This window comes from Caballeronia sp. dw_19 (assembly GCF_018449515.1).
Taxonomy (GTDB): Bacteria; Pseudomonadota; Gammaproteobacteria; order Burkholderiales; family Burkholderiaceae; genus Caballeronia.
In genome coordinates, this window is the sequence record NZ_JAAVUQ010000007.1 from 288,102 (window position 1) to 339,164 (window position 51,063).

Annotated in this window: 50 protein-coding genes; 15 read left to right on the forward strand and 35 right to left on the reverse strand. The window is 59.2% G+C overall.

From position 1 onward, the window contains the following. Window positions 1-223: 223 nt before the first annotated feature. The 14 genes from HB376_RS13155 to HB376_RS13220 form a co-directional block, all read right to left on the reverse strand. A complete protein-coding gene (locus HB376_RS13155; protein WP_213764083.1) occupies window positions 224-982 on the reverse strand; it encodes a GntR family transcriptional regulator in 759 nt (252 codons plus the stop codon). 280 nt (window positions 983-1,262) lie between these two features. Further along, complete coding sequence (gene ldcA / locus HB376_RS13160; RefSeq protein WP_213764084.1) at window positions 1,263-2,189, reverse strand: muramoyltetrapeptide carboxypeptidase; 927 nt, start codon at window positions 2,187-2,189, stop codon at window positions 1,263-1,265. Next, entirely contained in the window at window positions 2,186-2,752 is a 567-nt protein-coding gene (tadA, locus tag HB376_RS13165) for a tRNA adenosine(34) deaminase TadA (RefSeq protein WP_346730484.1), read from the reverse strand. Before tadA ends, ldcA begins: the two co-directional genes overlap by 4 nt. Then, window positions 2,749-3,159 carry a DnaJ family domain-containing protein gene (locus tag HB376_RS13170; protein ID WP_213764085.1) on the reverse strand — a complete coding sequence of 137 codons (411 nt, stop codon included), beginning with the start codon at window positions 3,157-3,159 and terminating at the stop codon, window positions 2,749-2,751. The genes tadA and HB376_RS13170 overlap by 4 nt, the downstream gene beginning before the upstream one ends. A gap of 270 nt (window positions 3,160-3,429) precedes the next feature. Continuing rightward, window positions 3,430-4,194, reverse strand: a complete 765-nt coding sequence (locus HB376_RS13175; RefSeq protein WP_213764086.1) for an ABC transporter ATP-binding protein — start codon at window positions 4,192-4,194, stop codon at window positions 3,430-3,432. Next, window positions 4,191-5,051: an ABC transporter ATP-binding protein gene (locus HB376_RS13180; RefSeq protein ID WP_213764087.1), complete on the reverse strand. Its 861-nt coding sequence runs from the start codon at window positions 5,049-5,051 to the stop codon at window positions 4,191-4,193. The genes HB376_RS13175 and HB376_RS13180 overlap by 4 nt, the downstream gene beginning before the upstream one ends. Before the next feature lies 1 nt (window position 5,052). After that, window positions 5,053-5,967, reverse strand: coding sequence for an ABC transporter permease (locus HB376_RS13185; RefSeq protein ID WP_213764088.1), 915 nt, complete (start codon window positions 5,965-5,967; stop codon window positions 5,053-5,055). Between the two features lie 51 nt (window positions 5,968-6,018). Next, window positions 6,019-7,059, reverse strand: coding sequence for an ABC transporter permease (locus HB376_RS13190; protein ID WP_255631326.1), 1,041 nt, complete (start codon window positions 7,057-7,059; stop codon window positions 6,019-6,021). 32 nt (window positions 7,060-7,091) lie between these two features. Beyond that, window positions 7,092-8,693, reverse strand: a complete 1,602-nt coding sequence (locus tag HB376_RS13195) for an ABC transporter substrate-binding protein (protein WP_213764089.1) — start codon at window positions 8,691-8,693, stop codon at window positions 7,092-7,094. Between the two features lie 49 nt (window positions 8,694-8,742). After that, window positions 8,743-9,306 carry a D-alanyl-D-alanine dipeptidase gene (gene ddpX, locus HB376_RS13200; protein ID WP_213764148.1) on the reverse strand — a complete coding sequence of 188 codons (564 nt, stop codon included), beginning with the start codon at window positions 9,304-9,306 and terminating at the stop codon, window positions 8,743-8,745. Window positions 9,307-9,802: 496 nt separating this feature from the next. Continuing rightward, complete coding sequence (locus HB376_RS13205) at window positions 9,803-10,036, reverse strand: pentapeptide MXKDX repeat protein (protein WP_213764090.1); 234 nt, start codon at window positions 10,034-10,036, stop codon at window positions 9,803-9,805. A gap of 99 nt (window positions 10,037-10,135) precedes the next feature. Then, window positions 10,136-10,912 (reverse strand): molybdopterin-dependent oxidoreductase, encoded by a 777-nt coding sequence (locus tag HB376_RS13210; RefSeq protein WP_213764091.1) that lies wholly within the window; start codon window positions 10,910-10,912, stop codon window positions 10,136-10,138. An 83-nt stretch (window positions 10,913-10,995) separates the two neighbouring features. Beyond that, window positions 10,996-11,622 carry a cytochrome b/b6 domain-containing protein gene (locus HB376_RS13215; RefSeq protein ID WP_255631309.1) on the reverse strand — a complete coding sequence of 209 codons (627 nt, stop codon included), beginning with the start codon at window positions 11,620-11,622 and terminating at the stop codon, window positions 10,996-10,998. A gap of 348 nt (window positions 11,623-11,970) precedes the next feature. After that, window positions 11,971-12,570 (reverse strand): TetR/AcrR family transcriptional regulator, encoded by a 600-nt coding sequence (locus tag HB376_RS13220; protein ID WP_213764093.1) that lies wholly within the window; start codon window positions 12,568-12,570, stop codon window positions 11,971-11,973. 279 nt (window positions 12,571-12,849) lie between these two features. Between HB376_RS13220 and HB376_RS13225 the strand changes: the two genes are divergently transcribed. The 4 genes from HB376_RS13225 to HB376_RS13240 all read left to right on the forward strand — a co-directional run bounded on the left by HB376_RS13225 (window position 12,850) and on the right by HB376_RS13240 (window position 15,369). Next, the gene (locus HB376_RS13225; protein ID WP_213764149.1) at window positions 12,850-13,554 is read left to right on the forward strand and encodes a glutathione binding-like protein; all 705 of its coding nucleotides are present in this window, start codon (window positions 12,850-12,852) and stop codon (window positions 13,552-13,554) included. A 383-nt stretch (window positions 13,555-13,937) separates the two neighbouring features. Beyond that, a complete protein-coding gene (locus HB376_RS13230) occupies window positions 13,938-14,510 on the forward strand; it encodes a sigma-70 family RNA polymerase sigma factor (protein ID WP_213764094.1) in 573 nt (190 codons plus the stop codon). Continuing rightward, on the forward strand, window positions 14,507-15,148 hold the full coding sequence (locus HB376_RS13235) for a DUF1109 domain-containing protein (protein WP_213764095.1): 642 nt from the start codon (window positions 14,507-14,509) through the stop codon (window positions 15,146-15,148). The genes HB376_RS13230 and HB376_RS13235 overlap by 4 nt, the downstream gene beginning before the upstream one ends. 68 nt (window positions 15,149-15,216) lie before the next feature. Beyond that, the gene (locus tag HB376_RS13240) at window positions 15,217-15,369 is read left to right on the forward strand and encodes a DUF1109 domain-containing protein (RefSeq protein ID WP_255631327.1); all 153 of its coding nucleotides are present in this window, start codon (window positions 15,217-15,219) and stop codon (window positions 15,367-15,369) included. 24 nt (window positions 15,370-15,393) lie between these two features. Here HB376_RS13240 and HB376_RS13245 read toward each other — a convergent pair whose 3' ends face one another. Beyond that, window positions 15,394-16,986: an MFS transporter gene (locus HB376_RS13245; protein ID WP_213764096.1), complete on the reverse strand. Its 1,593-nt coding sequence runs from the start codon at window positions 16,984-16,986 to the stop codon at window positions 15,394-15,396. A 507-nt stretch (window positions 16,987-17,493) separates the two neighbouring features. Here HB376_RS13245 and HB376_RS13250 point away from each other — a divergent pair. Further along, window positions 17,494-18,273 (forward strand): DUF1223 domain-containing protein, encoded by a 780-nt coding sequence (locus HB376_RS13250; protein ID WP_213764097.1) that lies wholly within the window; start codon window positions 17,494-17,496, stop codon window positions 18,271-18,273. A 33-nt stretch (window positions 18,274-18,306) separates the two neighbouring features. Here the strand turns inward: HB376_RS13250 and zigA are convergent, their stop codons facing one another. After that, the gene (zigA, locus tag HB376_RS13255) at window positions 18,307-19,515 is read right to left on the reverse strand and encodes a zinc metallochaperone GTPase ZigA (RefSeq protein ID WP_213764098.1); all 1,209 of its coding nucleotides are present in this window, start codon (window positions 19,513-19,515) and stop codon (window positions 18,307-18,309) included. A 252-nt stretch (window positions 19,516-19,767) separates the two neighbouring features. Between zigA and HB376_RS13260 the strand changes: the two genes are divergently transcribed. The 4 genes from HB376_RS13260 to HB376_RS40955 all read left to right on the forward strand — a co-directional run bounded on the left by HB376_RS13260 (window position 19,768) and on the right by HB376_RS40955 (window position 23,873). Further along, window positions 19,768-22,122, forward strand: coding sequence for a TonB-dependent receptor (locus HB376_RS13260; protein ID WP_213764099.1), 2,355 nt, complete (start codon window positions 19,768-19,770; stop codon window positions 22,120-22,122). 32 nt (window positions 22,123-22,154) lie between these two features. Beyond that, complete coding sequence (locus HB376_RS13265; RefSeq protein WP_213764100.1) at window positions 22,155-22,760, forward strand: MotA/TolQ/ExbB proton channel family protein; 606 nt, start codon at window positions 22,155-22,157, stop codon at window positions 22,758-22,760. Next, window positions 22,757-23,155 carry a biopolymer transporter ExbD gene (locus HB376_RS13270; protein ID WP_213764101.1) on the forward strand — a complete coding sequence of 133 codons (399 nt, stop codon included), beginning with the start codon at window positions 22,757-22,759 and terminating at the stop codon, window positions 23,153-23,155. The genes HB376_RS13265 and HB376_RS13270 overlap by 4 nt, the downstream gene beginning before the upstream one ends. A gap of 481 nt (window positions 23,156-23,636) precedes the next feature. After that, on the forward strand, window positions 23,637-23,873 hold the full coding sequence (locus HB376_RS40955) for an energy transducer TonB (protein ID WP_255631310.1): 237 nt from the start codon (window positions 23,637-23,639) through the stop codon (window positions 23,871-23,873). Window positions 23,874-23,947: 74 nt separating this feature from the next. On the opposite strand, the gene thpR is transcribed toward HB376_RS40955, so the two are convergent. Together thpR and HB376_RS13285 are read right to left on the reverse strand one after the other, a co-directional pair. After that, window positions 23,948-24,541, reverse strand: coding sequence for an RNA 2',3'-cyclic phosphodiesterase (gene thpR, locus HB376_RS13280; protein ID WP_213764103.1), 594 nt, complete (start codon window positions 24,539-24,541; stop codon window positions 23,948-23,950). Window positions 24,542-24,649: 108 nt separating this feature from the next. Further along, complete coding sequence (locus tag HB376_RS13285; RefSeq protein WP_213764104.1) at window positions 24,650-25,372, reverse strand: carbonic anhydrase; 723 nt, start codon at window positions 25,370-25,372, stop codon at window positions 24,650-24,652. Between the two features lie 661 nt (window positions 25,373-26,033). Here HB376_RS13285 and HB376_RS13290 point away from each other — a divergent pair. Further along, a complete protein-coding gene (locus HB376_RS13290) occupies window positions 26,034-26,792 on the forward strand; it encodes an alpha/beta fold hydrolase (protein ID WP_218627239.1) in 759 nt (252 codons plus the stop codon). Here HB376_RS13290 and HB376_RS13295 read toward each other — a convergent pair whose 3' ends face one another. Beyond that, on the reverse strand, window positions 26,793-27,491 hold the full coding sequence (locus tag HB376_RS13295) for a glutathione S-transferase C-terminal domain-containing protein (protein ID WP_213764105.1): 699 nt from the start codon (window positions 27,489-27,491) through the stop codon (window positions 26,793-26,795). Window positions 27,492-27,693: 202 nt separating this feature from the next. Further along, window positions 27,694-28,776, reverse strand: coding sequence for an NAD(P)/FAD-dependent oxidoreductase (locus HB376_RS13300; protein ID WP_213764106.1), 1,083 nt, complete (start codon window positions 28,774-28,776; stop codon window positions 27,694-27,696). A 519-nt stretch (window positions 28,777-29,295) separates the two neighbouring features. Between HB376_RS13300 and HB376_RS13305 the strand changes: the two genes are divergently transcribed. The 3 genes from HB376_RS13305 (at window position 29,296) to HB376_RS13315 (ending at window position 32,313) form a co-directional block, all read left to right on the forward strand. Further along, on the forward strand, window positions 29,296-30,036 hold the full coding sequence (locus HB376_RS13305; protein WP_213764107.1) for an ATP-binding cassette domain-containing protein: 741 nt from the start codon (window positions 29,296-29,298) through the stop codon (window positions 30,034-30,036). Window positions 30,037-30,102: 66 nt separating this feature from the next. Continuing rightward, window positions 30,103-31,098: an ABC transporter permease gene (locus HB376_RS13310; RefSeq protein ID WP_213764108.1), complete on the forward strand. Its 996-nt coding sequence runs from the start codon at window positions 30,103-30,105 to the stop codon at window positions 31,096-31,098. Window positions 31,099-31,317: 219 nt separating this feature from the next. Then, window positions 31,318-32,313 (forward strand): sugar-binding protein, encoded by a 996-nt coding sequence (locus HB376_RS13315; RefSeq protein WP_213764109.1) that lies wholly within the window; start codon window positions 31,318-31,320, stop codon window positions 32,311-32,313. Window positions 32,314-32,561: 248 nt separating this feature from the next. On the opposite strand, the gene HB376_RS13320 is transcribed toward HB376_RS13315, so the two are convergent. The 12 genes from HB376_RS13320 to HB376_RS13375 form a co-directional block, all read right to left on the reverse strand. Beyond that, window positions 32,562-32,960 carry an SDR family oxidoreductase gene (locus tag HB376_RS13320; RefSeq protein ID WP_213764110.1) on the reverse strand — a complete coding sequence of 133 codons (399 nt, stop codon included), beginning with the start codon at window positions 32,958-32,960 and terminating at the stop codon, window positions 32,562-32,564. Between the two features lie 11 nt (window positions 32,961-32,971). After that, entirely contained in the window at window positions 32,972-35,176 is a 2,205-nt protein-coding gene (locus tag HB376_RS13325; protein WP_213764111.1) for an OsmC domain/YcaO domain-containing protein, read from the reverse strand. A gap of 241 nt (window positions 35,177-35,417) precedes the next feature. Continuing rightward, entirely contained in the window at window positions 35,418-36,149 is a 732-nt protein-coding gene (locus HB376_RS13330; RefSeq protein WP_213764112.1) for a Fic family protein, read from the reverse strand. Continuing rightward, window positions 36,103-36,807, reverse strand: a complete 705-nt coding sequence (locus HB376_RS13335; protein ID WP_213764113.1) for a hypothetical protein — start codon at window positions 36,805-36,807, stop codon at window positions 36,103-36,105. The genes HB376_RS13330 and HB376_RS13335 overlap by 47 nt, the downstream gene beginning before the upstream one ends. Window positions 36,808-37,204: 397 nt before the next feature. Then, on the reverse strand, window positions 37,205-37,891 hold the full coding sequence (locus tag HB376_RS13340) for a hypothetical protein (protein ID WP_255631311.1): 687 nt from the start codon (window positions 37,889-37,891) through the stop codon (window positions 37,205-37,207). After that, on the reverse strand, window positions 37,888-39,177 hold the full coding sequence (locus tag HB376_RS13345; RefSeq protein WP_213764114.1) for a HipA domain-containing protein: 1,290 nt from the start codon (window positions 39,175-39,177) through the stop codon (window positions 37,888-37,890). Before HB376_RS13345 ends, HB376_RS13340 begins: the two co-directional genes overlap by 4 nt. Continuing rightward, a complete protein-coding gene (locus HB376_RS13350; protein WP_213764115.1) occupies window positions 39,174-39,668 on the reverse strand; it encodes a helix-turn-helix transcriptional regulator in 495 nt (164 codons plus the stop codon). Before HB376_RS13350 ends, HB376_RS13345 begins: the two co-directional genes overlap by 4 nt. A gap of 52 nt (window positions 39,669-39,720) precedes the next feature. After that, window positions 39,721-41,301 (reverse strand): glutamine-hydrolyzing GMP synthase, encoded by a 1,581-nt coding sequence (gene guaA / locus HB376_RS13355; protein ID WP_213764116.1) that lies wholly within the window; start codon window positions 41,299-41,301, stop codon window positions 39,721-39,723. Window positions 41,302-41,539: 238 nt separating this feature from the next. Beyond that, a complete protein-coding gene (locus HB376_RS13360) occupies window positions 41,540-42,370 on the reverse strand; it encodes a hypothetical protein (protein WP_213764117.1) in 831 nt (276 codons plus the stop codon). A gap of 2 nt (window positions 42,371-42,372) precedes the next feature. After that, a complete protein-coding gene (gene guaB, locus HB376_RS13365) occupies window positions 42,373-43,833 on the reverse strand; it encodes an IMP dehydrogenase (RefSeq protein WP_213764118.1) in 1,461 nt (486 codons plus the stop codon). A gap of 223 nt (window positions 43,834-44,056) precedes the next feature. Then, the gene (locus HB376_RS13370) at window positions 44,057-44,386 is read right to left on the reverse strand and encodes an RnfH family protein (protein ID WP_213764119.1); all 330 of its coding nucleotides are present in this window, start codon (window positions 44,384-44,386) and stop codon (window positions 44,057-44,059) included. Next, a complete protein-coding gene (locus tag HB376_RS13375) occupies window positions 44,386-44,820 on the reverse strand; it encodes a type II toxin-antitoxin system RatA family toxin (RefSeq protein WP_031364028.1) in 435 nt (144 codons plus the stop codon). The genes HB376_RS13370 and HB376_RS13375 overlap by 1 nt, the downstream gene beginning before the upstream one ends. Before the next feature lie 99 nt (window positions 44,821-44,919). Between HB376_RS13375 and smpB the strand changes: the two genes are divergently transcribed. Next, window positions 44,920-45,369 carry an SsrA-binding protein SmpB gene (gene smpB, locus HB376_RS13380; RefSeq protein ID WP_031364027.1) on the forward strand — a complete coding sequence of 150 codons (450 nt, stop codon included), beginning with the start codon at window positions 44,920-44,922 and terminating at the stop codon, window positions 45,367-45,369. 87 nt (window positions 45,370-45,456) lie between these two features. Here the strand turns inward: smpB and HB376_RS13385 are convergent, their stop codons facing one another. The 3 genes from HB376_RS13385 to ppsA form a co-directional block, all read right to left on the reverse strand. Continuing rightward, entirely contained in the window at window positions 45,457-46,398 is a 942-nt protein-coding gene (locus HB376_RS13385) for a stomatin-like protein (protein WP_213764120.1), read from the reverse strand. Window positions 46,399-46,479: 81 nt separating this feature from the next. Next, the gene (locus HB376_RS13390; protein ID WP_213764121.1) at window positions 46,480-46,908 is read right to left on the reverse strand and encodes an NfeD family protein; all 429 of its coding nucleotides are present in this window, start codon (window positions 46,906-46,908) and stop codon (window positions 46,480-46,482) included. A 96-nt stretch (window positions 46,909-47,004) separates the two neighbouring features. Further along, a complete protein-coding gene (gene ppsA / locus HB376_RS13395; RefSeq protein ID WP_213764122.1) occupies window positions 47,005-49,410 on the reverse strand; it encodes a phosphoenolpyruvate synthase in 2,406 nt (801 codons plus the stop codon). A gap of 605 nt (window positions 49,411-50,015) precedes the next feature. Between ppsA and HB376_RS13400 the strand changes: the two genes are divergently transcribed. After that, window positions 50,016-50,834, forward strand: a complete 819-nt coding sequence (locus HB376_RS13400) for a pyruvate, water dikinase regulatory protein (RefSeq protein ID WP_213764123.1) — start codon at window positions 50,016-50,018, stop codon at window positions 50,832-50,834. The last annotated feature ends 229 nt before the right edge of the window (window positions 50,835-51,063 follow it).

Consider the following 51,063-nt stretch of genomic DNA (forward strand, 5'->3'; position numbering starts at 1 on the left):
GCAGCCGCGGGCGAACCCGCGACCAGACACAATTCATCCACTCGGCACGCGCAATAACGCGCATGCGTCCACGGAAAAGGCATGGTGAAAACCACACGTTCATTGAATGAACACGGGCTTTTTAAATTCGTTCGGCTTTCAGATATTGGTAGTGTTGGTGGTACTGGTATTGCGTCGCGCCCGGAGAATGGTCGCGCGGTGTTGCTGAAAATCAGGCCTGCAGTCAGGCGCTTTTATCGCGCTCACTTACCTTTGGCTTCGAAAAGACTTCACGTAAATCGACCGCGCCGCGTGCGGGCCGGTCCAGCATCTTCAGTTCGACTTCCTGCAAGTGGCGCGCCATCAGTTCGGCGGCCTTGGGACCGTCGCCCGCATCGAGCGCGGCCAGGATATGTTCGTGATCTTCAAAGCTGCACGAGCTTTTTCCAAGCGACTCATACAGCGCCGATATCAGCGTGGAGCGCGCCACCAGCCCCGACAAGCATTCGCACAACACGGTGTTGCCGGTGAGTTGCGCAAGCTCTGTGTGGAACTCGCCGGACAGCCGTATCCATGACGAAAAATCGTGGCTCTCATAGGCCTTGCGTTCACGTCCGATCGTTGCGCTGATCGACTTGAGCCGGCGCGTGCCATGCCCGGTACAGATCCGCTCGACGACCGCCATTTCGATGATTCGCCGCATCTCGAACACTTCGTGCACTTCCTGCACCGAAGGGCTAGCGACGAACGCGCCACGGTTCGGTTCGAGGTCGACCAGCCGTTCGCTCGCGAGTTGCGCCAGCGCCAGGCGCACAGTCCCGCGCTTTACGTCAAATACTTCGCATAACTGTGCTTCTGTCAGCTTCGCGCCTGGAGCTAGGCGGTGTTCGAGAATGGCGTCGCGAATATTCGCCGCAATCGACTCCGCCGTCGCGGCCGCGACCGAAGCCGCAGTGCCAATGACGCTTACCTTCGACAAATCTTTCAATTTCGATTCGGACATAGTCGTGTTCGCTCTATGTGATACATCTTATGACAGACATAAAAACTGTCAACAATTTCAGATAAATTTTTTCACTATGGACCGCAATTTTCCCAAGCCTGTTGCTCTGAACCTTGCCATACAAGGGTTTTGGCTAATTATCTAAGCGAATAAAACCAAATTTGGCGGTGTTTTTGTTGACAATCCAATGCACGTTATTCGTGCGAACACGCTCAAAAGCGGTGCGCCGAACGAAAAAAAAGCGCCCTTGCGGGCGCTCGTTCGAATTGCGTGAAACCTGCTATGCCAAGTAGGGATAGTCAGAAAGCTTCATTTCAAATCCATGCGACCGCGCCACCAGATGCGCAGTCGCACCGAACGGCAGCGTCAGCAATTCGGGCACGTGCCCGAATTGCAATCCTGTCACAACGGGAATTCGGATCACCGACCTGACTTGTTCGAGCATCGTCTCGAACGTATAGCCGTTGTCGTACTCCGACAGCCTTCCGCCCGTGAATTCGCCCAGCACCAGTGCCTGCTGCCGCGCGAGAATCCCCGACTGGTGCAACTGGTAAATCATGCGTTCAACACGATAAGGATGCTCGTTCACATCTTCGATGAACAGGATCCCCCCCTCCACCGGCGGCATGTACCGCGTGCCGATCAACGACGCAATAATCGCCAGATTGCCACCCCACAACATGCCGGTGACATCGACGGACTGGACCTGCGGCACATGGCTCGTCACCTTGAACGACGAGTGCGTGATCGCATTCCAGAAATGCTCCATCGTGAACGCGCTCGGCTCTTCCGCGCCGAAATCAGCAGCCAGCATCGGGCCGCCAAAGCTTTTCACGCCGGCCAGCGCGTACAGCGCCAACTGGATCGCGGTGAAGTCGCTATGGCCCACAATCGCTATCGGCTGGTCCTGCAAGCGGCGCTGCAGGCCCTCGTAGTCCAGGCCATGAAGAATGCGTGTAGCACCGTAACCGCCGCGCACCGCCAATACGATGTCAGGCAGAGGACGCGCCGGATCGGCAAGCCGGTTCAGGTCCGCGGCACGTTCGCCGTCGGTGCCGCCGAAGCGTTGGTAACGACGGTGCGCCGCCGACCCGTTTTCCAGCCGATGCCCTTGCGCGCGCAGGCGTTCCATCGCGCGCCCAACCACTTCAGAGTCGGGGTAACCCGAAGGTGCGACGAGATCGATGGTACGTGCCGGATGGGTCATGAGCGAATGGAAAGTGGATCGATGGAATCGGGTAGTACGGCGTTGCGGGCATCGCGCGCCTCACGCGCCGCGCGCCGGCGTTCAGCGAAAAAGCTGCGCAGCGCGTCGGCACATTCGTCGCCGAGCACCCCGCCCGTAACGCTTGTGTGGTGGTTCAGATTACCGATGGCAAATGCGTCGACAACGCTCCCGCACGCGCCCGTCTTCGGATCGTGCGCGCCGAACACCACGCGCGCAATCCGCGCGTGCATGATCGCGCCGGCGCACATGATGCAGGGTTCAAGCGTGACGTAGAGTTCGCAGCCCGGCAACCGGTAGTTTTCAAGCGCCAGGGACCCCGCGCGCAACGCAGCCATTTCGGCGTGCGCCGACGGATCATGAGCACCGATCGGATGATTGAAGCCGGTTGCAATGACTTCATCGCCGCGAACCAGAACCGCGCCGACCGGCACTTCGCCCAACGCACGCGCTTGCTCCGCGGCAGCTTGCGCGAGCGCCATGAAACGGCGGTCGCGTTCTGCGGCGGCCGTCGAGGCGAGATCGGTTGCGGGCGTGAGGGTCACTTTTCAGTGGCCTCGGCTTGTGCATTCCTGTCGCTCTCCGAGAGACGCTCGGACAAACGTTCGGCAATGCGCCGCCGGTATTCAAGCGGCACGACAGTGCTGCTGCCGCGCAAGGATTCCAGCGCCATATCGAGCGCCAGCATCTTCGCTTGCAGCTTGCGGCGGGTAGCTGGATCTTCGGTGCTGCCCGCTTCGTGTTGCAAATCGCGAAGCGCGCGCAAATGTTCGACAGCAGGCGGCACGAAACCGGCATTTTTCATAATGCGGTTGGCAACGCGGACTTCCTCGGGGACCAAGGCGTCGTCGTCGAGCTCGAGCGGCTCGCCCGCGCCGGGCAGATTGTCGAATTCGCCGCGCGCGGCAGCGGCCGAAATTCGCTGTTCGACCAGGGCATCTAGCAGTTTCATCGGCGTTTTAGGTGCCGGCGACCGGTCTGTCGAACGTTTGACGAGGAACGTTATCGAGCAGCAGGATCAAGCCGGACTGTCACGTTTTGAGGGTTGCGCTTCGCGGCGTCATTCACGTTCAACGGTTCAACGCGCCGCCGGCTGCGTGGGAAGCCGGGTGAGCGATCCCGGCGCAACGCGCTTCGGGGATGCCTACTAGCAAGTTGGCATTCTATCAGGCGGCCCACGCACGGGCGGTTCACGCCCGGCAGAGCACCTTACAAAGCTGGACTAGGCCAGATCGATGGCCTTGCGTCGATAACCTTCCGTAGCAAGCAACAGGCTTCGTGTGTATTCATGCGCCACGTTTTGCTCGCGGACGGCTTCAATGGAAAGCTGCTCCACGATCTCGCCATCGCGCATCACCGCGACCCGCTGGCATAAAAAACCAACCACCGCCATGTTGTGACTGACGAGGATCATCGTGAGATGGCGTTCGCGATGCAGCCGCCGCAGCAGGTTCAGGATTTCGGCCTGCACGGACACGTCGAGCGCGGAAGTCGGCTCGTCGAGCAGCAGCACGCGTGGCTCCACGATCAACGCCCGCGCAATCGCCACACGCTGGCGCTGCCCGCCCGACAACTGATGCGCATACCGGAACCGGAACGCGGGCCCGAGGCCGACCTCCCGCAAGGCGTCGAGAATGCGGGCATCGTGGCGATCCATGCGATTGATGGTGAGCGGCTCCCGCAGCGTCTGGTCCACGGTGAAGCGCGGATACAGCGATCCGTACGGGTCCTGGAACACCATCTGCACTTCGCGCCTGAACGCGCGGTCGATGTGTCTGCCGAGCGTGTGACGACCAATCCGCATTGATCCGCTGGCGATGGGTACGAGCCCGGTCAGCGCGCGAAGCACGGTGGATTTGCCGGAACCCGATTCCCCGACAAGCCCGAACACCTCCCCTTCGCCGACATGAAACGTCGCCGAGCGAACTGCATCGGCGAAACCGGTTTTCGTTTTGAAGCGTACCTGTACCTCGTTTGCTTCGATCATGGCGCGACCTCGGCGAACCATGCGGGATCGCGTTGCAGCACCGGCAGTTCGTCCGGCGGATTGCGCAGCGGTGGACTCGCGGCCAGCAAACCGCGCGTGTACGGATGCTGCGCGTGCGCAAGATCGCGTGCCGCGCACGTCTCGACCACCCGTCCGCCGACCATCACCAGCACGCGGTCGCAAAACGACATCACCAGCGGCAGGTCGTGACTGATGAAAATCAGCCCGGTGTTGTGCTTCGCGATCATCTCGTCGAGTACCGACAACACCTGCATGGAGACGAGTACATCGAGCGCGCTGGTCGGCTCGTCGGCGATCAGCAACCGGGGGCCCGACGACACCATCATGGCAATCATCACGCGCTGGCCCATGCCGCCCGACAACTCGTGCGGGTAAGCGTCGGCGACTCGCTGCGGATCACGGATATGCACGGCCTCCAGCGCGGCGACAATCCGTTCGCGCATGGCTTTCGCATTCAGCTTCGGCGACTGCCGCCCGAACGCCTCGCGCATCTGCTGCGCGACCGTCATCACCGGGTTCAGCGAATACTTCGGGTCTTGCAGGATCATGCTCATCTGCGTGCCGCACAGGCGTCGCCGCTCCTTTGGGCGCATGGCGAGCAGGTCGTGGTTATCGAGGCGCATGGCGTCGGCAGACCAGTGCGCCGATGAAGGCAGTAACCCGAGCAATGCGCGTCCGGTCAGCGATTTCCCTGACCCCGACTCGCCGACGATACCCAGCCGCTCTCCCCTCGCAAGCGTCAGGGAAATGCCGCGCACCGCTTCGGTCAGCGTGCCGTCGTGGGCCTCGAACGCGATGCGCAGGTTATCGATCTCACAGAGGGTATCGGCTGGCATGTCAGCTTCCTTGACGAGGGTCGAAGACATCGCGAAGACCATCGCCGAGCAGGTTGAACGCAAGACTCACGAGCAGGATGGCGATGCCAGGGATGGTTGCGACCCACCACGCGTCGAGCAGCACGCCGCGCCCCGACGCCACCATGAAACCCCACTCCGGACTCGGTGGCTGCGCACCGAGTCCGAGAAAACCAAGCCCGGCGACCGTCAGGATAATGCCGGCCATGTCGAGCGTCGCGCGTACGATCACCGACGACGAACACAGCGGCACGATATAACGCAGCAAAATCCGCATGGACGACGCCCCTTGCAAGCGCGCCACGTGGATGAAATCGGCCTGCACTAGGCGCAGTGTTTCGGCGCGCGCGAGCCGCGCATACGGCGGCCACGCGGTGATCGAGATCGCGATCACCGCATTGATCACGCCCGGCCCAAGCGCCGCCGCGAATGCAAGCGCAAGCACGATCTTCGGGAACGCGAGTGCGATATCGGTCAGGCGCATCAGGACGGTATCGACGAAACCGCCGCAGAAACCCGCCGTTGTTCCAATCAGCAAACCCACCGGTACGACCAGCACCACAACCAGGATGGCGATGCTCAACGTCAGACGCGAGCCGATCACGAGCCTCGCGAGAATGTCACGGCCAAGTTGATCCGTGCCGAACCAGTGCGACGGAGAACCGGGCGGCAAAAGGCGGTCGCTGAGCACTTGCTGCAACGGATCATGCAGCGGCAATAACGGCCCGATTGCGGCGAACACAATCATCAGTGTCAGGATCAGCAGCCCGAACATGCTTAGAGGGTTGCTCGCGAAACGCCGCCAGCGGCGGTACGCCAAACCCAACGCGGCCTGCCTGCGCGACGCCGGCGTATCCGTGAGAAGCCACGCACGCCACCCTTGGCGTACTGGCTTCATCGTGTGAGTGGAATTGTCGGTGGATGGAAGCACGTCATGAACCTTTGGCTGTCATCGGGCGCGCGGATCGAACACGCGATACAGCGCGTCCGTCAGCAGGTTGAGCGTGATGAACGTGGCACCGATCACGAGCGTGCTGCCCAACACGGCGTTCATGTCGGCGTTGAGCAATGCGCCGGTGAGATAGGAGCCTATGCCCGGCCATGCGAATACGATCTCCGTCAACACCGAGCCTTCCAGCAGATAGCTATAAGCAAGTGCAATCACTGTCAGGAGCGGCACGGCAATATTGCCGAATGCGTGACGCCAGATCACGCGGCGTTCGCTCAAACCCATCGCTCGCGCAGTCACGATGTATTCCTGACTCAACTGCTCAAGCATGAATGAGCGCGTCATGCGGCTCAAGTAGGCGATGGAATAGAACGCGAGAATGGCCGCGGGCAGCACAATGTGAGAGAGCGCATTCTTGAATACGTCCCACTCGCCCGCCACGATGGAATCGACCAGCAGACTGCCCGTCCGGGTATCGACCAGACCGTCGTATAGCGGGTCTATGCGCCCCGGTCCGGATACCCAGTGTAATTTGGCATAGAACAGCAGCAAGCCCATCAGCGCGAGCCAGAACACCGGCAGCGAGCTGCCCGCCAAACCGATGAAACGCGCGACGTGATCGGTCCAGCGGTTATGTCGCACAGCGGCCGCCACGCCAAGCGGCACGCCGATCACGATGCCCATGAACGTCGACAGCGTGGCCAGTTCAAGCGTGGCCGGGAAGACGCGCTTGATGTCGTCTATCACCGGGTTCGACGTCAGCAGCGACATTCCCAGGTCGCCGTGCAGAACATCGCGAACGTAGATCAGGAATTGGACGATCAACGGCTTGTCGAGCCCCAGCGCCACGCGCGCCGCTGCATACGCTTGAGCCGATGCACGCTCGCCTAGCATCGCAAGCAATGGATCGATCGGAATCTTTCGTCCGATGAAAAACGTCACCCCGAGCAGCCCGATGAAGGTCACGGCGAGCATCAGCAGCCAGCGCACGAACAGCCATGTCCGGCGCACGCCCGCGTGGCGGGTGAGCACCAGTTGCAGGCGCTGGAACGCGGTGAGTTGTGCAGCCACGCTTACTGTTTCTTCACGTCGCGATACGACACGAGGTCGAAGATCGGCCCGACTTCCAGACCTCTCACGCCCGGCCGCGCCGCGACTTGCGAGACCTTCTGGAACATGATCACGAACGGTGAGTTCACGAGAAACTCTTTCTGCATCGCTTCATAGCGTTGGGCGCGTTTCGCCGTCGACGATTCCTCCAGCGCCGCCTGAGTCTCCTTCGTCAACTGCGGAATGTCCCACGCATTGCGCCACGCGAGCATCTTGAAGGCCGATTTGTCGGAGTTGTCCGGATTCCATGCGAAGCCCTGTGCATTGCTATGCGGGTCGATGTAATCGGCCGACCACTCGCCGATATAGATGTCATGCTGACGCGCGCGATACTTGCCGAGGGTCTGCTTGTTATCGCTTGAAATCAGCTCGACCTTGATACCACCTTGCGCCAGATTAGCTTGTACCGCCTGCGCAATCTCGCCATAGGGCGAGTCGTTGCGCACATCCATCTTCACCGTGAAGCCGTTTGGCACGCCCGCTTTTGCCAGCAGAGCCTTCGCCTTCGCTACGTCCTGATGGTACGGATTGATGTTCAGCGCCCCGAGGAAACCTTCGGGCAGGAAGGTCTCATGTACCTTGTAGGTGGTCCGCACGATGTTCTGCTGAATGCCGTTGTAGTCGATCAGCCATTTCATGGCTTCCTGAACATCGGGCTTGGCAAGGTTCGGGTTCTTGTTGTTCAGGCCAAGGTACATCAGCGTCGCTTGCGGCACGGACGTCACGCGAATCGTGCCCTTCTTCGTCAGCGTAGCGAGGTCGTCGGAACTCAGGTCACGCGCGATATCGATGTCGCCGTTCTCGATCATCAGCCGCTGGCTCGATGCTTCCGGCACATGCCGCAGCACGATGCGTTTCATCGCAAGCGGCACGCGATAACCATCGAAACGCTGCAGCACGATGCTGTCGTTCGCGGTCCACTTCACCAGCTTGTATGCACCCGATCCCGCCTCGTTCGTCTTCAGCCACTCATTGCCGAAGTCGTTACCCTTCGCATGCGATTCAAGCAACTTTCTGTCGAGCACGGAAGCCGGCCACGAGCCCAGCACGTTCAACACGAACGTGGGCGCGTACTTCTGGTCGGTGGTGATCGATACGGTGCTGTCGTCGATTTTCTTCACGTTCTGCAGCGCGTTTTCCTTCGTCAGCCCGATGCCTGCCAGCACCGCAGCCGCGCCTTTGTCGAGTAACGCGGTGCGCTGAATCGACCACGCGACGTCGTCGGCAGTGAGCGGATTACCTGAGTGGAACTTGAGACCGGGGCGAATCTTGAAGGTGAACGTGAGACCGTCCGGGCTCACCGCCCACGATTGCGCAACGTCGCCGTTGAAGTGGGCCGGATCTTTCAGATCGACGCGGATCAGGCGGTCATAGGTATTGGCGACGTATTCCTGCGGCACCAGTTCGTAGATCTCGCCCGGGTCGAGCGTGGTGAATTCGTCGAGTAAAGTGGCCATGACCAGCATGTCCTTCGGCGTGGCCGCGTAAGCGATGCGCGTGCCGGCCAGCATCAGAGTGGATGCTGCTGCGATGGCTGCCAACGCGTTGCACAATACCCGTTTCATACTCGCTCCGTGAGGGATGTTGATGAGATGTTCTGCGCGTTCCGTGCGGTTACATCAGGCGCAAGAGGCCGCTGTCGGCGTTGTCGATTACCTGGAGTTCGCGCGAGCCGGGCAGTTCGTAATGCCACCACTCGCTGGGAATATGAGTGAAGCCGGCGCCGTGCATCACGCCAAGCAACAACGTGCGGTTGCGCTGTACATGCTCCGGCAAACCCGGATGGAAGTGTTCGGAAGCGATCGACATCTCGTCGAAACCGGTGCCCATATCGAGGTCCTGGCCTTGAGCGTCGACCAGCGTCAGGTCGATCGCGGTGCCGCGGCTATGGTTCGAGCCGCGCTTCAGGTCTGCTATGTAGGTCGGGTCGGGAAGGAAGTCCCAGAGCACCTGCTGGGCTTGCGGCGGACGGTAAGCGTCAAATATTTTCAGCGTCAAGCCGATGTTGCCTGCGAGCTCGACGGCTTTTCTCAGGGCGGCTTCGGCCGGGGCCAGGAGCAAGCAATGTGCCGTCTTGTAGATCGGCTTGCCTGTCAGGTTGCGATCGGTTGCGTAGACCAGGTCGATCGCGACGCGGTGCGTTTCAGGAGAGATTATCAGCAGACGGTGATCGGGCATCGGCGGCGTTGGGTTCAAGGCTCACGAGTTCGTGCGGTGCCGTTATTGTTTATCAAAATGACTGGTTTGGGGGCGAATGTGGCGGACATGCCGCACTCGGCGGATAAATGCCACATTCGCGCATGGCCTTTAAGCCGCTTGTACGCGGGGCATAACGACGGGTCGATCCTATGTGCTTGAAGCTACCGCCGACGGTCGCGCCTGTCCCAGGATCACCCGATCCCCGATTAGAACCCGCCAAAAATCCGGAGGTTAGGTTCGAAAGAAGGCGTGGACGGGCATGGCGGCACGCTGAGTGACGCTCAACTGTGGGGATGGATGCACTGAGGGTTGCGACTTACTGGCACCCCGCGCGCGATGGGCCATATTTCTGCGTGGCTAATGCTGATGATCGTGCCGGTGCGGGGTGCATCGACGGAAGGTGAAAGTGCAATCGAAAGCGGTTCAACCACACCCGCAGAACCGCTTTCGATGCTTGTACGGACTACTGCGCCGACTACTGTGCCATCGCGCCCGAAGCGGGATGACCCATGCCCATTGCGTCGTTCTTTTTCATCTTGTCGTCCTTCTTCATTGCGTCCTTCGACATCGAATCTTTCGACATGGCATCCTTGGACATGGTGTCCTTCGCCATCGAATCGTGGGCCATTGCATCGCTTGCCTGGGCGAATGCCATGGAGCCGCTCAGGGCCAACGTTGCTGCGAGTGCTGCAGTGATGAACAGTTTCATATCAACCTCTTGCTTGAGTAAAAGTATCCGGTCATGCCGGGATGAATCGAAGTACCTGACGCCGCGATGTCTCGCAATACGTCTCGATCTCTCGTGACGTCAGGAACCTCCGAACCAGTTGTAGCCCTGATCGACCCAATAGCCGCCAGGGAATTTGTTCGTGACGAAAATTTCCATGATGTGCTTCGGATTTTTATAGCCCAATTTAGTAGGCATCCTAAGTTTCATCGGGTAACCATATTTTGGCGGCAATTGCTGGCCGTCGAAGGTGAACGTCAGCAGTGTCTGCGAATGCAAGGCAGTCGGCATGTCGATGCTTTCGTAGTAATCGTCCGCGCATTTGAAACCAACATATTTCGCCGATGTGTCCGCTCCCACCTGCTTCAGGAACTCCGAGAACGGCGTGCCGCCCCAGCGTCCGATCGCACTCCACCCTTCCACGCAGATATGCCGCGTGATCTGCTCGGCTTTCGGCAACGCATAAAGCTCGGGCAAGGTCCACGTTTTCGTGTTCTGCACCAACCCGCTTACTTTCAGGCGAAAGTCGGAACCACCGACAACAGGGACGTCGTCAATGCCGTAGAACGCGTTGAACGGAAACGGCCGCGTGATCTGCGCTTCCGTGTAAGTCGGCGCCAGACGGTTCGGATCGAAGAGCCAACCTTGCACGGTATCGTTCAGGCGAGAGACGCGGCTGAGGAAGGTCTCAACGGATTTGTCGTCTGAAATACTGCAACCGGCCAGCATCGCGAGGCCGCCGAGCGTCACAATGCGTTTGCCGAAGAGGCGGCGGGACGGCATGTCGAGTTCACGGCGAACGTCGATAATCAGCGACTCGCGGTCTACGCTCACGCGGTTTGGCTTTACGGGTTTCATGATCGAGATTCCTCGAGTCCTTAAGTTATCTTTTAGTCGGGCGGGTACGTATGACTAACTTAGTGGCTGAATTAGCGGCTCGCTTAGTGACCGCGAATCATCGTAAGCAGCGAGCGCGGCACCAAAGAAACCATGACCAGGTGCACGACAATGAATGCCGCCAGCAGCGACATGGCCGAGAAGTGCACAACGCGTGCAAAGTCATAACCGCCCATCAGTTCCCGTAGCAGCGGAAACTGAACCGACTTCCAGATTGCAAGACCGGACAAGATAAGCACTGCAATATCGAGCATCACGAACAGGTACGCGAACTTCTGCACTGCGTTGTACTTGCTCGGGTCGGCGTGCGATAAATGTCCCTTAAGCGCCTCGCCCAGATCATGCAAAATTGCACGCGGCGAGAGCGGGAAAAACTTGCCCTTGATGCGGCCGGTAACAACGTTCATCGCGAGATAAAAGAGACCGTTGAAGAACAGCAGCCACATGGCCGCGAAATGCCATTGCAGCGCGCCGCCAAGCCATCCGCCCAGTGTGATGCCCGGCGGAATCACAAACCCCTTGAATACGGGCGACGCGTCGTAGATCCGCCATCCCGACAGCATCATCAGGATCGCCGCGAGTGCGTTCAGCCAGTGCGTGATCCGTACCCATGCAGGCTGGATGGTCCGCAAAGGAGTGCTTACGCGGCTCGCTTCATGTGTTGCGTTCATCTCGGCCTCCATGACCTGCTTCTGTGGGCGGCGAACAAACGGCCGCCAAAAACATGTTGTGTGATCAGCTTTGCTCGACCGCTCTCTCATTGCCTGCATAAGGCTTTCAGAAGCAGGTCGTTAGTTGCTAGTTAATTCGTTTGTATTGCCTGGCCGGTTACATCGCCGAACGAAATTTTTTAAGCGCGAAAGCGGTCACGCAATGCGCGTATGTGAGTTAGTTCGTCGAGGAGGACAGATCGGTTACAGCGAGTTATTTTTTACCGCGAACAATCAGGCACGGCGAATGAGTGACCCTTGGGAAAGGTCAGCGAGATGATGAAGAGCAATGCCAGGGCGGCCACCCTGTTATCCGGCAAAAGTCCGGCCATCGAGCGACGCGAGTACCGGTCGCAAAAGTCCTTCCAGCAACGCGGGTTCCGGCCGCGTACGCGCCAGCACCCGAATGCCGAGCAAGACCGCCAGCAAGAGGCGCGCGAAGTCTTCAGCGGGCTGCGCGGATGAGATCTCGCCCGTTTGCTGACCCGCGGCCACGCATCGGCCGAAATAGGTTTCGAGCTTGACCAGCACGCCCGCTACGACCCGCTGGAATTCTGGATCATGCGGGGCCATTTCCAGCGCCGAATTCACCAGCATGCAGCCCTTGCGATCCTTGTCAATGAGCGAGCGGTGGACGATCTCATCGAAGAACGCCTTGATCGATTGAAGCGGCGACAGCGTCCCGTCGAAACGCCGGACACGGTCGTCCACGCTTCGGGACACGTAGTGAGCCAGCGCCTTTCCATAGAGCGAGTGTTTGTCGCCAAACGCGTTATAGAGGCTCGCGCCCGTGATGCCCATGCTGTCCGCCAGTTCACGAACCGAGGTGGCTTCGTAGCCACGGTTCCAGAAACACAGGACCGCGGCGTCGAGCACTGCGGCTTCGTCGAACTCTCTTGGCCGTGGCATGCAGTGCGTTACTCCCTTGAACGAGGCGATATTGCCATTCCGTTTTCGTTACGATATTCTAAATCGATCGATCTAAAATACGAATGACAACGCGCGTCAGGCAATAAAAACAACGTTGCAGCGCGAGTCTTACAGATGTATTTCAAGGCTACGCGTCGCGTGTCCGAATGGCCCTGTCCTGCCCGTGACGGTCGCGACTTTCTGCACATGACGCCTGTCGGGCACCTGCCGTCCGCTCAGGCCAGGCGCAAGCGGCCCACCTCAACATCCAAGGACGACATGATCCGTTTCTACTTTCACCCGACACCGAATCCCGCCAAGGTTGCGCTCTTTCTCGAAGAGGCGGGACTCGAGTACGAAGTGTTTCCCGTCGACACCAGCAAGGGCGAACAGCATCTGCCGGCATTCAGGAGCATCAATCCGAACGGCAAGGTACCTGCCATCATCGATACAGACGGCCCCGGCGGAACCGAAGCAAGGGTGTTCGATTCCAGCGCGATCCTGCTATACCTCGCCGACAAAACGCAGCGTTTCGCGGGCAAGCCCTCGGACCGGCCCGAATTACTCTCATGGATGTTCTTTATCAGCTCCGGACTCGGTCCCTTCTCCGGGCAAGCGGTGCATTTCCAGCACGCCGCGCCCGAGAAGATTCCGTATGCGATCAACCGGTACCGGCGGGAAATCGAGCGGCACTATCGCGTGCTTGACGAGCACTTGTCGGGACGCGAGACCATCGTGGGAAACGAGTATTCGATCGTCGATATGTCCGCGTGGGGATGGCTCGACCGCGCGTCGCGAGTGTTGGCCACCGACGCGCCGCTTGCCGCATTTCCGAACCTGAGCCGTTTCTTCGACGCCATCAGTACGCGCCCCGCCGTCGCCCGAGCGCGGGCGGTGGGCCACGACCTTACGTTCAAGCGCGAGGTGGACGAAGAGACGCGGCGCGCGTTGTTCCCCTCGAATTATCCCGAGACCACGCGCTAAGCGAGGGCCGCTTGGGATCGACGGCTTTCGCTCTCGGCACGCGATCGACAGAAGCAAGCCGGTCCGGCACAATCCGCTCGCTTTGTCGTCTGCCGTTAGTACCGCGCATGGGATTGCGCCGCGTTTTGCATGCCGGACCTATAGCCTGTAACCGTCGTGAACATTGCCTTGCGGTGCGGCAAAAACCCATCCCGACATTAAAAACGCGGTAATCTCCGGCGTCAGAACCTTGGGCGACGAGCCTCGTGCACTGCAGGACCCACCGAAATACCTGCAGTACTATGGCCGCCACGAACCGTGTCCATCCCTGGTGCCGGGAGCGTCGACATCCGTCGGCAAGCCCGTTGCAATTTATTTGAAGTGCGCTGTAACCCGATTCCGCGATGAAGCGAATAATACAAAGTGGTTCTGTGACTGGTGTCGAAGAACGGTTGAGGGCCCTGTTCATTCGCGGCCTGAATGGCGACGCTGTCGCCTATCGGACGTTCCTTGACGACTTGACGGGACACCTGCGCGGCTTCCTGAGGAAGCGCATCTATTACCTGCAGGATGACATCGAGGATGTCGTGCAGGAGATCCTGCTGGCCGTGCACAACAGCCGCCACACCTATCGCCCGGACGAGCCGTTGACTGCCTGGGTGCATGGAATCGCACGTTATAAGCTGATGGATTTTTTCCGCGCAAGATCGCGGCGTGAAGCATTGAACGATCCGCTGGACGACGCGCTGGAGATTTTCGCGACCTCGGACGAAGAACCCGCCGATGCCAAACGTGACGTCGGCAAGCTGCTCGAACAATTGCCGGACCGTCACCGGCTACCGATCGTTCACGTGAAGCTACAAGGGCTCTCCGTGACCGAAACCGCGGCGCTCACGGGGATGTCGGAGTCGGCGGTCAAAGTAGGCATTCACCGCGGACTGAAAGCGCTGGCAGCAAAGATTCGAGGCACCGCATGAAAACCGAGGACCTGATTTCGCTTCTATCGACCGGCGTGACGCCGGTTGACCCGCGCGTGTCCGCGCGCCGCTTCGGACGTGCAATCTTACTGGGCGGCTTCGGCGCGCTCGTGCTGATGGCAGTGATTTTCGGCGTACGGCCGGACATCGCCGTCGTCTCGCGCACGCCGATCTTCTGGGCCAAGCTTGCGTTTCCGACATCGCTCGCCGCAACGGCATTGTTCCTGGCGGTGAGGCTGTCTCGTCCCGGGACGATCATCGGCAAGTTCTGGGCACTGCCCGCGGTGCCCGTGCTCGTTGTGTGGGGCGCGGCAGTGGCGGTGTTGTATCTCGCCTCGCCCGGCGCACGGTTGCCGCTTGTCATGGGCTACACGTGGCGTACCTGTCCGTTCAATATCCTGCTGTTGTCGGTGCCGGCGTTCGTCGCTGTGTTCTGGGCAATCCGCGGACTCGCGCCAACCCGGTTGAGGCTCGCCGGCGGGGCGAGCGGCATGCTCGCGGGAACGCTTGCGACGATGGCCTATTGCTTGCACTGCCCCGAGATGAGCGTCGCGTTCTGGGCCGTGTGGTACCTGCTTGGGATGACGCTTGCCACGCTGATCGGCGCATTGCTTGGGCCGCGTTTCTTGCGTTGGTAAGCATCGCTGAACATAAAAATTAACGCGCGAGTGTAACCGGGCCGGTCCTCGCGGGCGCGGCGGCCAGTCTGCTAAGCGGCGCACAAGCGGTGCTCGTCTATACGCTCTATTGCGTGGAGATGACCGTACCGTTCTCGGGCGTGTGGAATGGCCGGGCAGGTTGGTGCCGACGGTACTCGGCGGTTTTCCCGGACCCGGAGTGCTGCGGTGGTGAAGCGTGAAACGGCGACATTGCGATGAAGCTTTTAACGGCTGCGCGTCCCGGCATCCAGCCGACCAACCCGCACCGGCGGCACGAACCATGCAAGACAAAGTCCCGCTATTGCCGCAGCGGCCGCCAGCCCGAGCCCCACGTGTATCGATTCGATCAACGCACCACGCGCTGAGCGCATCATCGCGTCGCCGGCTTGACCCGCCATGATCAGGCGACCGATCAGCGCCGCCTGTTCCGCACGATCGACCAGCAACTCCGGACTCGCGAATGACTTGAACCATTGCGTCGCCTGATACGTGTCCAGCGATCGATGCACGCCACTCGTATAGAGGCGGCCGAGCAACGCGCCCGTCATGGCGGTGCCAAGCATGCCGCCAAACATCCGCAGCGATTGAAGCAGCGCCGTCGCGGCACCAAGATGGTCGCGATCAACAAGTTGCTGCGAAAAGAGCGTGAGGTTCGATACGACCAGACCGAGTCCGATCCCGCTGAAGCCCATGCAGGCCATCCACACAAGATGAGGCACGGTCCCCGTGATCGCGACAAGACAAAGCGCGGCGCACGCAAACAGCGCGAAGCCGATAACCATCACACCGTTTGCATGCCTGATGCGCGTGACAATCCGGTTATTCACCACGCTGCCCACGGTCGTACCCAGCAGCAGCGGCGTAATCAACATGCCCGAGTCATGCGGCGACATCGCAAAACCGCCTTGAAATAGCAAGGGCACATAGAAGACCAACGAGAAGAGCGAGAAACCACCGAGTACGGACATCGCGAACAACGCGGCGAGCTTTCGGTCAAGCAGCATATCGACGGGAACGATCGGGTAAGTCATGCGTTTTTCCCAGAACACCAGCACCGCTGCGCCGGCTAAGGTGAGAAAACCCAGCACGCAGGTCACGGGCGTGATGCCGTCATTCGGAACCCATTCGATCAGCAGTTGCAGCACGCCAAATGTTGACGCCAGTACCAGCGCCCCGACCCAATCCAGTTTCACTGGGACGGCTGAACGCGGCCTCCGGAGATGCGGCAGGAAAGCGCGCACGAACAACAACGAGACGATGCCCACCGGCAGATTGACGAAAAACACGAGCCGCCATCCGCCGTACTGCGTCAGCACGCCGCCTAGCGTCGGGCCAACGATATTCGCCAATGCAAACGCCGAACTGACAAACACCAGCCAGCGCAGGCGAAGCTTGGGGTCGGGAAAAAGATCGGCGACAGTGGCGAACATCGTGCCCACCAGGATGCCGCCGCCGATCCCTTGCAAGCCTCTCGCGATCACGAGGAAGAGCATATTGGCAGCCATGCCGCACATGATCGACGCGATGGTGAAGAGAATGATCGCGGCCATTAAAAACGGCTTGCGGCCAAACAAGTCGCCCAAGCGTCCGAAGATCGGGATGGTGATGACCGATGTCAGCATGTAGGACGTCGCCACCCACGCATACAGGTCGAACCCCTTGAGATCAGCCACGATACGCGGCAGCGCTGTCCCCACAATGGTCTGATCGAGGGCGACCAGCATCGCTACAAACGATACGCCAAGCATCGCCAGCACCGACTCGCGGAATGGCAGCAACTGCCCGGCTTCAATAGGTGCGGCAATGTCCGGGGTCATGGCGTTCTCCTGATGCTGTCGGGAACTGCGGCTGGGGGTAGCTTTGGTGCTGGCGGGTAGCGCTGTGCCAGCGTGCCTGACGGGGCGCGGGGGCGCAAGTTAAGTCATGACGCGTGGGACGGTTGGCGCAGGGTTGATGCCGATAGTTCGCTTGAGCCTCCGATGCGGTTACACACGTCGGCCGAGACTTGAGTGCATCTTCCGTGCGCTGACCCGACGCGCTCGGGGTTTGGCTTATCCCCGGGAATTCTTCTCACCGCAGTGTTATATGCGTTTCATACGAGTATGCGGCTGCCCCAAGGCAATTTCACGCTGGCTGTAACCGGTTTTTACGGATCGCCGAAATAACTATCAGGCTATGCGACTTCTTGATCAGGCGGCTCGGCCGCCTTGAACCGCGGACAGATACAGATGCTCATCAACCTTCACGATGACGCACCGTGACCGCAGTCATGCCAAGCCGCCTCCCGGTCAACGGCATCCTTCCTTTTACCCTCGGAGTCCGTCATGCGTGCTTCATCGATCCTGTCCCTTGCCGCGCTGCTCGTTTCTTTCTCCGCCGCCGCTGCCAGCGCCGCCTCCGCTAACGCATGCAGCGCATCGAGCCCCGAGCATCGCGCCGCGCTCGTCGAACTCTATACAAGCGAGGGTTGCAACAGTTGCCCGCCTGCCGATAACTGGTTGAGTGAACTCGATCATGCCCGCAAGACCAGCACCATCGTGCCGCTGGAGCTTCATGTGGATTACTGGGATAGCGGGGCGTGGAAGGATCGGTTTGCGCAAGCCGCGTTCACCACGCGACAGCAACAACTGACCTACACGGGTGGCGCGCATGTGGTGTACACGCCGGAGATTTTCGTAGGCGGCCGCGAGTTGCGTAGCTGGTCGAACGACGCGAGCTTCGAGTCCCGCATTCAGCAGTTGAATAGCGAAACCCCACTCGCCGACATCCACATTGACGGTCATCCTTCCGCGCCCGGCCATGTCGCGTTCGACGCTGCATTCACTGCTCGCAAGAACCTTCCCGACGACGCAGTCGTGTACGCCGCCGTATATGAAAACCAGCTCGTCAGCTCGGTGAAGGGCGGCGAAAACACCGGCGTCACGCTGCATCACGACCGCGTGGTTCAGCACTGGATCGGGCCGGTCCGAATAGTCGACGGACACGCGTCAATCACCGGCGACTATGCCTCGGCCGATGGCCATGACGGCGTAGTGGCATTCGTCGAGCGCGGAGCGACGGGGGAAGTGCTGCAAGTGGCAGAACTGCCCTCATGCGGCAGCTAACGCTCTAACGCTAATAGCGACCCATGCTGCGGCTTATTCCGCGCTCTGATCGCCATGATCCCACGCAGGAAAAGGGTCCGTAAATCGCTGCCAAGCTTGTGGACCCTGCGACATTTCCACGTCGTTGAGCAGGCACGCATCCAGGCGCGCGCGTAAGGCCATCTCGTCCATATCGATGCCGATCAGCACCAACTCTTGTCGCGCATCTCCGACCTGAGGGTCCCAGTCGTCATCAATCGATTTCAGCGATTCGGCATCTTCCGGCCAATAGGCTTTCGGTACGGCTGCCCACCACATTCCCATCCCGCCGTGCCGGCATACGCCTCCCGCCTGCGACCAGGACCCTACATAAGTCGGCCGGCTGGCGAGCCAGAAGAATCCTTTGGAGCGCACCACGCCCGGCCAGTTACTCGTGATCAGTTGCCAGAAACGCTCGGGATGAAACGGCCGGCGCGCGCGATAAACGAAGTGCGTGATGCCGTATTCCTCGGTCTCTGGCGTGTGCTCGCCACGCAATTCCTTTAGCCAGCCGGGCGCTTTGGACGCTTCATCGAAGTCGAACAGACGGGTATTCAGCACCTTGTCCAGCCCCAGCTTGCCGAACTTCGCGATCTCGATCCTTGCCCGCGGATTCAGTCCTTTCAGGATCGTCATGAGGCGCCTGCGGTCCACGTCTCCCACCAGGTCCACCTTGTTCAAAACGATCACATCGCAGAACTCGACCTGCTCGACCAGCAGGTCAACGACCGTGCGCGTATCTTCCTCGCCCATCGATTCGCCCCGCGTTTGCAGGCTGTCCGCAGAGCTGTAGTCCTTGAGGAAATTGAAAGCGTCCACCACCGTCACCATGGTGTCCAGACGCGCGACATCGGACAGGCTTTGGCCTTGCTCGTCGGCGAACGTAAAGGTTTCGGCCACCGGCAGCGGCTCGGAAACCCCGGTCGATTCAATCACGAGATAGTCAAAGCGCCCTTCCTTTGCAAGCCGGTTCACCTCCAGCAAGAGATCTTCGCGCAGCGTGCAGCAAATGCAGCCGTTGCTCATTTCGACCAGCTTTTCGTCCGTGCGCGCCAGTTCCGCGCCGCCGTCGCGAACCAGCGCGGCGTCAATATTGACCTCGCTCATGTCGTTGACGATCACCGCCACGCGCCTGCCCTCTCGATTGTTCAGGATGTGGTTGAGCAACGTGGTCTTTCCTGCGCCCAGGAAGCCCGACAAAACAGTGACCGGTAGCTTGTTCATTTTTTCCGTCCAAAAAGTTCTCGCACAATTGGTTACGAATGTTATAACATTGCATTCGTAACTTGTAGAACTTTTTATCCGTCTGGCGTTCCGCGGCCCCACCTTGGCCGCGCGGCTTGATATGCCTGCATCGCGGTGCCTGCCCGGGATCGATTAGGACTACGTTCTTTACAAATTAAAGTCAATCGTCGAGGACCGTACGACATCGCCGGGCGGCGCACACCCAACACAACCCATCCAGAAAAATAATCGATGAAAAATCGTACGCTCATCGCCCATGCGGCCTTACTGCTGTTCGCTCAGATCGCCGCCGGACAGGCTTATGCCGCAGGTTCGGACGGCGCCGTGTCAGGCTCCGTCACCGATAGTGCCGGCAAACCCGTCGCCAATGCCAGCGTTGCCCTGCAAGACGCCAGTGGCGCGTCCGTCGGCGCCACGAGCACGGATGCGGCGGGACACTTCTCTGTCCATCATGTCGCGCCGGGAACCTATGCAGTCGTTGTTGCTGCGCCGGGCTACGCAAGCGGCAGCAGCATCGCGACGGCGAGCGAGGGCGTGGATGCATCCGTGTCCGTGGCGCTCAGCAAAAGCGACGCGATCGATGTGCAGGTCAATGCGAAACGGCTCGATCGCGCACGCAACGGCCTGCTGCCGGAAACGGGCAGCACCGTGTATCGCTTCAGCCAGGCGGATATCGATACCCTCCCCGCCGGACAGGACACGCCGCTCAATCAGGTGCTGCTGCAAGCGCCCGGCGTGGCGAGCGACTCGTACGGCCAGTTGCACGTGCGCGGCGACCACGCGAACCTCCAATACCGTATCAACGGCATCATCATTCCAGAGCCGATCAGCGGCTTCGGCCAGTCGCTGGATACGCGCATTATCGATCAGCTCAATCTGTTGACCGGCGCATTGCCCGCTCAATACGGCGATCGCACGGCGGGTATTGTCGATATTCATACGAAGAACGGCGACCAGGGCAACGGCGGCTCCATCGATGTCTTCGGCGGCAGTCACCAGACCATCAAGACCAGCGCCGACGTCTTCGGCAGCCAGGGACCCTTCAGCTACTATTTCAGCGGCTCACTGGGCGAGAACAATCTCGGCATCGAGAATCCGACTTCAAGCGCCAGCCCGATTCACGATCACACGCGCCAGGGCGATGCGTTCGGCCTCATGTCCTACATCATTAATCCGCTCACGCGCGTGAGCCTGATGTTCGGCACGACCAGCAATCAGTTCCAGATTCCCAATACGCCGGGCTTGCCAACCGCCTTCACCTTGAATGGCAACACCACGTTCGATTCGAGCCAGCTCAACGAGACACAGTCCGAGCTCAACGAGTTCGCGGTCGTCGCCCTGCAAGGTACAAACGGCGGCGCGCTGGACTATCAGGTCGCGCTCTTTACGCGCTATTCGCGCACGCAATTCAATCCGGACCCGGTGGGCGACCTGCTGTTCAACGGCGTGGCGGCGAATGATTTCCACAGTGACAGCGCCAACGGCGTGCAAGCGGATACGACCTACCGGCTCAACGAGAAACACACGCTTCGCGCAGGCATTTCGTTCCAGCAGGAACATGCGATTTTCAACAATAACCTGAGCGTCTTCCCCGCCGATGCCGACGGTAACCAGCTCTCCGATCAGCCGTTCAATGTGCCTGATTCGAGCAGCAAGACGGGGTATCTGTATAGCGCATACGTTCAGGACGAGTGGAAACTGACCGATAAACTCACGGTCAACTACGGCCTGCGCTACGACAAGATGGACGAGTACGTGAGCGCAAGCCAGCTAAGTCCGCGTGTGGGTCTCGTCTATGCATTGACACCTTCAACCACGGTGCATGCCGGCTATTCCCGTTACTTCACGCCGCCCGCGTTCGAGCTTGTATCGGGCGAAGATATCGCGCGCTTCGCTGGTACGACTGCCCAGACATCGACCCAGAACGATCCGGTGCAGCCGGAACGCAGCGACTATTTTGATCTTGGCGTCACGCAGCGGCTGAGCTCGACTCTCACGGTAGGCGTTGACGCGTACTACAAGAAATCGACGAACCTGCTCGATGAAGGGCAATTCGGCACTGCGCTGATCTTCACGCCGTTCAACTATAAATACGGCCGCGTGTACGGGGTCGAATTCACCAGCAACTATAAACAGGGCAATGTCTCGGCCTACGTGAACGTCGCGTTCAGCCGCGCACAGGGCAAGGATATCGACTCGGCACAGTTTAATTTCGACGCCAGCGAACTTGCTTTCATCAGCAATCACTACGTGTTCCTCGATCACGACCAGCGCGTGACCGCCTCGTTCGGCGGCGCTTACCAGTTGGGCAAGACCACCTTCACCTTCGACGGCATCGTGGGTAGCGGTTTGCGCAGCGGCTTCGCCAACACGGACCGGCTTCCTGTGTACACGCAGGTAAACCTCGGCGTGATTCATCACTTCAACTTCAACGAACCGCTGATCGGCAAGTTCGACGCGCGCCTGCTGCTTATCAACGCGTTCAACCGCGTCTACGAGTTGCGCGACGGATCGGGCATTGGCGTGGGCGCACCGCAGTATGGCCCACACATTGCCGTGTATGCGGGTATCACGAAGAATTTCTGATATATCGGATAACTTAACAAAAGGCTTTTATCATGCAGGATTGGGCAGGTATTACTGCCGCGGCAAAGGTGGGTGGCTGGGTGGTGTACCCGCTCACGCTTCTTGCCGTGCTGGCGATCGCTATCGTAATCGATCGCGCGTATGTGTTCATCCGATTTGCAAGCCAGCCTGGAACCGGCACCCACACGCTGCCGGCACAACACGCGTTCAGCCGCCTGGATGCAACCGTGATAGCGCCGGCCGGAACACCATTATGGCTGGTCGAAGCCCGTGCGCAATCGGCGGCAACGCGTATCGAACGGGACATGAGCCGTGGGTTCTGGGTGTTGGAGACTATCGTGACGGCCGCGCCCTTGCTCGGGCTGCTGGGGACCATTGTCGGAATGATGCATTCGTTCCAGCTATTCGGCGGCAACGGCCTGGTTAATCCTGGCGGTGTGACCGGTGGCGTGGCGCAATCGCTCGTGGCGACAGCGATCGGATTGGTCGTCGCGTTGTTCGCGCTTTTCGCGTTCAACTATTTCTCGCGACGCCTTGAACGCCTGATCGATGATCTCGAAGTGCACGCCAACGAGCGCCTGAGCGAGATTCGACTCAAGGCCGAAAGCGCCGAATCGATAACCGGAGACTCGCGATGAAGTTCCGGCGCTCGCGGGCGTCCAGGCGTGGGCGCATCGAGATCATTCCGATGATCGACGTGATGTTCTTTTTGCTCGCCACGTTCATGCTGGCGTCGCTGGCCATGCAACGGCTGGATGCCGTCAAGGTCGATTTGCCGTCGGGACAGGCGCAGCAGATGTCCGAGGATCAGCCGTTGACCCTGGCGGTCGATCGCACGAACACGATCTTTCTCGACCGCCAGCCCGTGCGTCTCGATCAGGTGGAAGCCGGCGTGAGGCGGCTTCTCAAACCGGACCGGAACGTGGTCATTGCCGCGGACGACGCCGCGGCACAAGGAGCGGTCGTTCAGGCCATGCTGGCCGCGCGCCGCGCGGGCGCGGAGCATTTCCTGATCGCAATACGTCGTGAGTAGCGGGATGGGACGACGGGAAGATCTGATGGGTGCGTCTCGACTCAGATTCGGCGCGGCCCTTCTGATTGCGTTTGTGCTTTGGGCGCTTCTGCTGACCCAGATCGTGAACCCGCTCTTGCGACCTCTGCCAAGCCCCGCCGCCCCGGTACAAGCGACTATGGAAATGCGTCTAGTCGAATTGGCCGCGCCCTCCACAAATACACGTGCCACCGCCCCTTCGGCGCCCGCTGCGGCGCCCACCCCGCAAGCGCACGCACGACGAGATCCAGCGCCCGTCCGAGTGGTGAAACCGCGCGAAATCCAGCGTCCGTCCCCGGAACCCATGATGGTGAAAACAGACCAAGCTGCGCCGTCAGCGCCGCCGGAAGCAAGCCCCGCAGCAACATCCACGGCAGCTGTAACAGCGTCGTCATCTTCTGCATCAACAAGCAATACAGCGGCTGCGTCAGCGGGCTCCGCCGCACGCGTCATCAGTCAGCCAATGCCTTCTCTTCCCGACGATCTTCGTGAGGATGCCTATCAGGTGGTCGCAGTCGCGCGTTTCGATATCCACGCGGATGGAACAATTGAAGTAGAACTTTCGAAGCCGACGCAAAACCCTCGCCTGAACGCATTACTGCTTGAAACGCTGCGCAAATGGCGGTTTTTCCCCGCGATGCAAGGCGGACATCCCGTGGAGAGTCATCAGGACGTGCGTGTGCATTTCAACGTGAGTTAAGGCGTTGCGCTTAACGCGAGCAGCGGACTGGTAAGTAGCCGCGTCAGGATCAAGGCTACAACCCACGACTTGACTCATGTCATAAGTGGCCATCGCGCAAGCTGCACATGCTGCGTTTTACCAACCCTGCTATCTACGAGAACAAACTCGCGCGCGGTCCAGCGGACTGGTTCGATCGTTCGTTCGACGACTTCGTGCTTGTCGTAAAGCAAGGTCAGATGTGGCGTGAAGCCTGACGGTTTCAGATTCAATCCGGCCCTCGCCAACGTGGCGCCGAGAACGCCGCGGAATTCCCTCAGCGCACCGGCGCCGTCGCTTCCAAGCAGTACGACGGGCCGGTCGCGCGCCGTCCGGTGAAAGCAGCCGGCGTGATCAAACGCAACATCGAACACGGGCATCGAAATGGTGGAAGCAGTGGCTTGCGCCCACGATGCGACACGCTCAAAAAACGTATCGTGGACACCGATAGAATGCAATGTCACGTGGAAGTGCGCAGTCGGAAGCGGCTTTCCCTTCAAGCCATGTTCGACACGCAGACGCTGCACCAACCGCTCGATACACATGGCGGTATCCGGGTCCGGCACAATCGCGAAGAACAGGTGATGACGCTCAACCGGTCGCGGCGCGGGCCTTGCGTCTAATCCCGGTAGCACTAATTGCTCTGGCATACGATTATCACGCCCACGGTTCATGGGATCCTCCGCTCGGCTGGTGCCCGGACGATTGCCAACCCATCGCTGACCGATCGCTGACCGGCTTAAACGCGGGCAATCACGTCAATCGATCACCCGGACCTTCCCCGAAGCGAGATCGTAGATCGCTCCGACCACTTGCACCTTGCCCGCCCTCACATACTCTCCGATCAGCGGCTTCGAGACCCTCAACCGGTTGGCGTTCAGCCGCACATTTTCGATAGTGGCGTCCGCCACCAGATCGCCGTGCCCGTGCATCCTGGCAATCTCGACGGCCGGCCTGATCGCCCTGACCAGTTCGGGCAAATGCCCCGGCAAGACGGCATGTTCGCGGATCGCCTTGACTGCGGCGGAGACTGCGCCGCAATGTGTGTGTCCGAGCACCAGGATCAACGGTACACCCAGGAACTTCACCCCGTATTCCAGGCTAGCGAGTCCGTCGTCGTTGACGAAATTGCCAGCGACCCTTACGACGAACAGATCACCCGGGCCTTGATCGAACGCCAATTCGGGCGAAACCCGCGAATCCGCGCAACCGACAATCGCCGCAATGGGATATTGCGCCGTAACTCGCGCCGCCCGGCCAGCGGAATAGTCCTTGTTTTCAGGCATATTGGCGGCATATCGATTGTTGCCCTGCAGCAGGCGAGCAAGCGCATCTGAGGGGGCAATCGCGTTGGGAGCAGGTCCCGTTGAAGCCTGATCTGCACGCGCATCGTGCAGCGAAAATGCAGCGAGGGTCGCGGACGCCACACCGGCGAACAGAGCGCGCCGCCGCGACAAAGAACACATCGAATGAACGCACATGGATCACCTCCTCCAGAGGGATAAACGCCGCACTCATCGCCGGACGCAGATGCACGTCCCACGCTCTTCGATAATGCGTCAACCGCGCCCAGGCGAACGTGTTCTTCGCCTCGTTGCGCTTCAATTGCCGCCGCGCCAATCACGGCTACCGAGCCGAAAACGTCGACTCGCTCATTGGATACCGGCGACCGGAACCGTGACAATGGGTTGTGCATACCTTACGTTCGCCGCAGGCACGGCAGCGTAACTGCGCTGTACCGGCACATAGAGCACCCGCTTCGCGCCGTTACGGAAACCGCTACGACAGGAGCCGCCGCGACATCGCTCGGCTGAACCGGGACGGTGTAATGGACAGGCCGCGACGGCGGTACATAGACCATAGCCGGTCTGGCGTAGACAACAAATGTCCGCGCTTCAGCGCCGGTGGAGAGCATGAGCCCGAGAGCGGCGGCGAATGCACTGATAAGACGAATATTCATGTGGATTCCCTTCGATTCGATCGGCAGGTCTCGTCTTATGGTGGCGCCGGTTAAAAGCCTTCGCAAGCGAATTGGCGACCGCACATCGAGCACGGCGTTGCGCGTACTATTTGCGTCTCGACGCGGCTGAAACGATCGCGCTGCGCAACGCCTTACCGATAGAAGCGAAGACGGAGACGAACTTGACCACCCCAGACAATCTGTTCGATGCAACCACTGCCCGCGAAGGCGCGACCTACGTACTGGTTCACGGCGCCTGGCACGGCGGATGGTGCTGGAATGCCGTCGCCCGAATCTTGCGCGCGCACGGGCATCGGGTCTTTACCCCTACGCTCAGCGGCCTTGGTGAACGTGCGCACCTGCTTTCGAAGACGATTGATCTCAGCGTCTTCATCCAGGACGTCGTCAATGTCCTCGAGTACGAAGACCTGACCAACGTCGTTCTGGTCGGCCACAGTTTTGGCGGACTGCCGATCACCGGCGCGGCGGATCGCGTGCCTCAGCGCATCCGACACCTTGTCTTTCTTGATGCCGTCGTGCTCGAACACGGACAAACGGCGTTCTCCCGGCTCGCGCCCGAGATCGTGGCGCAACGCATCGCGCAATCGAACGAAACGAGCGGAGGCGTCTCCATACCGGTGCCGCCCGCAAGTGCATTCGGTGTGTTCGAACCCGCCCAGGTGGCGCTGCTGGAACGCAACTGCACGCCGCATCCGCTGAAGACCTTCGATGACCCCATAACGCTCAACGGACCCGTGGGTGGCACCATCCCGAAGGTGTACATCCAGTGTGTCGATCCGGTGTACGCGCCGTTGCAAACCAGCCGCGACTTCGTGCGTGCTCAAGCAGACTGGGCGTGGGACGAGATAGAAACCGGACACGACGCAATGATCAGCGCGCCCGAAGCGCTTGGCGCCAAATTGCTCCGGTACGCGTCGTAGTCACGCGGGTTTGGCGATCGCTGCACGTACTGCCTGGCAGTGCCGCACAAGCTCAGGTCGTGTCAAAACAAACTGCTTGAGCGGCGTGTCTATATCGTAGAAAAAGATGTTTGCCACGAAACCATAAACGCTGGCGTCGACAGTTGTCGGCTGCGCGCCGAACAGGAATTCACTGTCGTCAAGCAGGTTCGAAATCACCTGCAAATCGGCGACACCGCGCGCATAGACCTCACTGGTTTCAAAACGGCCGATGCCTTGATATCGATACCGCTCGAAGTTGTATTGTCTTGCCGCGTCGAGACTGTCTGCCGTAATGCCCGGATGTGCCGACATGAACGCGTCCTTGAAGACCGGCCAGAAACGCGGATCGCTCCAGCGTGAATACGACATGACCCAATACAGATCGTCGAGCGCGCGCCCGATCAAAAAGTCCAGGTTCTGCTGGATGGGTGTCAATGCGTGGTCGATAGCCAAGCCGTACTTCCGCTTCAGATAAGCGATGATGGCGTCGCTGTCGCCAATCGATTCCTGGTCGTCGGTCACGTAGGGAAGCTGTCCGCGAGGCGCGGATTTTGTATCGACGATATGCCGATGCTCGAAAGGTACACCGCAGAGTTTGAGGAATACGAATACCTTCAGACCATACGGATTGTTGTCTTCGATACCGTACAGTTCCGGGTATGAAAAGAGAGTGATCATGCAACGCTCCCTGAAAAGGGTGCTGCGTGGCGGGTATGGACGTAGGCACTTGCAGTTTATTCCAGCGGGCCTGGCGAGCAACTGGAAACGCTCGGGCGCTTGTACCGTGCCCGGGCACGCCGCTGCCGATCGCTCATATCGAGAAAAGCAGCCGCGCCTGCCATCACTCGCGCTTCGACGTTCGGCTCGGCCACCGCGCGACTCACTCCTGATGCGCCGAACCCGTCGCAATGCGCTCGGCCAAACCGGCGTCGTAGCTGGAATGGACATGCACCCGCTTCTTGTCAGGATACGCGTACGTGTAGGCCTTCCTCAGCGCCAGCGACGCTTCATGAAAGCCCGAAAGAATCAGCTTTTGCTTGTTCGGATAATTCGCAATGTCCCCCACTGCGAAGATTCCCGGTCGCGAGCTTTCGTAGTTCGACGTATCCACATCGACCCGGCCGCCGACAATTTTCAAACCCCAGTTCGCGATCGGTCCAAGGTCGGCGACCAGACCGTACAGCACCACGAGATGATCCGCATCGATCTGCGCGGTGCCGCCAATCTGCCGGATCTCGATCGATGCCAGCTTGTTTTCGGGGGCAGCCAGCGCGGCGATAGAACCCACCATGAACTCCATTTCTCCCGCATCGACCGCGCGCCTCATCTCATCGACACTCGATGCCACCGCGCTGAACCCATTGCGCCGATGCACCAGTACTACCCGGCGCGCGACTTGGCGCAAGGCCAGCGCCCAATCAAGCGCGGAGTCGCCGCCGCCGGCGACTATCACGGTCTTATCGGCGAAATCGGCGAGATTTCGCACGCTGTAGTGGACGTGGCTATCTTCAAGGGGTGTCGCTTCGGGAAGGGCAAGACGCTGCGGTACGAACGCGCCGTTCCCGGCGGCCAGCATAATCGCGGCGGTATCGAATATGAGGCCCTGGCCTGTCGTGACCGTCCATCGGCCGTCTTCGCGCTGCTGTACGGTTTCGACTCGTTGACCTAAATGAATTGGCACGTTGAACGGACGGCATTGCTCCATGAGCCGGTCGACGAGTTCGCGTGCCGTGCATGATGGAATCGCGGGGATATCGTAGATGGGCTTGTCGGGGTACAACTCGATGCATTGCCCGCCGATCCGTTCGAGCGTATCCACGATCTGACACGATAACCCAACCACCCCCGCCTCGAATGCCGCAAAGAGACCTACGGGTCCTGCGCCGACGATCAGGACATCGGTTCGTATCGGGGATGTTGATGCGGTTGGTGTGTCGACACGAGTGTCTGCTTCAGAAGTCATTCGGTATCCGTGGTGTCATGCACGCGGGCGCGCTGCATCTGTTGATCCACCATACAGAACCTGCCGGCTCAGGGCAACGAAGGCACTATCGGCGGCGTGGGCAGCGATTGAAAAAATAACTTCTACGTGCCACTTGTCCGAGCTTATCCCGCGCGGACGCCAGCTCAGACGATTGGATGGCGATACGTCAGTGACGTGCAGTCGCATGCTGATAATCGTCGGGACGCTCCTTTCAAGAACCCTGTATCCGACTACTGGAGCAAGGACGAACGTGGAGAATCCTGGTCATGGCTCGCTCACATTCCGAATACGGGGACGTTATCGCCGACTGGATGACTGGCAAACCGCCCTCATCACAACGCGGGCTGGTCCCCATCGAGCCGCAGGTAAACCCGGTAACCAAGGAGGCTTGCTTGCCAAAAGACACCGTTGTGCTATAAAAAAATGCTGGCTGGAACATATCGACCAGTCGCCCAGCCGAAGAAATGGGCGCCTCCACTGGAGCGAGCACAATAATTCATGAGTCTTCTGGAACTCAGAGACGTTTCCAAACACTTCGGCGCCATTCGCGCCCTGAACGGTGTGACGTTGAGTCTGGAGCCGGGCCAGGTGGTCGGGCTCATGGGAGACAACGGCGCCGGGAAATCGACGCTGGTGAAAGTAATCGCCGGTAACTTTCCCCCGTCGCATGGCGAAATCCTCATCGACGGCAAGCAGGTGCATTTCGGCAAGCCGGTTGACGCCCGCGCTCAGGGTATCGAAGTCGTCTATCAGGACCTCGCGCTCTGCGACAACCTCACGGCGGCGGCAAATGTCTTCCTCGGCCGTGAGCCACGGCTCGGTTTCTGGCCCATCCGCATTCTCGATCACGCGACCATGTACCGGCGCGCCGGCGAACTCTTCAAAGAACTCAAATCCGAGACGCGCCCGCTCGATCTCGTCAGGCAGATGTCAGGAGGCCAGCGGCAGGCCGTGGCGATCGCTCGCACGCGCCTCTCCGAGGCGCGGCTCGTCATCATGGATGAACCGACTGCGGCAATCAGCGTCCGGCAGGTGGCGGAGGTGCTCAGCCTCATCAAACGGCTGTCCGAACATGGCATCGCGGTCATTCTCGTCAGCCACCGCATGCCTGACGTTTTCACCGTCGCCGACCGCGTGATCGTGATGCGGCGCGGGCACAAGGTCGCGGACAAGAAGACCGAAGCGTCCTCACCGGAAGAAGTGACTGCGCTCATCACCGGAGCGATCGCCACCGCCTGAACTGAACCTGACCCTGACTCGCATGGGAGTCCGAAATTGAACGATCCGCAGGAACGGCCTACGCCAATGTCGGCATTGCTGGATAACCCGCAAGCCGCGAGCACCCATACCCGCTGGACGGGGCTGATGGCGAGCCAGGTGTTCTGGGTGGTGCTCGCCACCATCGTCGCCTGTATCGTGCTCTCGTTCGTCACCTCGACCTTTGCGACGCAGCAGAACCTCTTCAACGTCACGCGCAACTTCGCCTTTGTCGCAATCGTCGCGCTTGGCATGATGGCCGTGATCATCACGGGCGGCATCGACATTTCGGTCGGCTCGACTATCGGCTTGAGCGGTATCGTCCTCTCGGTGGTCATGAATGCCGGCTACCCGATCTGGGCCGGCATCGGCATGGGGCTCTTGACCGCAGGACTCGTCGGCCTCGTGAACGGTCTGCTTATCGCCTATCTCGACATGCAGCCTTTCGTCGTGACGCTCGGCATGCTGAGCGTTGGCCGCAGCCTCGCGCTGGTGTTCTCCGGCAGCCGGACGATTTTCGATTTCGGTCCCGACGGCAGCAAGCTCCTTGCGCTCGGCGGCGGCAAGACCTTCGGCCTCGCCAATCCGGTGTGGTTCCTGATTGTCCTCGCCGTGCTTTTCTGGTTCGCTTTTGCGTGGACGCGCTGGGGCCGCTACGTCTTCGCGGTCGGCGGCAACCGCCATGCGGCGAGACTCACCGGCGTTCCGGTGCGTCGCATCATCTGTTCCGTCTATGTGCTCGCCGGCCTCATGGCGGGCGTCGCGGCGATCCTCGAAGTCGGCTGGCTCGGCGCGGTGACAACCGGCCTTGGCACCGGCGACGAATTGCGCGTGATCGCCGCGACCGTGATCGGCGGCACCAATCTCATGGGCGGCATCGGCAGCGCCTTCGGGACCGTCGTCGGCGCCGCACTTATCGAAGTCATCCGCAATAGCCTGATCCTGCTCGGCGTCGACTCGTTCTGGCAGGGGACGGTCGTGGGTGCATTCATCATCGTCGCCGTGCTGTTTAACCGGCTCGGCGGCGAGCGGCAAGGAGATTGAAATGTCTTCGGGGGCACTAGCCGCGATACGGCCGGTGCCTGGAGGGACGGCCGGACAAGATGCGGAACTGCCGGACGCTGGGGTTCAGAAACGCGAGGTTCTGCGGGAAGGATAAAGCGCGGACACGGGCTTTCCTTGCGATTATTACGACAATCGTGCAAGCAGACATGGGCACCGTAGAGCCCACGCCGACAGCTTGGCATGGGACCGGAGGCAACAATGAAGAAAATGTTGATGTGTCTTGCTGCGATCGGAGGGCTTGCCATGCTGGCCTCCTCTTCCGCCTTCGCAGCCGATAAGACCCTGGCGCTGGTGGTAAAGGGACTCGACAACCCCTACTTCGACCTCATGCATCAGGGATGCGAGCGGGCGAACAAGGAACTCAAAAACCAGGGCTATACGTGCTACTACACCGGTCCCGCGACGGCGGCGGACGAAAGCGCTGAAGTGCAAATCATTGACGACCTTCTGACCAAGGGCGTGTCGGGGATGGCGATCTCGCCCGCGAACGCCCCGGCCGTGGCCGAAGAGTTGCGCCGCCGCAATGTGACGATCCCGGTCATCACCGCAGATGCCGATTTGTTGCCGAAGGACGCCTCGCTCCGAAAAACCTACGTCGGCACCGACAATTATGAACTGGGCGTCAAGCTCGGCGAGCAGTTGAAGTTGTTGATGCCGAAGGGCGGGAATGTCTGCCTTGTCATGGGCAATCCGGCGGCCGAGAACATCAACCAGCGCGCCCAGGGTACGCGCGACGCGCTCTCCGGCAAGAAGGGAATCGCGAAGCTCTCGGGAGAAAACGGTTGGCATGAGATCAGCGCCTGCCCGCTCTACGTGAACGACGACGCCGCCAAGGCGAACCAGATGATGCAGGACACGCTGACCGCCAACGCCACCGGTCTCGATGCCTTCGCGCTCGAGGGCGGCTGGGCGCTGTTTGCGCCGCAGGCCTATTCGCAAGTCGTAGCTCCTATCATGGACAAGATCCAGAGCGGCAAGTTCGTGATCGTCTCGGCCGATACGCTCGGACCGGAACTGCAGGCTCTCAAGGATCACAAGGTCAATGTCCTCGTTGGCCAGCGGCCGGAAGAAATGGGCTATCAGGCAGCGATGGTCATGCGTGACCTCGCGCAAGGAAAGACGGTGAAGCCGGTCATCCACACCGGCCTTGACACCTGCACCTGGAAGAACGCCGACACCTGCCTCAAGCATTGAAGACCGGGAGGATCCATTGCAAAGAGGGATGCGGGAGCCGAGGCAGCGTTGACTCGGCCCCGTCACGCGGCTTTATGTTGTCGAACAGGCGGTTCATGAAGCCCGCCTGCGTCAGGCCCGCTTTCCTTGAGCGAGGTCGATCAGATCGTCAAGCAGGTGAACCGGTCAAAGCGAGCGGCGCGGCGACGATAACCAAGCCCTTTCGGAACATTTTCTCCAACATAAAAAATCGCCTGATACTGCTCCGGTCACAACGCAAAACCTCCATCGATCGTCAGGCTGGACCCCGTCATGTATGTGGCCTCTTCGCTCGCGAGATAGGAAACAAGTGCCGCGATCTCGGTGGGCTGCCCCACGCGCCGCAGCGGCACCATCTCGGCAAGCCGCGAGATCATGCCGGCGGTGATGTCGGTCTCGATCGGACCTGGCTGGATGTTGTTCACGATGATCCGGCGCGGCGCGAGATCGAGCGCGATGCCCTTCACCATGGTCGCCACAGCGGCTTTAGTTGTCGCGTAAACCGTCGAGCCCGGGAAGCTCGAGCGAACCGCCGTGTTGCTGCCGATAGCACGCCGGCACAGATGGTCGCCCGGGTATCCAACATGCGCTTGTGCTGGAGGATGAACGGCATCATCGCATCCAGCCATGACTCGTAACGCTAACTCGCTGTAGCCGCCACACTGGCCCGCGCCTTATGCAATTTCTTGTAACTGTCGATCAAGCGGTGGTGCCTATCCAGACCCTCCAGTTTCATACTCGTTGGCGTGAGCCCGTAGAAGCGTACGCTGCCGTCCACTGACCCCATTGCCGCGTCCATCCGAGCGTTGCCAAACATGCGACGGAAGTTGATCGCGTAGTCGTCCAGTTCCAGGTCGTCATCGAGCAGCACCTCCAGCACCACATTCAAGGCCTGGTAAAACAATCCGCGCTCGACCGTGTTGTCGTTGTATTGCAGGAAGGCACCTACCAGCTCTTGTGCCTCCTCAAATTGCTTCAAAGCGAGATGAATCAGCAGCTTCAACTCGAGGACGGTTAGCTGTCCCCATTCCGTATTCTCGTCAAACTCGATGCCGATCAAAGTGGCAATATCGGAGTGCTCATCCAGTTCATTGTTATCCAGCCGCTCAAGCAATGCTGCCAGGCCGGTATCGTCCAGGCGATGCAAGTTCAAGATATCGGCGCGGAACAACAGCGCCTTGTTTGTGTTATCCCAGATCAAATCCTCGACCGGATAAACTTCCGAATACCCGGGCACCAAAATCCGGCAGGCCACGGCGCCCAGTTGGTCATACACTGCCGTGTACACCTCTTTGCCCATGTCTTCGAGAATGCCGAACAACGTTGCGGCTTCCTCGGCATTGGAGTTTTCACCCTGGCCAGAAAAATCCCATTCAACAAACTCGACATTCGCTTTGGCGCTGAAAAAGCGCCACGACACCACACCGCTCGAATCAATGAAGTGCTCTACGAAGTTATTGGGCTCAGTCACAGCGTTACTGACAAAGGTGGGCTGGGGTAAATCGTTCAGGCCTTCAAAACTGCGCCCCTGTAGCAACTCGGTAAGACTCCGTTCCAGCGCCACCTCAAAGCTTGGGTGTGCGCCGAACGAGGCAAAGACGCCGCCTGTTCGCGGGTTCATCAACGTGACGCACATCACAGGGTAGGTCCCACCCAGCGACGCATCCTTGACCAGCACCGGAAAGCCCTGCTCTTCCAACCCCTGAATCCCGGCCAGAATGCCGGGGTATTTCGCCAGCACTTCGTGCGGCACATCAGGCAATGCGATTTCACCTTCCAGAATTTCACGCTTTACCGCTCGTTCGAAAATTTCGGACAGACATTGCACCTGCGCTTCGACCAGCGTATTACCCGCACTCATGCCATTGCTGACGAACAGGTTTTCGATCAGGTTGGACGGAAAATACACCACTTCGCCGTCCGACTGCCGCACAAACGGCAGCGAACAGATACCGCGCTGCACATTGCCGGAGTTGGTGTCATACAGATGCGAGCCACGCAACTCGCCATCGGGATTATAAATTTCCAGGCAGTACGCATCCAGAATTTCAGCCGGCAGCGCATCCTTACGGCCAGGCTTGAACCAGCGCTCGCTCGGATAATGTACAAACGCCGCATTGGCAATGTCTTCGCCCCAAAACGTGCCGGCGTAGAAATGATTGCAATTCAGTCGCTCGATATACTCTCCCAATGCCGACGCCAACGCGCCTTCCTTGGTCGCGCCCTTGCCATTGGTAAAACACATCGGCGAGTGCGCATCGCGGATATGCAGCGACCACACATTGGGAACAAGATTGCGCCACGAAGCGATTTCAATCTTGATGCCCAAGCTCGCCAAAACGCCCGACATATTGGCGATGGTTTGCTCCAACGGCAGATCCTTGCCCGCAATATAGGTGCTGGCGTCAGAAGCCGGCTTCGACATCAGCAAGGACTGAGCATCGGCATCCAGGTTCTCCACCTCTTCGATGACAAACTCCGGTCCGGCTTGCACCACTTTTTTCACCGTACAACGGTCGATGGAGCGCAAAATACCTTGACGGTCTTTGGCAGAGATATCCGCCGGCAACTCAACCTGAATCTTGAAAATCTGTTGGTACCGGTTTTCCGGATCAACAATATTATTCTGCGACAGGCGGATATTTTCGGTAGGAATATTGCGAGTTACGCAGTACAACTTCACAAAGTAAGCTGCACACAGGGCCGATGAGGCCAGGAAATAATCGAAGGGACCAGGCGCCGAGCCATCGCCCTTATAACGGATAGGCTGGTCGGACACTACCGTGAAGTCATCGAACTTGGCTTCAAGGCGTAGCTTATCGAGAAAGTTGACTTTAATTTCCATGGGGAAATTCCAAAAATGGTGCTCAAAACAAAATATAAAGCCCTGTAAAAAACAGGGCTTTAATAGTTAATCAACTAGCGAATGATGTTTCCTGGCGGGAATTCTACTCCACTCGATTGTCGATTCAACGGCTGGAGCCTTGTGGAGAGGGGTAAATTGACGTGCCATTCGACGATCGGCAACATGTCTTCGCCACATGTGTACGTGTGTTGAACTCTCAGTTGAGGGCGCGGCATGCCGCTCAATTCTCGCCACGCGCGCGCTTCAACTCGAGGTAGTTGTGGTTTGCCTCAGCATCGTCCGCCCGATACGCGATGTTCGGAGCAACGCTCCCGTCCTCTCCGTTAAGACCCGGCAATGACAGGAGGTGGTCTCGGAGATCGCCCCGGGAAACGGAAGCGGCCATCAATGGAAGGAGATACGCGTCAAGGTGCTTGCCTTGCGGATTTTCCAGTTCCCGGGTAAGCGATTCCAGGTAATCCCCCTTCCGGGACACATTCCAGTTAATGGCGAAGCCTGCGCGGTGGCAAAGCTCCGCGTGGACGAGAAGCATGGTACGACCGTTCCCGTCCAGAAAAGGATGGCCCCAAGCGAAAGCGCCCATGACCATCCCCGACTTTTCACGCATCGCCTTTGGATTGTTGCCGGCCGACAGGCCCCATTCAACGGCACGCTGGCACAACTCCGACGCTTCGAACTGTATTCTCTGCCCCTTCCCGACCAGTCGTCCGACACCGAGAGCATGACGATCCTGGCCTGCCCAAGGGTAAAACTCACTAAACAGGATCCGGTGAACCTCAAGGAAGTCCACGTACGTAATCGAACCTTTGATGACATGAAGGTACGCCAATGCCGCCTCGAGGTTCGACTCGAAGAATCCGTGTTCTATGTACTTGATTTCATCCAGATCCGTGATGCTGTCGACGTTACGCAGGTAACCCTTGGTTTCGTAGTCCCCGAACGGATCGAACACACTTGACTTCCCTCATGTGGTTTGCCATCAATCGGGCAAACTGCCGACCATTAATCCGATCCTGTTTCTTGAGCGCAACCAGCAGCTTACCTGTCAGATCGAGCTTGACATCGTCCCCCGCCGCTCGCGTCACTGCCTCGGCGAAATCATCGAGGCCCGAGCGCTGGTATTGAACGCCGTAGGCTTGCGCGAGCCGTTCGACAAACTTCCCGACGTTTTGTGTTGGCAGCTTGTCGACATCTGCAGGTAGCCTGGGGACGGCGCCCATTTGCGGTCTTTCGCGTTGACCGACATACCGCACCCGGATGTTATCCCAGCCTAGCTTGCGAGAAATCCGACTCGCGCCGGTGTCAACCAGGCAAACGGAGCGACCGTTTTCGTGCTGGATTGTGACATTAAGCACCGCGACACCCAGTTTCCCGAGCGCCTCGCGCAACAGCATGTCATAACCAACGGCAAATCGCGTGTCGCCTTCCGGATCCGGACTGGTCTTGGCATAAACACCCGCTCCAAGTCGAACCAGGCGTCCATTGGCAACGAGGTGCTGAAGCGCAGCGCTAAGGTGCGACGAACTCCCCAAGCCAGCCAGTTCACGTCGAAGCACGACATTACCCGACCGCTTCTTCAGCGACATCAAAAGCTTACCGTCCAGGTTCATCAGTCACCTCTAAGGCCGGCGTACAAGGTTCCATTATAACTCACCTTAAAACTCTTAACAAACAATGAGTTACAGACACAAAACCTGCCGAACCAACAGCATGTTTCGTCGACTGGACGGCCGCTACCCGGGCTTCTCGCAGTCGTTCATGAAGCGTCGGCGATCCGCATTGCACTGGCTAGACCGCCACAAGTCGCTCATCCCAACGCCACCGCCACAATCGTGCATTCGGCGCATACCGTCGGCCCTACCGTCATTTGCGGCACACATTCGGCCAGCCGCCTCCCGAATCGTCGAGAATTCGCTTATCTAGCAATGACTTACAACGAGAGAAATAGCAAAGAAAGTTTTGTGACAGATCGCATAAACCATTGATTTTATTATGATTTTTTAAAACCTACTCCCACTCGATTGTCGATTCGATGCTGAAGCCTTGCGTGGACGGCGCTTCCACCGCTCGCGTGACATTGATACCGTTAGCTATACCGAAGATTCCTGCAGGCATCCACCGGCTTTCATCCAACCGTATCGGACAATGGATGCCGCTATTTTTCGCAAAATCGCCATGATGAGGCATGTCAATAACCGCATTGACCAGTTCCAGCAACAATAGATCCGAACCGAAGCGGCGATAGCGGATCAGCTCTACATTGCGGTTGATCTGCTGCACGGCATGCGCATCGTATTTGGTGAAGTCGGCTGCAATACAGAGCAGACGCGGGACGCTCCAATCGATTAGAGCTGCAGTCGCGTGTCCGAGTTTCTCCATAACCAGCAGCTTGAACTCGGCCTGATGGTCCATCAGCCAGTCCAAATAAAACAGACCTTGATTGATGACGTTCTCGCCGACGGACCGTTTGTATTCAAGTATTACTGGGCCGTCGTTTTCATCCAATCCTAATGAGTCGATGCGACCGGCATGGGTCTTTCCGGTCGCATACTCACTGGCCAAGAAGCGAATACCGAGGAGCGGTTCGAGATTATTCTCGATCAGGGTCTGCAGCGGCTTTTCCAGGTCAGAGGCCTGCCCTTCCAGTTCCGTGGCTACACCTGCGGCCAAATTAAAAAGTTTGATGTCGCTCATTTCTTAATCCTGTACTCAGACGCAGAGAAGGCATCTGCGAGACGCCGTTGTTCCTGAGCAGAAATACCTAGCGAGTCGGCAATGATTCGCCACTGCGATACGACCTGTTGCTGCCGTTCGATGATGTCGTTCGCGTCCCCAACAGTGATTCGGAAATACGGTGCCACCGACCGCGCCAATTCCGGATCCATGGCGTTGTCGACCTCGCTGATATTGAGCTTGAGCCCATGTGCATGAGGCACTGGGTTCATGTCGAACGCAGGGGACAGCCGCCACCCCCTGCCTGAGTCGAGTAGGAATCCGTGGTTGCGCAGATGATCGTCAGTGTTCGAAACCAGCAGGTTGAAGACAATGCGCGACCACAGTTCGCGCAGGTCAACGCCCGTCTGTGCCCCCTCGGTCATCAATACGCGAGCAATTTCCAGATAGCTGGCGCCGGTCGAAGCGTCATCGCCATCCTGGTGGTCGGTTAAATTCATTGCAGAGGCAAAGTGCAGACGTCGGCTGTCCGCAGTGCGATCGAAACGCTTGACGAGGAACGTGTGATGCGGGCTACCGAAGCGACGTACCAGCGCGTCGGGCACGTTCAGGCCGGACGCCTTGGCCAGCGTATGTACAACCATTTCCCAAGCGCCAACGTTGTGTTCATCGCGTACGCTTGGAAACTTGGCCATCCACAAATGACCCTGCGGGTCGACAACGCTGGCCTTTGGGCGAGCTCCACCCAGGGACCCGCCGGGAGCGATGAGCATGCGTAGCCATTCATCGGCTTGACGGTCAGTGTTGTCTTCGTCGCGCTCTAGCGCCAGGCTTGCGGCTTCCAGGGCGCGCAGTTGCACGAATGGCGGTGCAGCAATATTGTGCTGATCGTCGAGGAAAGTGCCGTCTGCGTTGCGGCGAAAACGTAAAGCACCGACGCGGTACGTGTCATGCACGCCCAGCAGGTAGTCGGACTCGTAGAGCCGTGACTTGGGATCGGTCAAGCCTGCACGCTGCGCCCGCTCCAGACGACGGCGCATCAGCAGGCGGCCCCAGCGGTCGGGGCTGGCGTCGGCGAAAGTGCCGAAAGTGTCTTGGCCCTGCCCCGGGTATTGGCGGCCTTCGAACAGGCCGAGTCGGGGATCAAGCCGAAGGTTAGCCAAATCCCGGCACCTCAGAAAAGCGGAATCGAACTCAAAGTCGAATATTTCCTTGGCTGCCGTGCGGTGGGTATAGAGGCGACCCAGCAACAACGGGGCTGACAGGCCAACCCAATCGCCGTGGACGGCGATGAAGTCGTCGCTCATCTCCCCCCCTGCTTTTTCTTGGCTGGCTTCGGGGCCTTGATGAGTGCGGCAAGAGTGTCTGCGCTTACGAAATCGCTGCCGGGGGTCCAATCGGCGGAGCCATTCGGTAGGAAGTCGGCCTCCGTTTCGACAGATGACGGGCTGGGCGCCGTCGCAGACTGCTTTGGTAGAGCTTGCGCGTTGAGGGATGCCTTTCGGGTCTGGCGCGGCAAGGCTGCGTCCTGTAGGCCGCGACCCAAGAGATCTTCCTTAAGCATTAGATCGAGGTCGTGCTCAACTCCCAAGACCTGCATCACCGACAGATAGGCACCGATCGTGACGCCGGAGCTACCACGCTCCAGGCTACGCAGCGTGACCGTGGTCATCCCTGCCCGTTCAGCCACTTGCTTCGCAGTTAAGTGCCTGCGCAGTCGAGCCAAGCGCAACCGATCTCCGAATTGCTGCAGTCGCAGTTCGGTAGCAGGAAGCAAGGGAGCAGTTTTTTTGGCCATAAAGTCAATATTACAACCTTATCAAGCCAAAAAGGAAAAAATATTATCCTTTTTACTCCCACTCAATCGTAGCCGGCGGTTTCCCCGAAATATCGTAAACAACGCGATTAATCCCGCGAACCTCGTTAATAATCCGGTTCGAAACATGCCCTAACAGCTCATGCGGCAGGTGTGCCCATTGCGCGGTCATGAAGTCCAGCGTTTGCACGGCCCGGAGAGCAACCACATACTCATAAGTCCGCCCATCGCCCATCACACCCACGCTTTTCACCGGCAAAAACACCGCAAAGGCCTGACTGGTCAGCTCATACCACGACTTGCCCGACTCCTTATCAAACGTATTCCTCAACGTTTCGATAAAAATCGCATCCGCATGACGCAGCAATTCAGCGAACTCCTTCTTCACCTCGCCCAAAATCCGCACGCCCAATCCCGGTCCCGGGAACGGATGCCGATAAACCATCGCGGGAGGCAGCCCCAGCTTCACGCCCAACTCCCGCACTTCGTCCTTGAACAATTCGCGCAACGGCTCAAGCAACTTCAAATTCAGCGTCTCGGGCAAACCACCCACGTTGTGATGGCTCTTGATCGTGTGGCCCTTCTTGCCCTTGCCCGCCGACTCGATCACATCCGGATAAATCGTCCCTTGCGCGAGCCACTTCGCGTCCTTCAGCTTGTTGGCTTCCGTCTGGAACACTTCAACGAACTCAGCGCCAATAATCTTCCGCTTCGCCTCAGGATCGGTCACCCCGGCAAGCTTCGATAAAAACACGTCGCTGGCGTCAACATGAATCACCTTCACGCCGAGGTGATCGGCGAACGTTGTCATGACCTGCTCGGCTTCATTCAACCGCAGCAAACCATGGTCAACAAAAACACACGTCAATTGCGCCCCGATCGCACGATGCAAAAGCGCCGCCGCCACCGACGAATCCACGCCGCCCGACAACCCCAGGATCACGTGCTCATCGCCGACTTGCAAACGAATCTTCTCAACCGCTTCATCGATGTAATGCCCCATCTCCCAGTCCGGCCGCGCACCGCACAACTCGAGCACGAAGCGGTCGAGCATCGCGCGTCCCTGCACGGTGTGCGTGACTTCCGGATGCCACTGGAGGCCGTAGAAATGGCGCTCGTCGTCGGCCATCGCGGCGATCGGGCAAGACGGCGTCGATGCCATCAGCTTGAATCCGACCGGCATGTCAGACACCTTGTCGCCGTGGCTCATCCACACTTTCAGCATGCCGTGACCTTCGGCCGTCTGGAAGTCTTCGATGCCGTTCAGGAAGCTCGTATGGTTATGCGCCCGCACTTCGGCATAACCGAATTCGCGGACATTGCCGAGTTCAACCTTGCCGCCGAGTTGTTCGGCCATCGTCTGCATGCCGTAGCAAATGCCGAGCACCGGCACGCCGAGATCGAAGACAACATGCGGCGCACGCGGCGACCCGAGTTCGGTGACCGAGTTCGGGCCGCCCGACAAGATGATGCCCTTCGGCGCGAACTCGCGGATGAACGCGTCGTCCACGTCGTACGGATGGATCTCCGAATACACATGTGATTCGCGGATGCGTCGTGCGATCAACTGGGTGACTTGGGAGCCGAAATCGAGAATCAGGATCTTGTCGTGCATGGCAGCGGCCGGAAGGCGAGTGAACGGAAAACGGTTGGCAAAGGCGCAAAAACGATAACGCAAGCAGCAGGAACGAGGTCCCACGCATCGCCATCGCGTCACGCAGAAAGTTCAACGGCCGGCGCTGGTTGCCGACCGCAGCAAGACAGATTCATCGATACAACGAAACGCGATGCTCCGTTCCTCGACAGGTGTTCGACCAACCGGCACAGTCGCGAAGAGCTATGCGCGCAAGCCGTCAGCGCGGATCGCGGCGAACCGGATCGATAAACTGGCCGGTAATCGGATCCACCGTTCGACCGGTGACCGGGTCGATCGCGCGACCGGTTTCAGGATCGAGCTTGTGACCGCTGACGGGGTCGAACGCGCGGCCAGTGGCGGGATCCAGCGAGCGCCCCGTGGCAGAGTCGACGACATGTCCGGTCGCCGGATCAAACGCAGTAGCCGATGGCGCCGGCGCAGCGGGACGTGCGGGCGCGAGCGGCGGGATAGCCTCGCCCACAACGGGCTCGATCAACTCACTATCCCAGCGAGGATTGGCCGGTGCATCGGGGTCCGACGATAAAGGCCGCGGCGGCGGAGTCACACGTTCTACACGTTCCTCTACCTTGGTCTTCGCCGCACGTTTCTCGGCGCGCTCAGCCGCAGCAGCCCCGGCCAGAGCCGCGCGCTCGCGCCGCCGCACCGCACCTGACAGCCTCACGCTGCCCAGCCCCAGCACCAGCATGGCCACGCCGACCAACGCCGCAATCACCTGACCAAACCCCGTCAACTCGGGCGTATGCAGCCCGAGCAGCCATACCATCATCACCAGGCCCGACAACCACTCCACATGTCCCGCCACCTTGGCGGCCGTCGCGGTCAAAGCGCCGTCGATAGCAGCATGAACCGCGAGCCACGCAATACCGATCAGCGCGATCCCGAACAACTGTCCGACAAACGGCGGCTGCACGGTCACGAGATGCATCGATGCCCACAAAGCTGTCCATGGCGTGAGCAGGAACAACACGCCAAACGCCAGGAAAATCAGTGCATTGATGACAAGAACAGCGCGCAGCAGCGGTTTCATGGTCATTCCACGTGGTAGTTGGGCGCTTCCTTCGTGATCTGCACGTCGTGCACGTGCGACTCGCGCATGCCGGCGCCCGTGATCTGGACGAATTCGGCCTTGTCGTGCATTTCAGCGATATTGCGGCAGCCGCAATATCCCATGCTCGCCCGCACGCCACCGACCACCTGGAACAGGATCGCGTTGACCGAACCCTTATAGGCGACCTGCCCTTCGATGCCTTCAGGCACGAGCTTGTCGATATTCGCCGAGTTGTCCTGGAAATACCGGTCCGCCGCGCCGTCCTTCATCGCGCCGACCGAACCCATGCCGCGATACGCCTTGAACTGGCGGCCCTGGAACAGAAACACGTCGCCGGGGGATTCTTCCGTGCCAGCAAGCATACTGCCCATCATCACAGCGTCAGCGCCGGCTGCAAGCGCCTTGCTGACATCGCCGGAAAAACGCACGCCGCCGTCAGAGATCACCGGTACGCCCGAGCCGCGCAACGCGTCCGATACGTTAGCCACTGCGGTAATTTGCGGAACGCCAACCCCCGCCACGATCCGCGTCGTACAGATAGAACCCGGGCCGATCCCGACCTTCACGCCATCCGCGCCGTATTCCACGAGCGCCTTGGCAGCCGCAGCCGTGGCGATATTCCCGCCAATCACTTCAATATGCGGATAGTTCTGCTTCACCCAGCGCACGCGTTCAAGCACGCCCTGGCTGTGTCCGTGCGCCGTATCCACCACGATGATGTCCACACCCGCCGCCGACAGCAGCTCAACGCGCTCCTCATTTTCCGGACCCACGCCGACTGCCGCGCCAGCGCGCAGTTTGCCGTGTTCGTCCTTGCAGGCGTCCGGGTGTTCGGTTTGCTTGGTGATGTCCTTGACGGTCATGAGGCCGCGCAATTCGAACGCGTCGTTGACGACCAGCACGCGTTCCAGCCGATGGCTGTGCATCAGCGCCTTCGCTTCGGCGAGCGGCGTGCCTTCCTTGACCGTCACGAGACGTTCACGCGGCGTCATGATCTTGCGCACTTCGTCGTCGAGACGTTCTTCGAAGCGCAAGTCGCGGTTCGTCACGATACCGATCAGCTGCTGCCCTTCGACCACCGGAAAACCGGAAATGCCGTGCTGTTGCGTGAGAGCGATCACGTCGCGCACTTTCATTTGCGGCGGAACGGTGATCGGATCGCGCACCACGCCCGATTCGAAGCGCTTTACTTTCGCGACTTCGCGGGCCTGTTCGGCTGCGGTCAGGTTCTTGTGGATGATGCCGACGCCGCCGAGTTGGGCCATCGCAATAGCGAGCCGGCCTTCGGTGACTGTGTCCATGGCAGCGGACAACAGGGGCATGTTCAGCGAGATCTTTCGGGTAACCTGTGTTTTCAGGCTGGTGTCGCGCGGGAGAACGTTGGAAAACGCGGGCACGAGGAGCACGTCATCGAACGTGAGTGCTTTCTGGATCAGACGCATGGCAAATCCTATGGGCGCAAAACCGAATTATACCGATAGTTCCCCGGATTTTCACTGCCCGAACAGCAGCTTAGGTGGCATTCCTCGTTTTCCGTCGCAATTTTCGGGCCTCGGCCGGGTGGGAGATTTACCTCGCCGTTTCGGTTTTTCGCTCGATTTGCGTTCGATACAAGTTCGGTTTTGCGGATGCCGGCAAGGATGCCGGCATCCAGACGAATCGCCCTTACCGCGCTTCCTTGCGCGTCCACCGCCGCCCTTCAATGGACCCGCCGCGCCGCGTCTTCTCAACCCGCCTTTGCCGCGCCACCTTCGGATCAACCTTCAGCGGCCGATAAATCTCCACCCGATCGTGATCGGCAAGCACCGCATCCAGCGCCTGGATCTTTCCAAAAACGCCCACTTTCTGCACGTTCAGATCGATCTCGGGAAACTGTACGAGCAATCCGCTCGCCTCAATAGCTTGCCGCAGAGTCACACCATCGCCCAGGGAAAGCGCACACACCGCGCTTTTCCCCTCCGGCAACGCATAACAAACCTCAACGGAGAGCGTCATCACTTTCCATACCGCTGATCTGCGCGCTTCACGAACGAATCCACGAACGTGTGCGCAATGTGACTGAACACCGGCCCGATGATCTTCTCGAGAATGATGTTCGAAAACTCGTAATGCAACGCGAACTCGATCTTGCAGGCATCGGCCCGCAACGGCGTGAAGCGCCAGTAACCGGTGAACTTCTTGAAAGGACCGTCCATGAACTCCATATCGATGGTGGTCGGGCGCGTATGCACGTTACGCGTGGCGAAATGCTGCTTGATGCCCTTGAAATTGATGTGGATCTTCGCTTCCATGCTGTGTTCGTCGTGGCGGCCTACTTCCACGCCTCCACACCACGGCAAAAAATTCGGGTAATCGGCGACATCGGTAACGAGGTCGAACATCTGCTCTGCAGAGTGACGGATCAATACAGTTTTCTGGACATCTGCCATAAAGGGCGCAACGCGTGGCAAGAGTGGGAAGCTTTGCGGGCTTTACCTCGCCCGCGCTGCTAAAATCAGGATTTTAAACGAGTTAGGCACTTTTCATTCATGAGCATCATCGACAACAGAAAAGCCTTCTTCGATTACTTCATCGAAGATCGCTACGAGGCGGGGCTCGTGCTGGAAGGGTGGGAAGTCAAGGCGCTCCGGGCCGGCCGCGGCCAGATCAAGGAAGGCTACGTCATCATTCGTGACGGCGAACTGTTCCTGATCGGTGCGCACATCAGCCCGTTGCCGGAAGCATCGACCCATATCCACCCGGACCCGGTCCGCACACGCAAGCTGCTGCTGCACAGCGAAGAAATCTCGAAGCTCATCAGCAAGGTCGAGCAGAAGGGTCATACGCTCGTGCCGCTGAACTTCCACTACAAAGGCGGCCGCGTGAAATGCGAGATCGGCCTCGCGAAGGGCAAGAAGCTCCACGACAAACGCGAAACCGAGAAAAAGCGCGACTGGGAACGCGAAAAAGCGCAAATCATGCGCGGTGCCAAGCATTGAGCACCACCGGCATGATAGTGAGCATATCCAAGCAAAAAAAGGGCGTCGACCATGTAGTCGACGCCCTTTTTTATATGGCCAGCTGAATCAGCTCTTACGAATCACGCCACCACCCGTTCCATCGCCCTTGATGATGCTCAGCGCCGACGCGATCATTGAACTCATCTCCGACAAATTCCCCGGCACGATCAGCGTATTACCCTGCTTCGCGATGTTCCCGAACGCAGTGACATATTGCTCTGCAACCTTCAGGTTCACCGCTTCCATGCCGCCGGCTGTTTGTATCGCCGCACCAATCTTCTCAATTGCCTGAGCATTCGCGACAGCCACCGCCAGAATGGCCGACGCCTCGCCTTCGGCCTGATTGATCTGCGCCTGACGCTCGCCTTCTGACTTATGAATAGCCGCTTCACGCGCGCCCCACGCAATATTGATCTGCTCCTGCTTGCGACCTTCCGACGCAGCAATCACCGCCCGCTTCTCGCGCTCGGCTGTGATTTGCGCCTGCATCGCGTGCAGGATTTCCTTCGGCGGCGTCAAATCCTTGATTTCATAGCGCAGCACCTTCACACCCCAGTTCGCCGCGGCCTGATCGAGCGACGTGACAATGCTGTGATTGATGTAGTCGCGTTCTTCAAAGGTCTTGTCGAGCTCGAGCTTGCCGATCACCGAACGCAGCGTGGTCTGCGACAACTGCGTGATGGCATAGATGAAGTTGCTCGACCCATACGACGCCTTCATGGCGTCGGTCACCTGAAAGTACAGCACGCCGTCCACCTGCAACTGCGTGTTGTCGCGCGTGATACAGACCTGGCTCGGCACTTCCAGTGGAATTTCCTTCAGCACGTGCTTGTAGGCCACGCGATCGACAAACGGCACGACGATGGTCAGCCCCGGCGTGAGGGTCGCGTGATAGCGCCCGAGCCGTTCCAGCACCCATGCGTGTTGCTGCGGCACGATCTTGATCGTCTGCGCGGCAATCGCGATGACGATAATCAACAAAATTGCCCCGATGATAGTCACGTCCATCTCTACTCCTTGTTATGCGTGTCTTACTTGTCGACCGGCTTATGAAAACTTGGCCCGGCCTTAAGCCCGATTTCCATCTTCTCAGCGGGTTGCCGCAACGACCAGCGTGTTGCCGGAAAACGCCGTGATCCTGTACATATGCGCGCCTTCCGTCTCCCCCGGCGCCAATTCAATGTCCCATTCCGCCCCGCGATACAACGCCCTCGCGCGGCCCTCGTGCCACTCGTTCACCTTCAGCGTCTCGCCAATGTCCAGGTTCACGCCCGGATCATGCGATGCATCGCGCCGGGTAACGTGACCCAGCTTCGAGCGCCGCAATACGGTGACAGCGATCATCGCGACCAACGCGGCTACGAGCAACTCGATCTCCAGTCCCGCTCCAAACAAATGCGCGATCCCGCCCGCGACAAAACCCACCGCCACCATCAACAGATAAAACGTGCCGGACATCAACTCGAGCAACACGAGCACCCCGGCGCCGATCCACCAGAAAAGTCCGTTAGCAGCCATGCGATTCTCCAAACAAAAACACCCCGGAACGTCCGGGGTGTTATAGCACGCTTACTGTTTTGAAAGCTTGATACTCTTTCGATACAGCCGCATGTTTTACTTATTCAAAGCTTTGGCCAGCGTCTTCCATGTGTCGATGATCGTGTCCGGATTCAGCGACATCGACTCAATGCCTTCCTTCGCAAGCCATTCGGCGAGATCCGGATGGTCCGACGGGCCCTGACCGCAAATGCCCACGTACTTGTTCAGCCGCAGACAGGTTTCGATCGCGCGCTTCAGCATGAACTTCACAGCCGGGTCGCGCTCATCGAAGTCGATTGCGAGCAACTCCATGCCCGAATCGCGGTCCAGACCCAGCGTGAGCTGCGTCAGGTCGTTCGATCCGATCGAGAAACCGTCGAAGAATTGCAGGAACTCTTCGGCCAAAATGGCGTTCGACGGAATCTCGCACATCATGATCAGCCGCAGGCCATTCACGCCGCGTTTCAGGCCGAATTTCTCGAGCAGGCCAACGACCTTCTCAGCCTGTGCCAGCGTGCGCACGAACGGCACCATGATCTCGACGTTATCGAGGCCCATCTCTTCGCGCACCTTCTTCAATGCGATGCATTCCATCTGGAAGGCTTCGGCGAAGTCCTCCGAGATGTAACGCGATGCGCCACGGAAGCCGAGCATGGGGTTCTCTTCGTCCGGCTCGTAACGCGAACCACCGATCAGCTTCTTGTACTCGTTCGACTTGAAGTCGGACAAGCGTACGATCACCGGCTTCGGATAGAAAGCCGCCGCGATCGTGGCAATGCCTTCCGTCAGCTTGTCGACGTAGAACGCTCGCGGCGATGCATGGCCACGCGCGACGCTTTCCACGGCTTTCTTCAGGTCGGCGTCAACGTTCGGGTACTCGAGAATCGCCTTCGGATGCACGCCGATGTTGTTGTTGATGATGAACTCGAGCCGCGCCAGGCCCACGCCTGCGTTCGGCAGATGCGAGAAGTCGAACGCAAGTTGCGGATTGCCGACGTTCATCATGATCTTGACCGGAATCTCGGGCAATTCGCCGCGCTCGACTTCGGTTACTTCAGTTTCGAGCAGGCCGTCGTAGATCTTGCCTTCGTCGCCTTCCGCGCACGACACCGTCACCAACTGGCCTTCCTTCAGCACATCGGTTGCGTCGCCGCAACCCACCACTGCCGGCACGCCCAGTTCGCGCGCGATGATGGCCGCGTGGCACGTACGTCCGCCGCGATTCGTCACGATAGCCGATGCACGCTTCATCACCGGCTCCCAGTTCGGGTCGGTCATATCGGCCACCAGCACGTCGCCGGGCTGAACACGATCCATCTCTGACGGATCGTGAATCACGCGCACCGGACCTGCGCCAATCTTCTGGCCGATAGCGCGGCCCGTGGCCAGCACGTTCGACTGGCCCTTGAGCTTGAAGCGCATTTCAGCCTTGCCCGCAGCCTGGCTCTTCACCGTTTCAGGACGTGCCTGGAGAATGAAGATCTTGCCGTCGCGACCGTCCTTGCCCCACTCGATATCCATCGGACGCTGATAATGCTTTTCGATGATCACCGCGTACTTCGCGAGCTGGATCACGTCTGCGTCAGTGATGGAAAAGCGGTTGCGCTGCTCGTGCGACACGTCCACCGTCTTCACGCGGCCGGCTTCGCCAGCGTTCGTGAATTCCATCTTGATGAGCTTCGAGCCGATCGAGCGGCGGATGATCGGGTACTTGCCTTGTTCGAGCGTGGTTTTGAAGACGTAGAACTCGTCCGGATTCACGGCGCCCTGCACGACCGTTTCGCCCAGGCCGTAGCTCGACGTAATGAACACGGCGTCCTTGAAACCAGATTCGGTATCGAGCGTGAACATCACGCCGGCCGCGCCCACGTCCGAGCGGACCATGCGCTGCACGCCCGCCGACAACGCGACTTCAGCGTGCGTAAAACCCTTGTGCACCCGATACGAAATAGCGCGGTCGTTATACAGCGACGCGAACACGTGCTTCATGCGATCGAGCACTTCGTCGATGCCGACCACGTTCAGATAGCTTTCCTGCTGACCCGCGAACGATGCGTCCGGCAAGTCTTCAGCAGTCGCCGAAGAGCGCACCGCGAATGACAGCTCTTCCGGCGAGCTGGCCTGAAGCGTGTCGAAGCCTTTGCGAATCAGTTCTTCGAGGCGGGGTTGCATCGGCGCGTCGACGATCCATTGGCGGATTTCCTTGCCGGCTTCGGCCAAGGCTTTCACGTCGTCTACGTCGAAGAGTTCCAGACGTTTGGCGATGCGCTCGGTCAGGTTGTTGTGATGCAGGAAATCGCGAAATGCCTGTGCCGTGGTCGCAAAACCAGTGGGCACCTGAACGCCGGCTTCGGCGAGCTGGCTGATCATCTCGCCGAGCGACGCATTCTTGCCGCCGACAACGTCGACGTCGGTCATTCGCAACTGCTCGAATGGAACTACATACGCTTGGTCCTTTGCAACGTTAGCTTCGTTAGTCATGTAAGCCCCTAAGGTGGATGGAATTCACGATCATGCAAGTGGGCTCGCAGCGGCGGCGCTCATTGGGGGCGCGTACCGCAACCTGCATAACCTGTTTGATAAGCACATGCCGCATGTTTCGATCCACGCGCCGTTTGGGGGCGGGACGTGTCGTGTAGCCACCGAACGTGAGCCCTTCCAAAACCGCGTTGCGATGCTGGAAAACACGACTTCGAAACACATCGATATCGGTTAAAACTGCCCATAAAATCTACGTTTTGTCTCGAAAACGCACGAATGGGCGGTAACTTCCGTGAATCGATGATTAATCGTCCGCAATTGCTTATCGAACAGGTTGCCGCTATTCTACCGTGCTACCTCTGGGAAATGTTTCATCGCGGGGCATAAAAGCGCTGCGTAATGAGACCCTTCACACGTGGATGGTGTGGCGGCGCACATCAGGTGTTTTAGTGGATGCTTAGTTTGGAGTTATTAGCCTGACGCCGTGCCCGGCGCGACGTAGATAAGTGTTCATGCCCAGGCCTTTTGCGTCAATCCGTCCGACCCATTAATCGACCATAATCAGCGTCAATTCATTTCACATAATTTCACGACCCTCAACGCCGATGCCGCCTACCGTATTCATCGTTTCCGATGGCACCGGGATCACTGCCGAGACTTTCGCGCATTCGATCCTGTCCCAGTTCGACCAGAAATTCCGGCTCGTGCGCGTGCCGTTTGTTGACTCGACCGAGAAGGCGCATGCGACCATCGCGAAGATCAACGAGGCGGTGTCACTCGATGGCCGTCGGCCGATTGTATTCACCACGCTGGTGGACAGCGCGTCGAACGAGATCGTGCGGCGGTCGAACGCGCTGGTGCTGAACATGTTCCAGACGTTTATCGAGCCGTTGGAACTGGAACTCGACATCAAGTCGACGCACGCGATGGGCCGGGTCCACCAGAACGCGGATACGGACGAATACAAGAACCGGATCGAGGCGATCAATTTTTCGCTGGCGCACGACGACGGCCAGTCGAATCGGAATCTGTCCGATGCCGATGTGATCCTGGTCGGTGTGTCGCGTAGCGGCAAGACGCCAACGTCGCTTTATCTGGCGATGCAGTACGGAGTGAAAGCGGCAAATTATCCGTTGATTCCGGAAGATTTTGAGCGTGGGCGGTTACCGACGCCGTTGCTGCCGTATCGGGAAAAGATGTTTGGTTTGTCGATCGATCCACAGCGGCTGGCGGAGATTCGCAATGAGCGGCGGCCGGGGAGCAAGTATGCGGCGCTGGAGAACTGCCGCTATGAGATCAACGAAGCCGAAGCGATGATGAAACGCGAAGGGGTCAAGTGGTTATCGTCGACGCATAAGTCGATTGAGGAAATCGCTACGACCATCTTGCAGGAAATCCGCTTGGAACGACCTTCGTACTACTAGTTTTCGCTCGCGCCGGTGGACGGGGTTTTGGGGGCGGGTGGTTTTGGGGTTAGTGGTCGGGGTTAGTGGTCGGGGGCAGTGCCTGGGGTGGTCGGCTCAGGGGTTAACGGTCGGGGTTGGTGCCGGGTTGCTGCTTTCAGTGTTAGCGGTCTGCGAGAGTCGGATTTTCTCTTTATCACTGTTAGCCACTGTGCGTGGCGGCACGTCATTTCTTTGTCCAAAGCGACAA

Excerpts from the sequence above, each read along its gene's own strand:
- HB376_RS13340 (WP_255631311.1), bottom strand. The coding sequence starts at position 37,891 with ATGAGCGACATCAAACTTTTTAATTTGGCCGCAGGTGTAGCCACGGAA.
- HB376_RS13260 (WP_213764099.1), top strand. The coding sequence starts at position 19,768 with ATGAAAAATCGTACGCTCATCGCCCATGCGGCCTTACTGCTGTTCGCT.
- HB376_RS13400 (WP_213764123.1), top strand. The coding sequence starts at position 50,016 with ATGCCGCCTACCGTATTCATCGTTTCCGATGGCACCGGGATCACTGCC.
- HB376_RS13345 (WP_213764114.1), bottom strand. The coding sequence starts at position 39,177 with ATGAGCGACGACTTCATCGCCGTCCACGGCGATTGGGTTGGCCTGTCA.
- ddpX (WP_213764148.1), bottom strand. The coding sequence starts at position 9,306 with ATGCCCGATCACCGTCTGCTGATAATCTCTCCTGAAACGCACCGCGTC.
- HB376_RS13320 (WP_213764110.1), bottom strand. The coding sequence starts at position 32,960 with ATGGCTGGATGCGATGATGCCGTTCATCCTCCAGCACAAGCGCATGTT.
- HB376_RS13170 (WP_213764085.1), bottom strand. The coding sequence starts at position 3,159 with ATGAAACTGCTAGATGCCCTGGTCGAACAGCGAATTTCGGCCGCTGCC.
- HB376_RS13270 (WP_213764101.1), top strand. The coding sequence starts at position 22,757 with ATGAAGTTCCGGCGCTCGCGGGCGTCCAGGCGTGGGCGCATCGAGATC.
- HB376_RS13325 (WP_213764111.1), bottom strand. The coding sequence starts at position 35,176 with ATGGAAATTAAAGTCAACTTTCTCGATAAGCTACGCCTTGAAGCCAAG.
- guaA (WP_213764116.1), bottom strand. The coding sequence starts at position 41,301 with ATGCACGACAAGATCCTGATTCTCGATTTCGGCTCCCAAGTCACCCAG.
- HB376_RS13390 (WP_213764121.1), bottom strand. The coding sequence starts at position 46,908 with ATGGCTGCTAACGGACTTTTCTGGTGGATCGGCGCCGGGGTGCTCGTG.
- zigA (WP_213764098.1), bottom strand. The coding sequence starts at position 19,515 with ATGAACAAGCTACCGGTCACTGTTTTGTCGGGCTTCCTGGGCGCAGGA.
- HB376_RS13220 (WP_213764093.1), bottom strand. The coding sequence starts at position 12,570 with ATGCCACGGCCAAGAGAGTTCGACGAAGCCGCAGTGCTCGACGCCGCG.
- HB376_RS13215 (WP_255631309.1), bottom strand. The coding sequence starts at position 11,622 with ATGAACGCAACACATGAAGCGAGCCGCGTAAGCACTCCTTTGCGGACC.
- HB376_RS13350 (WP_213764115.1), bottom strand. The coding sequence starts at position 39,668 with ATGGCCAAAAAAACTGCTCCCTTGCTTCCTGCTACCGAACTGCGACTG.
- HB376_RS13245 (WP_213764096.1), bottom strand. The coding sequence starts at position 16,986 with ATGACCCCGGACATTGCCGCACCTATTGAAGCCGGGCAGTTGCTGCCA.
- HB376_RS13305 (WP_213764107.1), top strand. The coding sequence starts at position 29,296 with ATGAGTCTTCTGGAACTCAGAGACGTTTCCAAACACTTCGGCGCCATT.
- HB376_RS13205 (WP_213764090.1), bottom strand. The coding sequence starts at position 10,036 with ATGAAACTGTTCATCACTGCAGCACTCGCAGCAACGTTGGCCCTGAGC.
- HB376_RS13230 (WP_213764094.1), top strand. The coding sequence starts at position 13,938 with ATGAAGCGAATAATACAAAGTGGTTCTGTGACTGGTGTCGAAGAACGG.
- HB376_RS13370 (WP_213764119.1), bottom strand. The coding sequence starts at position 44,386 with ATGACGCTCTCCGTTGAGGTTTGTTATGCGTTGCCGGAGGGGAAAAGC.
- smpB (WP_031364027.1), top strand. The coding sequence starts at position 44,920 with ATGAGCATCATCGACAACAGAAAAGCCTTCTTCGATTACTTCATCGAA.
- HB376_RS13235 (WP_213764095.1), top strand. The coding sequence starts at position 14,507 with ATGAAAACCGAGGACCTGATTTCGCTTCTATCGACCGGCGTGACGCCG.
- HB376_RS13265 (WP_213764100.1), top strand. The coding sequence starts at position 22,155 with ATGCAGGATTGGGCAGGTATTACTGCCGCGGCAAAGGTGGGTGGCTGG.
- HB376_RS40955 (WP_255631310.1), top strand. The coding sequence starts at position 23,637 with ATGCCTTCTCTTCCCGACGATCTTCGTGAGGATGCCTATCAGGTGGTC.
- HB376_RS13185 (WP_213764088.1), bottom strand. The coding sequence starts at position 5,967 with ATGAAGCCAGTACGCCAAGGGTGGCGTGCGTGGCTTCTCACGGATACG.
- HB376_RS13315 (WP_213764109.1), top strand. The coding sequence starts at position 31,318 with ATGAAGAAAATGTTGATGTGTCTTGCTGCGATCGGAGGGCTTGCCATG.
- HB376_RS13360 (WP_213764117.1), bottom strand. The coding sequence starts at position 42,370 with ATGAAACCGCTGCTGCGCGCTGTTCTTGTCATCAATGCACTGATTTTC.
- HB376_RS13180 (WP_213764087.1), bottom strand. The coding sequence starts at position 5,051 with ATGCCAGCCGATACCCTCTGTGAGATCGATAACCTGCGCATCGCGTTC.
- HB376_RS13155 (WP_213764083.1), bottom strand. The coding sequence starts at position 982 with ATGTCCGAATCGAAATTGAAAGATTTGTCGAAGGTAAGCGTCATTGGC.
- HB376_RS13210 (WP_213764091.1), bottom strand. The coding sequence starts at position 10,912 with ATGAAACCCGTAAAGCCAAACCGCGTGAGCGTAGACCGCGAGTCGCTG.
- HB376_RS13250 (WP_213764097.1), top strand. The coding sequence starts at position 17,494 with ATGCGTGCTTCATCGATCCTGTCCCTTGCCGCGCTGCTCGTTTCTTTC.
- HB376_RS13375 (WP_031364028.1), bottom strand. The coding sequence starts at position 44,820 with ATGGCAGATGTCCAGAAAACTGTATTGATCCGTCACTCTGCAGAGCAG.
- HB376_RS13300 (WP_213764106.1), bottom strand. The coding sequence starts at position 28,776 with ATGACTTCTGAAGCAGACACTCGTGTCGACACACCAACCGCATCAACA.
- HB376_RS13335 (WP_213764113.1), bottom strand. The coding sequence starts at position 36,807 with ATGAACCTGGACGGTAAGCTTTTGATGTCGCTGAAGAAGCGGTCGGGT.
- guaB (WP_213764118.1), bottom strand. The coding sequence starts at position 43,833 with ATGCGTCTGATCCAGAAAGCACTCACGTTCGATGACGTGCTCCTCGTG.
- HB376_RS13385 (WP_213764120.1), bottom strand. The coding sequence starts at position 46,398 with ATGGACGTGACTATCATCGGGGCAATTTTGTTGATTATCGTCATCGCG.
- HB376_RS13285 (WP_213764104.1), bottom strand. The coding sequence starts at position 25,372 with ATGTGCGTTCATTCGATGTGTTCTTTGTCGCGGCGGCGCGCTCTGTTC.
- HB376_RS13295 (WP_213764105.1), bottom strand. The coding sequence starts at position 27,491 with ATGATCACTCTCTTTTCATACCCGGAACTGTACGGTATCGAAGACAAC.
- HB376_RS13195 (WP_213764089.1), bottom strand. The coding sequence starts at position 8,693 with ATGAAACGGGTATTGTGCAACGCGTTGGCAGCCATCGCAGCAGCATCC.
- thpR (WP_213764103.1), bottom strand. The coding sequence starts at position 24,541 with ATGCCAGAGCAATTAGTGCTACCGGGATTAGACGCAAGGCCCGCGCCG.
- HB376_RS13225 (WP_213764149.1), top strand. The coding sequence starts at position 12,850 with ATGATCCGTTTCTACTTTCACCCGACACCGAATCCCGCCAAGGTTGCG.
- HB376_RS13310 (WP_213764108.1), top strand. The coding sequence starts at position 30,103 with ATGTCGGCATTGCTGGATAACCCGCAAGCCGCGAGCACCCATACCCGC.
- HB376_RS13175 (WP_213764086.1), bottom strand. The coding sequence starts at position 4,194 with ATGATCGAAGCAAACGAGGTACAGGTACGCTTCAAAACGAAAACCGGT.
- ppsA (WP_213764122.1), bottom strand. The coding sequence starts at position 49,410 with ATGACTAACGAAGCTAACGTTGCAAAGGACCAAGCGTATGTAGTTCCA.
- ldcA (WP_213764084.1), bottom strand. The coding sequence starts at position 2,189 with ATGACCCATCCGGCACGTACCATCGATCTCGTCGCACCTTCGGGTTAC.